The 56,453-nt window shown below is 72.0% G+C and carries 53 protein-coding genes (1 of these 53 running past the window's edge); 35 read left to right on the top strand and 18 right to left on the bottom strand.

What is annotated here, in order from left to right:
- On the top strand, positions 1-394 hold the 3' portion of the coding sequence (locus M8H82_RS27540) for a calcium-binding protein (protein WP_250077759.1). Its footprint begins 389 nt before the window's first position; the window shows 394 of its 783 coding nt (coding positions 390-783); the start codon falls outside the window, past its left edge; the stop codon is at positions 392-394.
- A gap of 65 nt (positions 395-459) precedes the next feature.
- Here the strand turns inward: M8H82_RS27540 and M8H82_RS27535 are convergent, their stop codons facing one another.
- The 4 genes from M8H82_RS27535 to M8H82_RS27520 all read right to left on the bottom strand — a co-directional run bounded on the left by M8H82_RS27535 (position 460) and on the right by M8H82_RS27520 (position 5,862).
- Complete coding sequence (locus M8H82_RS27535; protein ID WP_250077758.1) at positions 460-1,443, bottom strand: Yip1 family protein; 984 nt, start codon at positions 1,441-1,443, stop codon at positions 460-462.
- A gap of 56 nt (positions 1,444-1,499) precedes the next feature.
- Positions 1,500-2,834: an FG-GAP and VCBS repeat-containing protein gene (locus M8H82_RS27530; RefSeq protein ID WP_250077757.1), complete on the bottom strand. Its 1,335-nt coding sequence runs from the start codon at positions 2,832-2,834 to the stop codon at positions 1,500-1,502.
- 32 nt (positions 2,835-2,866) lie between these two features.
- A complete protein-coding gene (locus tag M8H82_RS27525; protein WP_250077756.1) occupies positions 2,867-4,288 on the bottom strand; it encodes an FG-GAP-like repeat-containing protein in 1,422 nt (473 codons plus the stop codon).
- A gap of 101 nt (positions 4,289-4,389) precedes the next feature.
- On the bottom strand, positions 4,390-5,862 hold the full coding sequence (locus M8H82_RS27520) for an FG-GAP and VCBS repeat-containing protein (RefSeq protein WP_250077755.1): 1,473 nt from the start codon (positions 5,860-5,862) through the stop codon (positions 4,390-4,392).
- Positions 5,863-6,174: 312 nt separating this feature from the next.
- Here M8H82_RS27520 and M8H82_RS27515 point away from each other — a divergent pair, with 312 nt between their 5' ends.
- Positions 6,175-6,510 (top strand): SCO4225 family membrane protein, encoded by a 336-nt coding sequence (locus M8H82_RS27515; protein WP_250077754.1) that lies wholly within the window; start codon positions 6,175-6,177, stop codon positions 6,508-6,510.
- A 77-nt stretch (positions 6,511-6,587) separates the two neighbouring features.
- Positions 6,588-6,938 (top strand): SCO4225 family membrane protein, encoded by a 351-nt coding sequence (locus M8H82_RS27510; protein WP_250077753.1) that lies wholly within the window; start codon positions 6,588-6,590, stop codon positions 6,936-6,938.
- 3 nt (positions 6,939-6,941) lie between these two features.
- On the opposite strand, the gene M8H82_RS27505 is transcribed toward M8H82_RS27510, so the two are convergent.
- On the bottom strand, positions 6,942-7,226 hold the full coding sequence (locus M8H82_RS27505; RefSeq protein ID WP_250077752.1) for a zinc-ribbon domain-containing protein: 285 nt from the start codon (positions 7,224-7,226) through the stop codon (positions 6,942-6,944).
- 100 nt (positions 7,227-7,326) lie between these two features.
- Positions 7,327-9,594, bottom strand: coding sequence for a (Fe-S)-binding protein (locus tag M8H82_RS27500; protein WP_250077751.1), 2,268 nt, complete (start codon positions 9,592-9,594; stop codon positions 7,327-7,329).
- A gap of 206 nt (positions 9,595-9,800) precedes the next feature.
- Here M8H82_RS27500 and M8H82_RS27495 point away from each other — a divergent pair, with 206 nt between their 5' ends.
- From M8H82_RS27495 to M8H82_RS27475, 5 genes are all read left to right on the top strand, one after another.
- Positions 9,801-10,820, top strand: coding sequence for an MraY family glycosyltransferase (locus tag M8H82_RS27495; RefSeq protein WP_250077750.1), 1,020 nt, complete (start codon positions 9,801-9,803; stop codon positions 10,818-10,820).
- 93 nt (positions 10,821-10,913) lie between these two features.
- Positions 10,914-12,758, top strand: a complete 1,845-nt coding sequence (dnaK, locus tag M8H82_RS27490; RefSeq protein WP_250077749.1) for a molecular chaperone DnaK — start codon at positions 10,914-10,916, stop codon at positions 12,756-12,758.
- The gene (gene grpE, locus M8H82_RS27485) at positions 12,755-13,408 is read left to right on the top strand and encodes a nucleotide exchange factor GrpE (RefSeq protein ID WP_250077748.1); all 654 of its coding nucleotides are present in this window, start codon (positions 12,755-12,757) and stop codon (positions 13,406-13,408) included. Before dnaK ends, grpE begins: the two co-directional genes overlap by 4 nt.
- Before the next feature lie 24 nt (positions 13,409-13,432).
- A complete protein-coding gene (gene dnaJ, locus M8H82_RS27480) occupies positions 13,433-14,611 on the top strand; it encodes a molecular chaperone DnaJ (RefSeq protein ID WP_250077747.1) in 1,179 nt (392 codons plus the stop codon).
- 6 nt (positions 14,612-14,617) lie between these two features.
- Entirely contained in the window at positions 14,618-15,067 is a 450-nt protein-coding gene (locus tag M8H82_RS27475; protein WP_250077746.1) for a heat shock protein transcriptional repressor HspR, read from the top strand.
- A gap of 49 nt (positions 15,068-15,116) precedes the next feature.
- Here the strand turns inward: M8H82_RS27475 and M8H82_RS27470 are convergent, their stop codons facing one another.
- Positions 15,117-16,541: a fibronectin type III domain-containing protein gene (locus M8H82_RS27470; RefSeq protein WP_250077745.1), complete on the bottom strand. Its 1,425-nt coding sequence runs from the start codon at positions 16,539-16,541 to the stop codon at positions 15,117-15,119.
- A 259-nt stretch (positions 16,542-16,800) separates the two neighbouring features.
- Between M8H82_RS27470 and M8H82_RS27465 the strand changes: the two genes are divergently transcribed.
- Both M8H82_RS27465 and M8H82_RS27460 read left to right on the top strand, forming a co-directional pair.
- Positions 16,801-17,907: a substrate-binding domain-containing protein gene (locus tag M8H82_RS27465; protein ID WP_250077744.1), complete on the top strand. Its 1,107-nt coding sequence runs from the start codon at positions 16,801-16,803 to the stop codon at positions 17,905-17,907.
- A 95-nt stretch (positions 17,908-18,002) separates the two neighbouring features.
- Positions 18,003-19,049, top strand: coding sequence for a LuxR C-terminal-related transcriptional regulator (locus M8H82_RS27460; protein WP_250077743.1), 1,047 nt, complete (start codon positions 18,003-18,005; stop codon positions 19,047-19,049).
- Here the strand turns inward: M8H82_RS27460 and M8H82_RS27455 are convergent.
- The gene (locus M8H82_RS27455) at positions 19,003-20,001 is read right to left on the bottom strand and encodes a helix-turn-helix transcriptional regulator (RefSeq protein WP_250077742.1); all 999 of its coding nucleotides are present in this window, start codon (positions 19,999-20,001) and stop codon (positions 19,003-19,005) included. The two genes, M8H82_RS27460 and M8H82_RS27455, sit on opposite strands and share 47 nt — an antisense overlap.
- On the bottom strand, positions 19,998-21,008 hold the full coding sequence (locus tag M8H82_RS27450) for a helix-turn-helix transcriptional regulator (protein WP_250077741.1): 1,011 nt from the start codon (positions 21,006-21,008) through the stop codon (positions 19,998-20,000). Before M8H82_RS27450 ends, M8H82_RS27455 begins: the two co-directional genes overlap by 4 nt.
- A 279-nt stretch (positions 21,009-21,287) precedes the next feature.
- Here M8H82_RS27450 and M8H82_RS27445 point away from each other — a divergent pair, with 279 nt between their 5' ends.
- Positions 21,288-21,626, top strand: coding sequence for a hypothetical protein (locus tag M8H82_RS27445; protein WP_250077740.1), 339 nt, complete (start codon positions 21,288-21,290; stop codon positions 21,624-21,626).
- A 152-nt stretch (positions 21,627-21,778) separates the two neighbouring features.
- Here the strand turns inward: M8H82_RS27445 and M8H82_RS27440 are convergent, their stop codons facing one another.
- Positions 21,779-22,189, bottom strand: a complete 411-nt coding sequence (locus M8H82_RS27440; protein WP_250077739.1) for a pyridoxamine 5'-phosphate oxidase family protein — start codon at positions 22,187-22,189, stop codon at positions 21,779-21,781.
- A 130-nt stretch (positions 22,190-22,319) separates the two neighbouring features.
- Between M8H82_RS27440 and clpB the strand changes: the two genes are divergently transcribed.
- Positions 22,320-24,917 carry an ATP-dependent chaperone ClpB gene (clpB, locus tag M8H82_RS27435; RefSeq protein ID WP_250077738.1) on the top strand — a complete coding sequence of 866 codons (2,598 nt, stop codon included), beginning with the start codon at positions 22,320-22,322 and terminating at the stop codon, positions 24,915-24,917.
- Between the two features lie 102 nt (positions 24,918-25,019).
- Complete coding sequence (locus M8H82_RS27430; protein ID WP_250077737.1) at positions 25,020-25,550, top strand: YbjN domain-containing protein; 531 nt, start codon at positions 25,020-25,022, stop codon at positions 25,548-25,550.
- A gap of 84 nt (positions 25,551-25,634) precedes the next feature.
- Here M8H82_RS27430 and M8H82_RS27425 read toward each other — a convergent pair whose 3' ends face one another.
- Entirely contained in the window at positions 25,635-26,825 is a 1,191-nt protein-coding gene (locus tag M8H82_RS27425; RefSeq protein WP_250077736.1) for a pyridoxal phosphate-dependent aminotransferase, read from the bottom strand.
- A gap of 135 nt (positions 26,826-26,960) precedes the next feature.
- On the opposite strand from M8H82_RS27425, the gene M8H82_RS27420 reads away from it, so the two are divergent.
- The 14 genes from M8H82_RS27420 to M8H82_RS27355 all read left to right on the top strand — a co-directional run bounded on the left by M8H82_RS27420 (position 26,961) and on the right by M8H82_RS27355 (position 40,772).
- Positions 26,961-27,203 carry a hypothetical protein gene (locus M8H82_RS27420; protein WP_250077735.1) on the top strand — a complete coding sequence of 81 codons (243 nt, stop codon included), beginning with the start codon at positions 26,961-26,963 and terminating at the stop codon, positions 27,201-27,203.
- A gap of 362 nt (positions 27,204-27,565) precedes the next feature.
- Positions 27,566-28,102, top strand: coding sequence for a DUF2617 family protein (locus tag M8H82_RS27415; RefSeq protein WP_250077734.1), 537 nt, complete (start codon positions 27,566-27,568; stop codon positions 28,100-28,102).
- 61 nt (positions 28,103-28,163) lie between these two features.
- Positions 28,164-29,804, top strand: a complete 1,641-nt coding sequence (locus tag M8H82_RS27410; RefSeq protein WP_250077733.1) for a polyamine aminopropyltransferase — start codon at positions 28,164-28,166, stop codon at positions 29,802-29,804.
- 51 nt (positions 29,805-29,855) lie between these two features.
- Complete coding sequence (locus M8H82_RS27405; protein WP_250077732.1) at positions 29,856-30,725, top strand: SRPBCC domain-containing protein; 870 nt, start codon at positions 29,856-29,858, stop codon at positions 30,723-30,725.
- Positions 30,726-31,009: 284 nt separating this feature from the next.
- Positions 31,010-31,798 (top strand): aldose 1-epimerase, encoded by a 789-nt coding sequence (locus tag M8H82_RS27400; RefSeq protein ID WP_250077731.1) that lies wholly within the window; start codon positions 31,010-31,012, stop codon positions 31,796-31,798.
- Positions 31,799-31,808: 10 nt separating this feature from the next.
- Positions 31,809-32,357 carry an orotate phosphoribosyltransferase gene (gene pyrE, locus M8H82_RS27395; protein WP_250077730.1) on the top strand — a complete coding sequence of 183 codons (549 nt, stop codon included), beginning with the start codon at positions 31,809-31,811 and terminating at the stop codon, positions 32,355-32,357.
- Positions 32,358-32,484: 127 nt separating this feature from the next.
- Entirely contained in the window at positions 32,485-33,507 is a 1,023-nt protein-coding gene (gene fbaA, locus M8H82_RS27390) for a class II fructose-bisphosphate aldolase (protein ID WP_250077729.1), read from the top strand.
- Between the two features lie 65 nt (positions 33,508-33,572).
- Positions 33,573-35,057, top strand: a complete 1,485-nt coding sequence (locus M8H82_RS27385; protein ID WP_250077728.1) for an MFS transporter — start codon at positions 33,573-33,575, stop codon at positions 35,055-35,057.
- A 22-nt stretch (positions 35,058-35,079) separates the two neighbouring features.
- On the top strand, positions 35,080-35,493 hold the full coding sequence (locus M8H82_RS27380) for a DUF3151 domain-containing protein (protein WP_250077727.1): 414 nt from the start codon (positions 35,080-35,082) through the stop codon (positions 35,491-35,493).
- A gap of 159 nt (positions 35,494-35,652) precedes the next feature.
- A complete protein-coding gene (locus M8H82_RS27375) occupies positions 35,653-36,492 on the top strand; it encodes a tryptophan 2,3-dioxygenase family protein (protein WP_250077726.1) in 840 nt (279 codons plus the stop codon).
- Positions 36,485-37,669 (top strand): kynureninase, encoded by a 1,185-nt coding sequence (gene kynU, locus M8H82_RS27370; protein ID WP_250077725.1) that lies wholly within the window; start codon positions 36,485-36,487, stop codon positions 37,667-37,669. The genes M8H82_RS27375 and kynU overlap by 8 nt, the downstream gene beginning before the upstream one ends.
- Before the next feature lie 169 nt (positions 37,670-37,838).
- Positions 37,839-38,699, top strand: a complete 861-nt coding sequence (locus tag M8H82_RS27365; protein ID WP_250077724.1) for an alpha/beta hydrolase — start codon at positions 37,839-37,841, stop codon at positions 38,697-38,699.
- An 85-nt stretch (positions 38,700-38,784) separates the two neighbouring features.
- Entirely contained in the window at positions 38,785-40,110 is a 1,326-nt protein-coding gene (locus M8H82_RS27360) for a histidine kinase (protein WP_250077723.1), read from the top strand.
- A complete protein-coding gene (locus tag M8H82_RS27355; protein WP_250077722.1) occupies positions 40,107-40,772 on the top strand; it encodes a response regulator transcription factor in 666 nt (221 codons plus the stop codon). The genes M8H82_RS27360 and M8H82_RS27355 overlap by 4 nt, the downstream gene beginning before the upstream one ends.
- Here the strand turns inward: M8H82_RS27355 and M8H82_RS27350 are convergent, their stop codons facing one another.
- On the bottom strand, positions 40,773-41,588 hold the full coding sequence (locus M8H82_RS27350) for a hypothetical protein (protein ID WP_250077721.1): 816 nt from the start codon (positions 41,586-41,588) through the stop codon (positions 40,773-40,775).
- Positions 41,589-41,665: 77 nt separating this feature from the next.
- Between M8H82_RS27350 and M8H82_RS27345 the strand changes: the two genes are divergently transcribed.
- Entirely contained in the window at positions 41,666-42,868 is a 1,203-nt protein-coding gene (locus M8H82_RS27345; protein WP_250077720.1) for a cytochrome P450, read from the top strand.
- A 135-nt stretch (positions 42,869-43,003) separates the two neighbouring features.
- On the opposite strand, the gene M8H82_RS27340 is transcribed toward M8H82_RS27345, so the two are convergent.
- Positions 43,004-43,843: a diacylglycerol kinase family protein gene (locus tag M8H82_RS27340; protein WP_250077719.1), complete on the bottom strand. Its 840-nt coding sequence runs from the start codon at positions 43,841-43,843 to the stop codon at positions 43,004-43,006.
- Between the two features lie 175 nt (positions 43,844-44,018).
- Between M8H82_RS27340 and M8H82_RS27335 the strand changes: the two genes are divergently transcribed.
- Entirely contained in the window at positions 44,019-45,302 is a 1,284-nt protein-coding gene (locus tag M8H82_RS27335; protein WP_250077718.1) for an adenylosuccinate synthase, read from the top strand.
- 64 nt (positions 45,303-45,366) lie between these two features.
- Here M8H82_RS27335 and M8H82_RS27330 read toward each other — a convergent pair whose 3' ends face one another.
- A complete protein-coding gene (locus tag M8H82_RS27330; protein ID WP_250077717.1) occupies positions 45,367-47,757 on the bottom strand; it encodes an FtsX-like permease family protein in 2,391 nt (796 codons plus the stop codon).
- Complete coding sequence (locus tag M8H82_RS27325) at positions 47,754-48,452, bottom strand: ABC transporter ATP-binding protein (protein WP_250077716.1); 699 nt, start codon at positions 48,450-48,452, stop codon at positions 47,754-47,756. Before M8H82_RS27325 ends, M8H82_RS27330 begins: the two co-directional genes overlap by 4 nt.
- A gap of 204 nt (positions 48,453-48,656) precedes the next feature.
- Here M8H82_RS27325 and M8H82_RS27320 point away from each other — a divergent pair, with 204 nt between their 5' ends.
- The 3 genes from M8H82_RS27320 (at position 48,657) to M8H82_RS27310 (ending at position 50,987) form a co-directional block, all read left to right on the top strand.
- Entirely contained in the window at positions 48,657-49,937 is a 1,281-nt protein-coding gene (locus tag M8H82_RS27320) for a sensor histidine kinase (RefSeq protein WP_250077715.1), read from the top strand.
- Positions 49,934-50,617, top strand: coding sequence for a response regulator transcription factor (locus M8H82_RS27315; RefSeq protein WP_308293282.1), 684 nt, complete (start codon positions 49,934-49,936; stop codon positions 50,615-50,617). The genes M8H82_RS27320 and M8H82_RS27315 overlap by 4 nt, the downstream gene beginning before the upstream one ends.
- 76 nt (positions 50,618-50,693) lie before the next feature.
- Positions 50,694-50,987: a DUF3303 family protein gene (locus M8H82_RS27310; protein ID WP_250077714.1), complete on the top strand. Its 294-nt coding sequence runs from the start codon at positions 50,694-50,696 to the stop codon at positions 50,985-50,987.
- A gap of 13 nt (positions 50,988-51,000) precedes the next feature.
- Here the strand turns inward: M8H82_RS27310 and M8H82_RS27305 are convergent, their stop codons facing one another.
- The 3 genes from M8H82_RS27305 to M8H82_RS27295 form a co-directional block, all read right to left on the bottom strand.
- Entirely contained in the window at positions 51,001-51,651 is a 651-nt protein-coding gene (locus M8H82_RS27305; protein WP_250077713.1) for a hypothetical protein, read from the bottom strand.
- A 133-nt stretch (positions 51,652-51,784) separates the two neighbouring features.
- The gene (locus M8H82_RS27300) at positions 51,785-52,483 is read right to left on the bottom strand and encodes a GntR family transcriptional regulator (RefSeq protein WP_250077712.1); all 699 of its coding nucleotides are present in this window, start codon (positions 52,481-52,483) and stop codon (positions 51,785-51,787) included.
- 144 nt (positions 52,484-52,627) lie between these two features.
- The gene (locus M8H82_RS27295; protein ID WP_250077711.1) at positions 52,628-53,983 is read right to left on the bottom strand and encodes an aspartate aminotransferase family protein; all 1,356 of its coding nucleotides are present in this window, start codon (positions 53,981-53,983) and stop codon (positions 52,628-52,630) included.
- 168 nt (positions 53,984-54,151) lie between these two features.
- Here M8H82_RS27295 and M8H82_RS27290 point away from each other — a divergent pair, with 168 nt between their 5' ends.
- From M8H82_RS27290 to M8H82_RS27280, 3 genes are all read left to right on the top strand, one after another.
- On the top strand, positions 54,152-54,757 hold the full coding sequence (locus tag M8H82_RS27290) for a type 1 glutamine amidotransferase family protein (RefSeq protein WP_250077710.1): 606 nt from the start codon (positions 54,152-54,154) through the stop codon (positions 54,755-54,757).
- Positions 54,754-55,212, top strand: a complete 459-nt coding sequence (locus tag M8H82_RS27285; RefSeq protein WP_250077709.1) for a helix-turn-helix domain-containing protein — start codon at positions 54,754-54,756, stop codon at positions 55,210-55,212. Before M8H82_RS27290 ends, M8H82_RS27285 begins: the two co-directional genes overlap by 4 nt.
- 78 nt (positions 55,213-55,290) lie before the next feature.
- Positions 55,291-56,453 (top strand): serine/threonine-protein kinase (locus M8H82_RS27280; RefSeq protein WP_250077708.1); only part of this gene is annotated, 1,163 nt, incomplete at its 3' end.

Below are 56,453 nucleotides of genomic sequence, written 5' to 3'. Positions count from 1 at the left end.
GAGGATCAGGACCCTGGTCTCGGCCATCGACCTCGACTACATCCACCGGGACGCGGCCACCACGTTCCAGGTGCAGCGCTACTCGAAGCTGACGGTCAACGCCTCGCCGGAGCCGGTGAAGAAGGGCCGGACCATCACGGTCACCGGCAAGCTCTCCCGGGCCAACTGGGACGACAACCTGTACCACGGTTACGCCGACCAGTCGGTGAAGCTGCAGTTCCGCAAGAAGGGCAGCAGCACCTACACCACGGTGAAGACGATCAAGTCCAGCTCGACGGGCACCCTCAAGACGAGCGTCACCGCTTCCACCGACGGCTACTTCCGCTACAGCTTCGCGGGCACGAGCACGACCCCGGCGGTCAGCGCGGCCGGCGACTTCGTCGACGTCCAATAGCAGATACGGCAGCAAGAAAAGGGCCCCCGGCGTGCAGCGCCGGGGGCCCTTTTCGTACGTATGTCCTAGAACGTGCCCAGCTTCACGATCGACAGCAGGGCCACCAGCTGGATCGCGGACGCGCCCAGCGCCTTCGGCCACGGCAGGTCGTGGGAGCGGCTGACCATCACCGTCAGCAGGGCGCCGGCCGCCACCCAGGTCGCCCACCCGAGGAGCTGGACGAAGGCCGCGTCGCCGCCGAAGAACATGGCCACGACCAGGCGGGGGGTGTCCGTCAGCGACATGATCAGCATCGACAGGCCGACCGTCGGCTGCCAGGCGCCGTTGCCGCCGATCTGGCGCGCCAGGGTGTGGGTGACCACGCCCAGGATGAAGGCGGACAGGACCATGGCGATCGCCGTGGTCAGCACGATCGGGACCGCGTTGGACAGGGTCGCGTTGATCGCGTCCTCGCGGGCGCCGTCGAAGCCGAAGACCGCGAGCAGGCCGTAGAGGAACGTCACGATCAGGGCGGGGCCCCACATCGCGTAGTCCCGCATCTGGAGGAAGGTCCTGGCGGGGGACAGGACGATGCCCCTCAGGAGGTCCTTCCAGTGCAGGCGGGGGCCCACGGGGGCCACGCCGGCGTGGTAGGTCTGCCCCTGGGAGTAGGCGTCGTCGTGGACCGAGAACGCCTGGGTGTGGCCAGGGTTGTTCGCCGCGTACGGGTCCGGGCCCTGCGGGTGGTGTGCGCCACCGTCGCCGAAGTACTCCGGCTCGCCATGACCGCCGTAACCGCCGCCATGGGCGCCGCCCTGGCCGCCGTAGCCCTGGCCATGGCCCTGGCCGCCGTAGCCGCCGGGGTACGGCTGCTGCGGCGGCGGGGGGTAGCCCTGCGACGGCCCCTGCTGCCCGTACGGAGGTTGTTGCCCTCGCGTTTGCGGGGCCCGGTTGTCCCGGCCGCCGCGTCCGATCCTGAATCCAGCCACGTCTTCGAACGTACCTGGTCCCGGAGAGTGACGTGCCGGGCCCGGGCTTCCGGGCCCGGCTTTGCGGCCGAGCTGTGACATCCCCTAAGGGGGGACTGGGGGTTGAGTCAGGGCCGCGGGGTCAGGGCCGCCGGGGGTCAGTCCGCGAAGGTTCCGCCGAGTTCCGGCAGGACGAAGGCGCCGGTGGCCGTCGGGGTGCCGGTGGCGCCGCGCAGGACCAGCGCGGTGCCCGCCGCTCCGATGCCGAGGTCGGCCTTGCCGTCCTTGGTGAGGTCGCGCAGGCGCAGGGTGTACCCGAAGGCGGAGTGGGACTCCGCCGGGCCGGTCACGGTCTGCGGGATCCAGGCGGAGCGCATGCCGTCCAGGCCGCCGGAGCCGCCGCGGAACAGGGTCACCCCGCCCTGGTCCTCCTTGCCGCTGACGTCCTCGTGCGGAACGCCGACCGCGAGGTCCGCGTAGCCGTCGCCGTTCACGTCGCCGGCCGAGAGGGCGTAGCCGAAGTTGTCGCCCGCCTCGGCGCTGCCGGAGACGCCGGAGCTGGCCTGGTTGTACATCGCCGAGCCGCTCGGGCCGGCGGAGGCGCCGCGCCAGACGAGCACGGAGCCCTTGCCGTCGTGGGAGTCGGGCCTGCCGAAGGCGATGTCGCCGTAGCCGTTCTTGTCGAAGTCGCCGATCGCGGCGGTCGTGGCGGTGACCGTCTTGGACGGGCCGGAGGTCAGGCCGCCCGAGGCGCCCTTGAGGTACCAGGCGCGCTCGACGGGCTGACCGTCGACGAACTGCTCGCCGAGGACGACCAGGTCGGTCCTGCCGTCGCCGTTGACCTTGCCGGCGGCGAGGCTGTACGAGTACCAGCCCGCCCCCTCCTTGTCGATCTCGCTGACGGCGCCGGTCGTGCCGGACTTGGTGAAGCCGCCGCGGTACAGCCAGGTCTCGCCGCCGCCGACCACCGCGAGGTCGGGCGAGCCGTCGCCGTTGAAGTCGCCGGTGGCGAGGTCGCGCCCGAAGTGACCCTGGGCGCCGGACTTCAAGGCCAGGTTGGTGCCGCCGGACAGGCCGGAGGCGGAGCCCCAGACGACGGTGACCGCGCCGCGGTACTGCTGGCTCCCGACGTGCTCGGTGGGGTTGCCGACGATCAGGTCCGCGTAGCCGTCCTTGTTCAGGTCGGCACTGGCGAGGGAGGCGCCGAACTGGTCGTCCTCCTCGTCGGTGCCGGGGATGCCGGCGGTGTCCTGGTGGATGGCCTTCGGGTGCGCGGTGTCGAGGCCGCTCGCGGTGCCGTAGACGACGGTGACGGTGCCGCCGGACTGGCCGACGGCGTTGTAGCCGCCGTACGCCACGTCGCGGTGGCCGTCGCCGTTGAAGTCGTCGTAGTGCTTGGCGACGGCCGCCGTGGCGGGGGCGGTGAGGAACAGCGGCGTGACGCCGGTGGCGAGGAGGGCCGCGGCGAGTGCGGCGGCGGTGCGTCGGGACATGACGGGGGTCTCCTGACGGGCTCGGGGTCGGGTCACTTGGCGAGGTCCCAGCCGAAGGCCGCGCTGCCCTTGAGGCCGGCGCCGGCGGCGGTGAGGGACGTGGCGCCGGTGGTGGTCAGGCCGGAGGCGGTGCCGCGCAGGTAGGTGACGGAGCCGTTGCTGTTCTCGTAGCCCGCGCCGGTCACCAGGTCGGCCTTGCCGTTCTTGTCGAGGTCGAGCAGCCGGACGCCCATGCCGAAGGCGTCGCCGCTCTCGGCGCCGCCGGGCACGCCCGCGGTGTTCTGGGTGTACGACTTGGCGCCGGTGGTGCTCAGACCGGAGGCCGAGCCGAACAGGACGGTCACCGAGCCGGCGTCGCGGGCCGAGCCGATGTCCTCGCCCCAGGCGCCGACGACGACGTCGGCGTACTTGTCGCCGTTGATGTCGCCGACGTCGACCGCGGAGCCGAACAGGTCGGCCTCCTCGTCGGTGCCGGGCACGCCCGGGGTGTCCTGGTGGACGACGGTGGGCGCCTGCTGCGGGTCGGGGCCGCCGGGGCCGCCGTACCAGACGGTGATGCGGCCGCCCTTGAGGGCGGCGGGGCCCGCGTAGTCGCCGAGGACGAGGTCGCCGTAGCCGTCGCCGTTGATGTCGCCGCTCGCGCCGAGGGTGCCGTCGGCCTTCGGCAGGGCCACCATGGCGTAGTCGGACTCGGGGTGCTGGTCCCAGCCGCCGAGGTCGTGGTGGAAGTAGCGGATGTCGCCGCCCGGGTCGCCGTCGTGCAGGAGCGGGTACACCCGCTCGGCCTTCCCGTCGCCGGTGAGGTCGCCCGCGACGACCTCGTACGTCGTGCCCGGCTCGTAGACGCCGGTGTGGCCGACCGGGGTGCCGGTGCGGGTGAAGGGGCCCTGGTAGAGGTGGGTGTGGGTCTGGCCGGTGGCGGTGACGTCCGTGTCGCCGTCGCCGTCGAAGTCGCCGGTGGCGAGGCCCCGCGAGTAGCCGCCCCACTCGCCGAGTTCCTCGGCCGGGGGCTGCGGCAGCGCCGAGCCGCCGGTCAGGCCCGCGGAACCGCCCCAGATGACGGTGGCGCTGCCGACGCCCTTGCGGGTGCCGATGCTCTCGAACTCGGAGCCCACGACGAGGTCGGCGTAGCCGTCCTTGTTGAGGTCGCCGGTGGCGAGGCTCGCGCCGAAGCGGTCGTCGGACTCGGCGGTGCCGGGGACGCCGGTGGAGTTCTGGGTGATCACGGCCTTCTTGGTGGCCGGAACGCCCGAGGACGAGCCGTACAGCACGACCACGGCACCGGCGCCGCTCGCCGAGCCGACGTCGGCGCCCATGGCGCCGATGGCGATGTCCCGGTAGCCGTCGCCGTTGAAGTCGCTCGCGAGCCCGGAGGGGGCGGCGACGGCGGGGGTCGCGGGCAGGGCGGTGAGCACGCCGGTGGTGAGGGCGGCGGCGATCACGAGAGTGCGCAAGACGGGACTCCAGTCGGGGGGCCCGCACGCGCGGTGCGGGCCCGAGGCTGTTCTGCGGTGGATCAGTGGGCTGTACGGCTGGTCAGTCGCTCTACGGCTGGTCAGTCGGCGAAGTTGGCGCCGAAGTACGGGGTGCCGGTCGTCGAGACGCCCGAGGTGCTCGGCGAGATGGTCCGGGAGCCGGTGGTGGTGATCTTCGTGCCGTCGGACGGCAGGTAGGTGACGGCGCCGTTGTAGGCGTTCTCGCCCGAGCCGACGGCCAGGTCGGCCTTGCCGTCACCGGTGAGGTCGTCGAGCTTGACGTCCAGGCCGAAGTAGTCGTTGTCCTCGTCGGTGCCGGGCACGCCCGCGGTGCTCTGGGCGAAGGACTGGGCGCCGGAGGTGGTGTTCAGGCCGTCGGCGGTGCCGTAGAGGACGGTGACCGAACCGGTGTTCGCGGCGGCGGCGATGTTCTCGCCCGCGACCCCGACGGCGAGGTCGAGGAAGCCGTCGCCGTTGACGTCGCCGAGGTCGAGCTCGTAGCCGAACCAGTCGTTGCCCTCGGCGGTGCCGGGGATATTGCCGGTGTCCTGGGTGATGCCGCTGGCGGTGCCGGGGCCGGTGGGCGTGCCGTACGTCACCCAGACCTTGCCGCCCTTGGCGGAGTCGGGGACGGTCATGCCGTTGCTGGTGGTGGGGTTCCAATAGGCGCCGCTGACGATGTCGCCGAAGCCGTCGCCGTCGATGTCGCCGATGGCGGTGATCACGCCGGGCTTGAGGGTCTTGATGCCGGCCGTGGACAGGCCGCCGGCGGTCCCGGGGAGGTAGTAGTTGCGGTTCCAGCCGTACTGGGTCTCGGTCTCGAAGCCGTCGACGACCAGGTCGGTGCGGCCGTCGCCGCTGACGTCGCCGGCGGTCAGGTTCAGCGGGCCGCCCGCGTCCGAGCCCATGATCGGGGGCTTGACGGTGGAGCGGCCGCCCGCGGTGCCGGAGGCGGAGAAGCCGCCCTTGAAGACGTGGAGGGTGGGGCCGTTGGTGCCGACGGCCAGGTCGGCCTTGCCGTCGCCGTCGAAGTCCCCGGCGGCAAGGTTCTTGCCCCAGCGGTCGTGCGACGAGGGGGCCGGGTCGGCGACGGTGACGCCCTTGCCGGTGATGCCGGAGGCCGAGCCCCACAGGATGGCCAGGCTGCCGCCGTCGGTGTCGCCGCCGATGTCCTCGCCGGCCGAGCCGACGGCGATGTCGTCGTAGCCGTCGCCGTTGAAGTCGGCGTAGGCGGTGTCTTGGCCGAAGCCGTCGCCGGCCTCGGCGGTGCCGGGGGTGCCGGTGGTGTTCTGGCTGATGGTGGCGCGCTTGGCGGACGAGACCCCGGCGGCGGAGCCGTAGAGGACGACCAGCTGGCCGGCGTCCTTCTTGCCGCCGACGGAAGCGCCGTCCGCGGAGAAGGCGAGGTCTCCGACCCCGTCGCCGTTGAAGTCGGCCTTGGCGACGGCGGTGGAGTCCGCGGCCGTCGCGGTGGCGGCCGTGAAGGTGAGCAGACCGCCCGTCAGAGCGGCGGCGGTGGCCGTCGCGAGGGCGAGTCGCAGCGTCTGGTGCATGCGGGTTCTCCTGCTGCATGCGGGGATGCCTGGCGGGGCATCCGCAGTCAATGGGGTGCGGCCGGTCGCGTTCGCCGGGAGTTGTCCCGGGTTTCACGTCTCGGTCGGCGATCAAGAGACCCGCACTGGTGCCCAAGGGTTGTACGTGAGTTCGGTAAATTTTTGAACCACCTGCGGCCGGAGTGTCGCGGGTTTCGCTCGGGTACGCCGCACCGCTGCCGCTAGGTACGCGTACTCATGTCCGGCCGCGCCCGCCGGGCCACTGTGGACCTCACCGCACCACGGACGACGACCACAGGGGACTGACTCACCATGCCGAAGGACTCCCGCCTGCGCAGACTGCTCGCGCTCGCCACCGACAACTGGCTCGCCCGGGGATACCTGGGCGTCTGCGCCGCCTCGCTCGGGGCCGCGATTCTCTTCCCGGAGAGCCTCTTCGCCTCGGCCCACCTGCTGCTCACGGCGCCGCTGTCCACCATGGTGATGGTCCTGCCCTTCGGCCCGGGCACCGAGGGCGGCGGACCGGCCCAGGTGCTCGCCCTGGCCTTCTCGGCCGGATGGCTGCTGCTGTCCGCGCTGGTCAACGCGGCCGCCGTGGGCGCGCTCAGCCGCCACATCCGCGACAGCCGCGCCGCCCGCCACGCGTGAACTCCGCGCCGGCCGCACCGCCGTACGACCGCGCCGGCAGCCCCACCGCACCGACCCCTCTCACGAAGGACACAGACATGGAGCGCTCCTCCCGCCCCCGCCGCCGCAGCCTGCGGACCCTGCTGGCCCCGGCGACCGACAACTGGTTCTCGCGCGGGTACCTCGCGCTGGTCGCGGCGTCGGTCGGGTTCTTCCTGTACGCCGCCTACCTCTCGCCGGACCCGGGCTTCGCCGCCATCTACCCGCTGATCACCACGGCGCCGTTCAGCTTCCTCGCCCTGCTGGTGACGACGCCCCTCCAGGCGGTGGAGTGGCTGAGCCCGGCCGTCTTCGGCGCGGCGACCGCGGCGGCCGGACTGGTCAACGCCACCGTGCTCGGCCTGCTGGTGCGCCGGGTGCGCGTCCCGCAGCCCCACGCGGCGGCCTGAGCGTCACTGGTACGGCTGCTGCTGCGGCTGGCCGTACGGCTGGGCGGTGCCCCCCGCACCCTGCGCCTGGAGCTGCTCGGCCTGTTCCTTCGTCAGCTTCTGCTCGGCGCCGCAGAAGGTGCACTGCGTCGAGTACTTCGTGGAGAACGGGAACAGCGGCACGAAGAACAGCGTGAACTTGGTGACCCGCTTGCGCAGCGTGTGCGCGGCGGGGTTGCCGCACTGGGCGCAGATCAGGGTGAGTATCGCCAGCTGGTACAGGTAGCCCTTGGTACCGAAGATGATCATGCGGCAGCCTTCCCGGATCGGTTCCTTGGTCCCAGTGTGGGCCATCACGGCAAACGCCCCCCACCCGGGCGGGCAGGGGGCGTCCGGCGTACCGCGGCCGTTACTTCACCGGCTCCGGCTCGGGCTCGCTCTCCGACTCCGCCGCGTCCTGCGGGTCGACCGGGGTCTTCACCGACTCCAGCAGGAGCTGGGCGACGTCGACGACCTGGATCGACTCCTTGGCCTTGCCGTCGTTCTTCTTGCCGTTGACCGAGTCGGTCAGCATCACCAGGCAGAACGGGCAGGCCGTCGAGACGATGTCCGGGTTCACGGACAGGGCCTCGTCCACGCGCTCGTTGTTGATGCGCTTGCCGATCCGCTCCTCCATCCACATCCGCGCGCCACCGGCGCCGCAGCAGAAGCCCCGCTCCTTGTGGCGGTGCATCTCCTCGTTGCGCAGGCCCGGGACGTTGGCGATGATCTCGCGCGGCGGCGTGTAGATCTTGTTGTGGCGGCCCAGGTAGCAGGGGTCGTGGTAGGTGATGATGCCCTCGACCGGGGTCACCGGGACCAGCTTGCCCTCGTCCACCAGGTGCTGCAGCAGCTGGGTGTGGTGGATGACCTCGTAGTCGCCGCCGAGCTGCGGGTACTCGTTGCCGAGCGTGTTGAGGCAGTGCGGGCAGGTGGCGACGATCTTCTTGGCCGACTTGGGCTTCTTGGTGCTCTCGTCCTCGTCGTCCTCGCCGAACGCCATGTTCAGCGCGGCGACGTTCTCCATGCCGAGCTCCTGGAACAAGGGCTCGTTGCCGAGGCGGCGGGCGGAGTCACCGGTGCACTTCTCGTCGCCGCCCATGATGGCGAAGGTGACGCCGGCCATGTGGAGGAGCTCGGCGAAGGCCTTGGTGGTCTTCTTGGCGCGGTCCTCGAGGGCGCCGGCGCAGCCCACCCAGTACAGGTACTCGACCTCGGACAGGTCCTCGATGTCCTTGCCGACGACCGGCACCTCGAAGTCGACTTCCTTCGTCCACTCCAGGCGCTGCTTCTTGGCCAGGCCCCAGGGGTTGCCCTTCTTCTCCAGGTTCTTGAGCATCGTGCCCGCCTCGGACGGGAACGCGGACTCGATCATCACCTGGTAGCGGCGCATGTCGACGATGTGGTCGATGTGCTCGATGTCCACCGGGCACTGCTCCACGCAGGCGCCGCAGGTGGTGCAGGACCACAGGACGTCCGGGTCGATGACGCCGTTCTCCTCGGCGGTGCCGATGAGGGGACGCTCGGCCTCGGCCAGCGCGGCGGCGGGCACCCCGGCCAGCTGCTCCTCGGACGCCTTCTCCTCGCCCTCCATGGTCTTGCCGCCGCCCGCGAGCAGGTACGGGGCCTTGGCGTGCGCGTGGTCGCGCAGCGACATGATGAGGAGCTTGGGGGAGAGCGGCTTGCCCGTGTTCCAGGCCGGGCACTGCGACTGGCAGCGGCCGCACTCGGTGCAGGTGGAGAAGTCCAGCAGGCCCTTCCAGGAGAACTGCTCGACCTGGGAGACGCCGAAGACGTCGTCCTCACCGGGGTCGGTGAAGTCGATCGGCTTGCCGCCGGAGGTCATCGGCAGCAGCGCGCCCAGCGAGGTGGCGCCGTCGGCGTTGCGCTTGAACCAGATGTTCGGGAAGGCGAGGAAGCGGTGCCAGGCCACGCCCATGTCGGTCTTCAGGGCGACCGTGATCATCCAGATGAAGGAGGCCGCGATCTTCAGGGCCGCGAAGAAGTAGGTGAGGTTCTGCAGCGTGGAGAGGTCCAGGCCCTCCAGGGCGGAGACCACGGGGTACGAGATGAAGAAGGACGCCTCGTAGCTGTCCACGTGGTGCTGGGCGCCCTCGAGCGCGTGCAGCATGAAGATGCAGACGCCGACGGTGAGGATGACCGCCTCGACGAAGTACGCCTGGCCCGTGTTGGAGCCCGCGAACCGGGACTTGCGGCCCGCCTTGCCCGGCCGCGACAGCTGCCGGATGACGATCAGCACCAGAATGCCGAGGACCGTCATGGTGCCGATGAACTCGACGAAGACGTTGTACGGCGCCCATTCGCCGATGACCGGGAGCAGCCAGTCGGCCTGGAAGAGCTGGCCGATGGCGTTCACGATGGTCAGCAGCAGCGTGTAGAAGCCGATCGCCACGAACCAGTGCGCGATGCCGACGACGCCCCAGCGGTTCATCCTGGTGTGGCCGAGGAACTCCTTGGCCACGGTGACGGTCCGCAGGACGGGGTCGTCGGTCCGGGCCCCGGCCGGGAGCGGCTGGCCCAGCATCATGAAGCGGACGATCTGCAGGATGGCACGGCCGAACAGGGCGACGCCGACTGCCATCAGGACCATCGACACGATGATCGCGGCGAGTTGCATTTCGGGGCTCCTCGGGCCTGCGAGGTTCTTCGGGGAGGACACTTAGCGGTATTACTAAGCGGTAACTTATGCAGTCCGTCTGAGACTACCCCCATCCTCCGTCGCACTGTAGTCAGCGCCTCGGTGATCTGTGTCGCTGAGGGTTGCCTTAAGAACCGATCGTGTTATTCACGCCAAATTAGTACATTCGGCACTAATTTAGGCCCGTGCTCTACGGGATCGCCGCCGCCACCGCCGCCCTGTTCCTCTCCGCCGTCCTCACCGGCCTGGTCCGGGCCCCCGCCCTGCGCCTGGGACTGCTGGACCGGCGGTGCCGACGGGCCCTGCCGCTGGGCGGCGGAACGGCCGTCGTGCTCGTCACCTGTCTGGTCGCGGCGGTGGGCGAGCGGACGGGCGTCGCCCCCCTCGGCTCCGGCATCCCCCGGCTGCTCGTCGCGGCCGCTGCGGTCGCCGTACTGGGCCTCGTCGCCGACGTACGGCGGGTCAAGGCGCGGTTCCTGGTGGGCGGTACGGCCGTGGCGGCGGCCTGCACGGTGCCGTACGAGCAGACCGGGGTGCTGGGCGGGCTGGCCGCCGTCGGCTGGATCGTGGGCGTGACGCTCGCCTTCCGCTCGCTGGACCACGCGGACGGGCTCGCCGGCACCGTGGGCGTGGTCACCGCCTTCGGGGTGGGCGCGTGCGCGGCGGCGGAGGTGATGGACGGGCTCGCGGTGCTGCTGAGCGTGCTGGCCGCCGCGCTGACGGGGTTCCTCATGCACAACTGGCCCCCCGCGCGCGTGGGACTCGGCTCCTGCGGCTCGCTGTTCGCCGGGTTCCTGCTCGCCTCGGCGGCGGTGCTGGCCCGTGCCGGGCACGAGGGCTCCTCCAGTGCGGGGGCGCTCTTCGCGCTCACCGCGGTGGCGAGCGCGGACGTCGTCCTGGTCGTCGCGGCGCGACGGCTCGCCGGGCGGCCGGTGCTGCGTCGCGGGCCCGACCATCTCGCCCACCGGCTGCGGCGGCTCGGGCTCACCGCGCAGGGGGCGGCCGTCGTGCTCGGCGCGGGCGGCTTCGGCGCGGTGGTCGTCGGGGTGCTGGTGCACCTGGGGTGGATCGCCGCGTCGGCGGCCCTGTGGGTGGGCGGCACCGCCTTGATCGTCGTACTCCTGCTGCTCATGGTGAAGCGGCCGCGGCCTCGGCCCACCGCATCTGTGCAGGTCAGGCCCCAGTTGCGTGTAAGGAACGGATAAGAGTTGAGCCCCGGTGGCTCAGGTCTGTTGACCGGGCGGGGCGACTGATGCACACTTGAGTCCGTTCCACTCAAGTCAGCTGGAGGATCAACCATGGCACGTGCGGTCGGCATCGACCTGGGCACGACTAACTCCGTCGTCAGCGTTCTGGAGGGCGGCGAGCCCACCGTCATCACCAACGCCGAGGGCGCCAGGACCACGCCGTCCGTCGTCGCCTTCGCCAAGAACGGTGAGGTGCTCGTCGGCGAGGTGGCCAAGCGTCAGGCGGTCACCAACGTGGACCGGACCATCCGGTCCGTGAAGCGCCACATGGGCACCGACTGGAAGATCGAGCTCGACGGGAAGCCCTTCAACCCGCAGCAGATCTCCGCCTTCATCCTGCAGAAGCTGAAGCGGGACGCCGAGGCCTACCTGGGCGAGAAGGTCACGGACGCGGTCATCACCGTCCCGGCGTACTTCAACGACTCCGAGCGCCAGGCGACGAAGGAGGCCGGCGAGATCGCCGGTCTGAACGTCCTGCGCATCGTGAACGAGCCCACCGCGGCCGCGCTCGCGTACGGCCTCGACAAGGACGACCAGACGATCCTCGTCTTCGACCTCGGTGGCGGCACCTTCGACGTGTCCCTCCTGGAGATCGGCGACGGCGTCGTCGAGGTGAAGGCCACCAACGGCGACAACCACCTCGGTGGTGACGACTGGGACCAGCGCGTCGTCGACTACCTGGTGCAGCAGTTCAAGTCCGGTCACGGCGTGGACCTCGCCAAGGACAAGATGGCCCTCCAGCGCCTCCGCGAGGCCGCCGAGAAGGCCAAGATCGAGCTGTCCTCCTCCACCGAGACCTCGATCAACCTGCCCTACATCACCGCCTCCGCCGAGGGCCCCCTGCACCTCGACGAGAAGCTGACCCGCGCCCAGTTCCAGCAGCTGACCGCGGACCTGCTGGAGCGCTGCAAGACGCCGTTCCACAACGTCATCAAGGACGCCGGGATCGCCCTCTCCGAGATCGACCACGTCGTTCTCGTCGGCGGCTCGACCCGCATGCCGGCCGTCGCCGAGCTCGTCAAGGAGCTGACCGGTGGCAACGAGGCCAACAAGGGCGTGAACCCGGACGAGGTCGTCGCCATCGGTGCCGCCCTCCAGGCCGGCGTCCTCAAGGGTGAGGTCAAGGACGTCCTGCTCCTCGACGTGACCCCGCTGTCCCTCGGCATCGAGACCAAGGGCGGCATCATGACCAAGCTGATCGAGCGCAACACCACGATCCCGACCAAGCGCTCCGAGATCTTCACGACGGCCGAGGACAACCAGCCGTCCGTGCAGATCCAGGTCTACCAGGGCGAGCGCGAGATCGCGGCGTACAACAAGAAACTCGGGATGTTCGAGCTGACCGGCCTGCCGCCCGCCCCGCGCGGTGTCCCGCAGATCGAGGTCGCCTTCGACATCGACGCCAACGGCATCATGCACGTGACCGCGAAGGACCTCGGCACGGGCAAGGAGCAGAAGATGACCGTCACCGGCGGCTCCTCTCTGCCGAAGGACGAAGTCGACCGCATGCGCCAGGAGGCCGAGCAGTACGCGGAGGAGGACCACAAGCGCCGCGAGGCCGCCGAGACCCGCAACCAGGGCGAGCAGCTCGTCTACCAGACCGAGAAGTTCCTCAAGGACAACGAGGACAAGGTCCCCGGCGAGATCAAGACCGAGGTCGAGGCCTCCGTCGAGGAGCTGAAGGCCGCGCTCAAGGGCGAGGACATCGCCGAGATCCGCACCGCCACCGAGAAGGTCGCCGCGGTCTCGCAGAAGCTCGGCCAGGCGATGTACGCCGACGCCCAGGGCGCCCAGGCCGCGGGCGGCGCGTCCGCCGGCGACGAGGCCCCGAAGGCCGATGACGATGTCGTCGACGCCGAGATCGTCGACGACGAGCGCAAGGACGGTGCCGCGTGACCGAGGAGACCCCGGGCTTCGAGGAGAAGCCCGACGTCCCCTCCGGCGCGACCCCCGACGACGCCGAGCCGCAGGCCGCCGCCCCGTCGAACGACGAGGGGGCGGCCCCGGCCGGGGACGCAGCACAGATCGCCGGTCTGACGGCCCAGCTGGACCAGGTGCGCAAGGCGCTCGAGGAGCGCACCGCGGACCTCCAGCGGCTCCAGGCCGAGTTCCAGAACTACCGCCGCCGCGTGGAGCGGGACCGGATTACGGTGCGGGAGATCGCCGTCGCGAACCTCCTGACCGAGCTCCTGCCCGTGCTCGACGACATCGGCCGCGCCCGGGAGCACGGCGAGCTCGTCGGCGGATTCAAGTCCGTCGCGGAGTCGCTGGAGACCGTCGCGGCGAAGATGGGTCTGCAGCAGTTCGGCAAGGAGGGCGAGCCCTTCGACCCGACGATCCACGAGGCGCTGATGCACAGCTACGCGCCGGATGTCACCGAGACGACCTGCGTCGCGATCCTCCAGCCGGGGTATCGCATCGGCGAGCGCACCATCCGCCCCGCGCGGGTGGCCGTCGCCGAACCGCAGCCGGGCGCGCAGACGGTGAAGGCCGAGGAGGCGTCCGAGGCCGGCGAGGAGAAGGACAGCAGCTCTGAAGAGGGCTGATCACGGGAAGGAGGGACGTCGGGGATGAGCACCAAGGACTTCATCGAGAAGGACTACTACAAGGTCCTCGGCGTCCCCAAGGACGCCACCGAGGCCGAGATCAAGAAGGCGTACCGGAAACTCGCCCGCGAGTTCCACCCGGACGCCAACAAGGGCAACACCAAGGCCGAGGAGCGCTTCAAGGAGATCTCCGAGGCGAACGACGTCCTCGGCGACCCCAAGAAGCGCAAGGAGTACGACGAGGCGCGCGCCCTCTTCGGCAACGGCGGGTTCCGGCCGGGGCCGGGAGCGAGCGGCGGCTCGTTCAACTTCGACCTGGGCGACCTCTTCGGAGGCGCCGCCCAGGGCGGCCAGGGAGCCGGCGGCTTCGGCGGCGGACTCGGTGACGTCTTCGGGGGCCTGTTCAACCGGGGCGGCACGGGTACCACCCGGGTCCAGCCCCGGCGCGGCCAGGACATCGACACCGAGGTGACGCTCACCTTCACCGAGGCGATCGAGGGCGCGACCGTGCCGCTCAGGATGTCCTCGCAGTCTCCGTGCAAGGCCTGTTCGGGCACCGGCGACAAGAACGGCAACCCGCGGGTGTGCCCGACCTGCGTCGGCACCGGCCAGGTGGCGAGGGGTTCCGGCGGCGGGTTCTCGCTGACCGACCCCTGCCCGGACTGCAAGGGCCGCGGCCTGATCGCGGAGACTCCCTGCGAGATCTGCAAGGGCAGCGGCCGCGCGAAGTCGTCGCGGACCATGCAGGTGCGCATCCCGGCCGGGGTGAGCGACAACCAGCGCATCCGGCTGCGCGGCAAGGGCGCGCCCGGTGAGCGGGGCGGCCCGGCCGGAGACCTGTACGTCACGGTGCACGTGGACACCCACCCGGTGTTCGGCCGCAAGGGTGACAACCTCACGGTGACCGTCCCGGTGACGTACCCGGAGGCGGCCCTCGGCGGCGAGGTCAGGGTGCCCACCCTGGGCGGGCCGCCGGTCACCCTGAAGCTGCCGCCCGGCACCCCCAACGGCCGCACCATGCGCGCCCGGGGCAAGGGCGCGGTCCGCAAGGACGGCACCCGCGGGGACCTGCTGGTCACCGTCGAGGTGAGTGTCCCCAAGGACCTGACGGGGAAGGCTCGTGACGCACTGGAGGCGTATCGCGAGGCGACCGCGGGTGAGGATCCGCGGGCGGAGCTGTTCCAGTCCGCGAAGGGAGCTTGATGCCAGATGGACGGCCGTCGACGCAACCCGTATGAGCTGACCGAGGAGACCCCGGTCTACGTCATCTCGGTGGCGGCCCAGCTCTCCGGTCTGCACCCGCAGACGCTGCGCCAGTACGACCGGCTCGGCCTCGTCTCCCCGGACCGCACCGCCGGACGGGGCCGGCGCTACTCGGCCCGCGACATCGAACTGCTCCGCCAGGTGCAGCAGTTGTCGCAGGACGAGGGCATCAACCTGGCCGGCATCAAGCGGATCATCGAGCTGGAGAACCAGGTGGCGGCCCTGCAGAACCGGGTCGCCGAACTCCAGTCCGCTCTGGACGGCGCGGCCACGGCGATGCAGCAGCGGGAGGCGGCGGTGCACGCCTCCTACCGCCGCGATCTGGTGCCGTACCAGGAGGTCCAGCAGACCAGCGCGCTGGTGGTGTGGCGGCCCAAGCGGCAGCAGTCGGACTGAAGACGGAGCAGGAGGAACCGGGCCCACCGATGTGGTGGGCCCGGTTTTCTCATGCCGCCGGGTCGGGCGTCGTCAGGTCGAGCTCGGTGGCGACGACGATCTGCGCCTCGCCGGTCCACTGGAAGGAGGAGTTCCCGTCGTCGTCCACGGCGTCGACGATGAAGCAGGACTCCTCGCCGTCCGGGACGGTCTCGTACCTGTACGAGGTGGTGTCGGCGGACACGTAGTAGCCCGGGTAGAGGGAGCACACGCGCTGCTCCTCGTCGCCCCACAGCTCACCCCGGCGGACGACGTAACGCGCCAGATCGGGCGTGGGATTGGGGTCCCAGCTGATGTGGAAGCCGTACTCGGTCGGGACGACGGTCACCCCGGTCACCGCGGACGGCGGGGTGAGGTCGGGGCCCTCGCCGCTGACGGCCGCGGACCGCGCGGACTCGTTGCCCGCCGCGTCGAGCGAGCTCACCCGGTAGTAGTAGGTGGCGTCCGCCGCGGTCGAGGTGTCCACGAAGGAGCCCTCGGCAGTGGCGCCGACCCGCGTGTACGTCCCGTCCGCCGTCGTCGCCCGGTACACCCGGTAGGAGGCAGCTCCCGTGACGGTGGTCCACCTGACCCGGAGCCCGTCCATCTCGGAAGCGGTGCTCAGTCCGCCCGGCACGCCGGGCGCCGTCCGGTCGGCGGTGGTCACGGGCAGGGCCGCCGTGCCCGGGGACTCGTTGCCGGCCTTGTCGTAGGCGCGGACCGAGTACTCGTAGGCGGCGCCGGTGAGCGGGAGGGAGGAGTCGGTGTACGAGACCGACGTCGTCGTCGCCAGCGGGGTGGTGGGGTACGCACCGCCCTTGGCGCGCCGGTAGATCCGGTACCCCGCGAGGTCCATCTCCCTGTTCTTCGCCCAGGCCAGCTCGGCCTTGCCGGTGGCCTGGTCGTACGTCGCCGAGGCGCCCGTGGGGGTGAGGGGCTTGACCTGGTCGACGGTCGCCGAGGTGCGCGGGGTGTAGCCGAACCTGACCTTGGCGGAGCCGGTCCAGTTGACGTAGTCGACGCGCAGGGTGTGCTTGCCCTTGGGGACGGTGACGTTGACGGACTTGGAGACGGTGGTGGAGGTGTTCGTCCACAGGCTGAGCTTGCGGGCGTTCTCGGTGCCCGGGTCCAGGTAGACCCGGATGCCGTCGAGTCCGGAGGCGCTGAGGGTGAACGGCCCTCCGGAGCCGAAGTCGCGCGTCACCGTCCAGCGGACGCCGAAGTTGTTCGACGGCAGTCCGGACGCGGGGGCGCCCGTGCCCCAGTTCTGGTCGATCACGCTGTCACAGTCCGTCTTCTTCGGGGTGCCGGAGAAGGTGGTGTTCGCGTAGAACGTCCGCTTGAAGACGGGGGAGGTGCAACTGACCGCCGCGGAGGCGGGGGTGGCGACGGCGGCGAGCAGGCCGGCCGCGGTGGCGAGCACGGTTGCGGCGGCCGTGCTTCTGGCTGGGTTCATTCGGTCCTCTGAGGTAAAGCAGCCATGGGAAAGCTGTCGTGATCACGACGCGCGAGGAGGGTGGTTGGTTGTACGGAGGTGTCGTAACGGCTGTTTGGAGAGGGTTCCGCCATACCTTCACAAGCCAAGCGGAGCGTGGTGTTGCGCAGTCGTTAAGTGATTCCGCTTGACGCGGCATGGCACCGCCGCGTTGGCTTTTCAGTCACCTGGGTCGCAATGCTGCGCCCTCGTCCGGAAGGCACCAGAAGTGAGCTCCCCAATGCGTCGTACCGCCATATGTCTGGCCGCGTCCTCGATGGCCCTCTCGCTCTCCGCCTGCGGAGCCCTGGGAGTGTCGGGTGACAGCGCCGACGCGAGCCCGACCAAGGGGAACGACATCACGGTGGGCCTCCTCCTGCCGGAGAAGGCCAACACCCGCTACGACAAGTTCGACCACCCCATCATCCGGGCCAAGGTGGCCGAGCTCACCGACAACAAGGGCCAGGTCGCGTACGCCAACGCCGACGCCAGCGCGGCCACGCAGAGCCGGCAGATGCAGAAGATGATCGAGGACGAGGTCGACGTCATCCTGCTGGACGCGGTGGACTCCCGGGCCATCGCGGCCGACGTGCAGAAGGCCAAGGACGCCGGCATCCCGGTCATCGCCTACGACCGCCTGGCCGAGGGCCCGATCGACGCGTACATCTCCTTCGACAACGAACTCGTCGGCGAGGTGCAGGGCCGCTCCCTGATGGCCGAGCTCGGCGGTGACGTCGACACCTCGACGAAGATCGTCATGGTGAACGGCTCGCCCACCGACCCGAACGCCAAGCAGTTCAAGGCGGGCGCGCTCTCCGAGCTGCAGGGTCAGGTGACGATCGCCAAGTCCTACGACACCAAGGACTGGAAGCCGGAGAACGCCGAGGCCAACATGGCCGAGGCGATCGAGGAGATCGGCGCGGGCAACATCGCGGCCGTCTACTCCGCCAACGACGGCATGGCCGGCGGTGTCATCAAGGCCCTGGAGGCCGCGGGCGTCACCGAGCTGCCGCCGATCACCGGCCAGGACGCCGAACTCGACGCCGTGCAGCGGATCGTCACCGGCGAGCAGTACATGAGCGTGTACAAGTCCTACCCGGAGGAGGCCGAGGCCGCCGCCGAGATGGCCGTGGCCAGGATCCAGGGCAAGGACATCAAGTTCGACTCCCTCACCGCGGACCGCGTCGACAGCCCCACCACCCAGGACATCCCCGCCCAGCTCGTCCCCGTGGTCGCGCTGACCCGGGCGAACATCAAGGACACCGTCGTCGAGGACGGCATCTACAAGCTCTCCGAGATCTGCGCCGCCAAGTACGAGGCGGCGTGCGAGGAGATCGGGCTCAAGTAACCACCGCCGGGACCGCCGGGGCGTGTTGCGGACCACGTCCCGTCCGCGCATAGTTTGCGCTGCGGAAGACGCTGGAACCGGGGGTGGGATGGACGATGGCCGGGCACGGGACGGACGGGCATCCACACGGTGCTGACCGACTGTGCGAGGCCGGGGATCGGGTGTATTCCCGGGCCGTACGGCGCGGCCGTGTGCCTCGCGAGGACGCGGAGCAAGTGCCCTGCCTGCTCGAACTGGCGCTGCTGCACCCGGACCCCGACGACATGGCCTGGCTGGTGCCGACCTCTCCGCAGGAGGTCATGACCCGGCTGCTGCGCGGGGTGTACGACGAGGTCAGCACGAGCCAGCGGCGGATGGGCTCGGCGGTCGCCGCCTTCGAGTGGTACGCGGGGCTCGGCCCGCAGCCGCAGAACGGCCCCGCGGAGGGCAGCGCGATCCGCGTCCTGGACGGGCTCTCCCGGATCCAGGCCGCGATGGACGAGGCCACCGACGCCTGCACCACCGAGGTGCTCACCGTGCAGCCGGGCGGCATCCGGCCCGAGCACGAGCTGACCGAGGGCATGCACCGCGCGACGGCCCTGCGCGCCCGCGGGGTGCGGATGCGCGATCTGTACACGCATGTGGCCCGGCACGGGCAGGGGTTGCTCAACTACCTGGAGCTGATGGGCGAGACGGTCGAGGCGCGCACCCTGGAGGAGGTCATCGACCGGCTGATCCTCTTCGACCGCACGGTGGCCTTCATCCCCGCCAACGCCGACCGCACGGTCGCCCTGGAGCTGCGCCATCCCGCGCTCGTGCAGTACCTGGTGACGGTCTTCGAGCGGCTGTGGCGCCTGGCGATCCCGCTCACCGCGCCGCTGCCCGAGACCGGCATCGAGGGCATCTCCTACCGGGAGCGGTCCATCGCCGCCCTGCTCGCCGAGGGCCACCAGGACGCGGTGATCGCCGAGCGCCTCGGCATCAGTGTCCGCACCTGCCGCGCCCACATCGCGCGGCTGTCGGAGACGCTCGGCGCGGCCAGCCGTACCCAGCTCGGCGTCCGCATCGCCCAGGCCGGTCTGGACGGGCCGCCCCGGCCGGGCGGCCACGAACCGGTCAGCCTTCCTGACGTTCCCGGCCGAGAATCCCCGACTGTCCGATGAGGTAGCCGAGCTGGGCCCGGCTCTCGCTGCCGAGCGTCGCCGCGAGCTTGGCGATGTGCACTCGGGCGGTACGGACGTTCATGCCGAGCCGGTCCGCGATGACGGTGTCGGTGTGGCCCTCCACCAGGAGCCGGGCGATGGCGCGCTGGCGCGGGGTGATGCCGTTGAGCGTCGGCTGCTGGACCGCCTCGGGGTACATCGGCGTCGCCAGGTGCCACAGCCGGTCGAAGGTGGTGGCGAAGTAGGAGATCAGGGCCGGGTGGCGGATCTCCAGGGCGTGGGTGGCGTCGGCGTTGGCGGGGATGAAGGCCACCGTGCGGTCGACGCAGATCAGCCGGTCGGTGACCTCGTCCAGGGTGCGCGCCTCGACATCGCCCACCAGATCCTCGTAACGCGCCATGACCTGGGGGGAGTGGCGCAGGGTGTGCGGGTAGAGGGTGCGGATGCGGCCGCCGCGGTCGAGCAGGTCCTGGTCGCGGGCCATCGCGGCGAGGTGGGTGGCGGGGTTGGTGCGGGAGCCGTAACTGGTGTGCGGCTGGATGCTGAGCACTTCGCGCTCGGCCTCGGCCATGGCCTCGGTGAGGACGTCGTTGATGCGCCGCTTGCCGCCGATCACCTCGATCAGCGGCTGCTGGTCGTCGGCCGCGCGCCGGCCGTCGATCCGCATCCACGCCTCGAAGGTCTCCGCGAGGGCCAGTTCGCGCCGGCGTTCCTCGGCGACGCGTTCCGCGGAGGAGCGCAGCAGCCGGTGCAGGGCGGTGGCCGGGGCGACCGGCTCCAGCAGGCCCATGTCCCCCACGGTCGGCTGGAGCAGCCCCGCATCGACCAGGCAAGGGGCCTGGGCGGCCTCCTGAGCGCCTACCGGGCCGTGCCGCAGGGCGTACTCGTACAGGCGTGCGCCGGGCGCGCACAGCTCGTCCACGCCGTGTTCGGGGTGCCCGGTGCCGCTCACTGCTCGCGGTCCAGGATTCCGGACTGTGCGATGAGGTAGCCGAGCTGGGCCCGGCTGCCGCTGCCGAGGGCGTTGGCGAGCTTGGCTATGTGGGCCCGGCAGGTGCGGACGTTCATGCCGAGGCGCCGGGCGATGGCCTCGTCGACATGGCCCTCCACCAGCAGCTTGGCGATGGAGTGCTGGATGTCGGTGATGCCGTCCGGGTCGGTCTCGTAGGGGGCGCCGGCGCTCAGCGGGACCGCGCGGCTCCACATGAACTCGAACACCTTGATGAGGTAGCCCACGAGCCCGGGGTGGCGCAGTTCCAGGGCGACCTGGCGGTCGTCCCGGATGGGGATGAAGGCGACCGCCTCGTCGCAGATGATCAGCCGCTCCACCAGCTCGTCGATGGTGCGGTACTCCGCCTTGCCGTCGGCGAAGTGGTCGACCCAGGCGAGCCGTTCCGGGCTGTAGCGGGCGGTGTGCTGGTACAGGGTGCGGATCCGCACCCCGCGCTCGATCAGCAGCTTGTCCCGCTCCAGCGCCTCGACGAGCCGGCGCTCGGGGTGCCGGTGGCTGGGCTGGACGGTGAGCATCTCGTTCTGGCACTGGGCGATGGCGAGGTCGAGCGCGGCGTTGATGCGATCGAGGCCCTCCAATACGGTGATGGAGTGCGTGGACGCCGCGCCCTGGGCGCTGAGGGCCATGAACGGCTCGAAAGCGTGGGCCAGTTCGATCGAGAGCCTGCGGTGCTCGGTGATCTCCCGTTCTATGGGATTCAGCCGCTGTGCCAGGGCGACCGCGGGCGGAACCGGGCGCAGCCAGCTCGCGTCGTCGGGATCGGGGTGGAGCAGGGCGAACTCCATCAGGCACGGGGCGGACTCCGCGTCCGAGCGGGCGATACGTCCCATGCGCAATGCGTTCGCGTAAAGACGACCGCCTTCCTCGCACAGCTCCGTCACAGCGTGGGGATGCGTCGCTTTAGTCCGATTCATTGCTAAATCTCCACCCCCCAGGGTCCTGAACATGCAGGAACATGATGCACCGATCGTGTGGCCATGACGTGCCCGAATGAGCCATCGTCTTATCCGACGGGGGAAGAGGGGACCTTCAAGTGAGGACGAAGCCGACTATGCGTAAGAGAATGCTTCGCTCGGTGCTTGTCGCCGCCTTCTCCGCCGTTGTGGCCTTCGGATCGCTGAGTGGCCTCTCGGGTGTGAACGGCGACAGTGCCTGGTCGAGTCCGGCCGCTACCGCGGCTGGGGGCGATACTCCTGTCCACACGGATGACAGCGCGTGGAGCTGACGTGACGACCCCACCCGACGACCGCTCCTTCCGTCGCGAAATGGCCACCGCCTACCGCTCCGGCTGGCACTTCATCGATCTGGTCACCGCCATCCCCCACCCTGGTGACTCGCTCATGGTGACTGTCTTCGGAGAACCGGTCGTCGTCACCCGGGACGAGGACGAGGACCTGCGTGCCTACCGGTGTCTGCGACGGCCCCGGGGGGCGCCGCAGCCGGTGCGCTGTGCCATCCGCTACGGAATGATCTTTGTGAACCTGGACCAGCGGGACCACGAGCAACTGGTGGACCCGGAGGTCCCGATGGACCGGACCATCTCAGCCACCCCCCGCAGTGCCTGACGCGATTCCCCCGTCGTAACAGATCGCTCAGGTACTTCCCCCCGCAGCGGCGTCACCGTGACCTGAACACGGTGACGCCGCTGCAGTTTTACGGGACATGTCAGGTTATCCCCCAGATCCCGCGCTGGCTGAAAACCGTCAGTCGCACCCGGTCAGCCGCGCCCCATGGCCCGCTCCAGTTCGATCTCGATCACCACCCGCGCCGGATTCGGCGCCGGGGTCCGCTCGTAGCGCTCGGCGTACCGCCGCTCGGCCTCCGCGATCCGCTCCGGCTCGGTGCGTACCCGCGCCCGCCCCTCCAGCGTCGCCCACCGCCGCCCGGCCACCTGGCACACCGCGACCCGCGCCCCGGCCGGTCCGGCGGCCAGCACATTGGCCACCTTGGTGCTCTTCTTGTTCGCGATCACCCGGGCCAGCCCCGCCTCCGGGTCGTAGGTCACCCCGACCGGCACCACATGGGGGCTGCCGTCCGGGCGCGGGGTCGTCAGCGTGCACAGGTGCCGCTCCCGCCAGAAGCTCAGATACGGCTCGTCGGGGGCACCCGGGTCCACGGAATAGCTCATGCCGCCGGAACTTAGCCGCCGGAACCTCCCGGCACCTACTCGATCCGTACCTTGAGTGGAATAGACTCAACTTTGTGTACGTTGGCTGAGTCAGCGTGGATAGGGCTCTCGACAGGAGGAGAAGTCGACCGTGGACGCAGAGCTGACCAACAGGAGCCGGGACGCCATCAACGCGGCCGGCAACCGGGCCGTGACGGAGGGCCACCCCGACCTCACACCCGCCCATCTGCTCCTGGCTCTGCTGCAGGGGCAGGACAACGAGAACATCACCGACCTGCTGACTGCCGTGGAGGCCGACCAGGCGGCCGTGCGCGCCGGGACCGAGAAGGTGCTCGCCGGCCTGCCCAGCGTCACCGGGTCCACCGTGGCGCCCCCGCAGCCCAACCGGGAACTGCTCGCGGCGATCGCCGAGGCGCAGGCGAAGGCCCAGGAGCTCGGGGACGAGTACCTCTCCACCGAGCACCTGCTCATCGGCATCGCGGCGAAGGGCGGCCCGGCGGCCGACGTACTCTCCCAGCAGGGCGCCACCGCCAAGAAGCTGCTCGAGGCGTTCAAGAAGGCAAGGGGAGGACGCCGGGTGACCACAGCCGATCCGGAGGGCCAGTACAAGGCCCTGGAGAAGTTCGGCACCGACTTCACGGCCGCCGCACGGGAGGGCAAGCTCGACCCCGTCATCGGCCGGGACCAGGAGATCCGCCGGGTCGTCCAGGTGCTGTCCCGCCGTACCAAGAACAACCCCGTCCTCATCGGCGAGCCCGGCGTCGGCAAGACCGCCGTCGTGGAGGGCCTCGCCCAGCGGATCGTCAAGGGGGACGTGCCCGAGTCGCTGAAGAACAAGCGGCTGGTCGCGCTCGACCTGGGCGCGATGGTCGCCGGGGCCAAGTACCGGGGCGAGTTCGAGGAGCGGCTGAAGACCGTGCTCGCGGAGATCAAGGACTCCGACGGGCAGATCATCACGTTCATCGACGAGCTGCACACCGTCGTGGGCGCCGGCGCCGGCGGCGACTCCGCCATGGACGCCGGGAACATGCTCAAGCCCATGCTCGCCCGCGGTGAGCTGCGCATGGTCGGCGCCACCACCCTCGACGAGTACCGCGAGCGGATCGAGAAGGACCCCGCGCTGGAGCGCCGCTTCCAGCAGGTGCTGGTCGCCGAGCCGACGGTCGAGGACACGATCGCCATCCTGCGCGGCCTCAAGGGCCGCTACGAGGCCCACCACAAGGTGCAGATCGCCGACAGCGCGCTGGTCGCCGCCGCCACCCTCTCCGACCGGTACATCACCTCCCGCTTCCTCCCGGACAAGGCCATCGACCTCGTCGACGAGGCGGCCTCCCGCCTCCGCATGGAGATCGACTCGTCCCCCCTCGAGATCGACGAGCTCCAGCGCGCCGTCGACCGGCTGAAGATGGAGGAGCTGGCGCTGAGCAAGGAGACCGACCCGGCCTCCCGGGAGCGCCTGGAGCGGCTGCGCCGCGACCTCGCCGACAAGGAGGAGGAGCTGCGCGGCCTGACCGCCCGCTGGGAGAAGGAGAAGCAGTCCCTCAACCGGGTCGGCGAGCTGAAGGAGAAGCTCGACGAACTGCGCGGCCAGGCCGAGCGGGCCCAGCGCGACGGCGACTTCGACACCGCCTCCAAGCTGCTCTACGGCGAGATCCCGACCCTGGAGCGGGACCTGGAGGAAGCCTCCGAGGCCGAGGAGGAGGCCGCGAAGGACACCATGGTCAAGGAGGAGGTCGGGGCGGACGACATCGCCGACACCGTGGCCGCCTGGACCGGCATCCCGGCCGGGCGCCTGCTGGAGGGCGAGACGCAGAAGCTGCTGCGCATGGAGGAGGAGCTGGGCCGCCGGCTGATCGGCCAGACCGAGGCGGTCCGGGCCGTGTCCGACGCGGTGCGGCGCACCCGCGCGGGCATCGCCGACCCCGACCGGCCCACCGGCTCCTTCCTCTTCCTCGGCCCCACCGGCGTCGGCAAGACCGAGCTGGCCAAGGCGCTGGCCGACTTCCTCTTCGACGACGAGCGGGCCATGGTCCGCATCGACATGTCGGAGTACGGCGAGAAGCACACCGTGTCCCGGCTGGTGGGCGCGCCTCCCGGCTACGTCGGCTACGAGGAGGGCGGCCAGCTGACCGAGGCGGTGCGCAGGCGGCCGTACTCCGTGGTGCTGCTGGACGAGGTGGAGAAGGCGCACCCGGAGGTCTTCGACATCCTGCTCCAGGTGCTGGACGACGGACGGCTCACCGACGGGCAGGGCCGTACGGTCGACTTCCGCAACACCATCCTGGTGCTGACCTCGAACCTCGGCAGCCAGTTCCTGGTCGACCCGATCAGCACCGAGCAGGAGAAGAAGGAACAGGTCCTGGAGGTGGTCCGGACCTCCTTCAAGCCGGAGTTCCTCAACCGCCTGGACGACCTGGTCGTCTTCTCGGCGCTCGGCAAGGACGAGCTGAGCCGGATCGCCCGTCTCCAGATCGACCGGCTGGCCCAGCGGCTCGCCGAGCGGCGCCTCACCCTGGACATCACCGACGAGGCCCTGACCTGGCTCGCCGACGAGGGCAACGACCCGGCCTACGGTGCCCGGCCGCTGCGCCGCCTGATCCAGACGGCCATCGGCGACCGCCTCGCCAAGGAGATCCTCTCCGGCGAGATCAAGGACGGCGACACGGTCCGCGTGGACACGTTCGGCGACGGTCTGATCGTAGGACCGGCGACCGGAAAAACGCTCTGAGCGGAAATCCGCCAACCGCAGGTGAACCATGCGGGGCGGGGCTTGCCACCCCCCTCCCCGCATGGGAGAGGATGGCGGGATCCGTACGAAGGGAAATACACGGTGAGCATCGACCCGTCCTCGATTCCGAACTTCGGGGGCCAGCCCGAGCCGCAGCCCCAAGGACCGGCGGGCCCCGTCGTCCCGGATCAGGACCTCGTGAAGCAGCTCCTCGACCAGATGGAGCTCAAGTACGTCGTCGACGACGAGGGTGACCTCGCGGCGCCGTGGGAGCAGTTCCGTACGTATTTCATGTTCCGTGGCGAGGGTGACCAGCAGGTCTTCTCGGTGCGGACGTTCTACGACCGCCCCCACCAGATCGACGAGAAGCTGCAGCTGCTGGAGTCCATCGACGACTGGAACCGGCGCACTCTGTGGCCCAAGCTGTACACGCACACCCACGACGACGGCACCGTCCGCCTGATCGGCGAGGCGCAGATGCTGATCGGCACCGGCGTCAGCCTGGAGCACTTCGTCTCCTCCACGGTCAGCTGGGTGCGCGCCGCCATCGAGTTCGACAAGTGGCTCGTGGAGCAGCTCGGCCTGGAGCAGGAGATCAACGGCACCGAGAAGCCCGAGGCCGACGAGGAGTAACCGGCCCGAGACCCATGGGAGCCCGCCCGGGGCACCGACCGTCACGGTCGCGTGCCCGGGGCGGGCTCTTGCCGTATGCGCCGGTCAGCCGTTCAGGTTCTTCAGGCGCTGCACGGCCTCCTGCAGCACCTCGGTCCGCTTGCAGAACGCGAACCGGACGAACGGCGCGCCCTCGTCCCGGTGGTCGTAGAAGACGGCGTTGGGGATGGCGACGACCCCGGCGCGCTCGGGCAGGGCGCGGCAGAAGGCGAAGCCGTCGGACTCGCCGAGGGGGCGGATGTCGGTGGTGACGAAGTAGGTGCCCGACGGGATGAACACCCCGAAGCCGGCGTCCCGCAGTCCCGCCGCCAGCAGGTCCCGCTTGGCCTGCATGTCCGCGCGGAAACCGGCCAGGTAGGAGTCGGGCAGCGCGAGCGCCTCGGCGACGGCGTGCTGGAAGGGCCCGGAGGCCACGTACGTCAGGTACTGCTTCGCCGAGCGCACGGCCGCCACCAGGCCGGGAGCCGCCGTCACCCAGCCGACCTTCCAGCCGGTGAACGAGTACGTCTTGCCCGCGGACCCGATGGTGACCGTCCGCTCGCGCATCCCGGGGAAACCGGCCAGCGGCAGGTGCTCGGCGCCGTCGAAGACCAGGTGCTCGTACACCTCGTCCGTCACCACCAGCAGGTCCCGCGCCACGGCGAACTCCGCCACCGCGGCCAGCTCCTCGCGGGTGAGGACCGTGCCGGTCGGGTTGTGCGGGGTGTTGATCAGCAGCAGCCGGGTGCGGTCGGTGACGGCGGCGCGCAGCTCGTCGAGGTCGAGGCGGAAGCGCCCCTGGTCCGGGCGCAGGGTGACCGGGACCCGGCGGGCGCCGGCCATCGCGATGCAGGCCGCGTAGGAGTCGTAGTACGGCTCCAGCGCCACCACCTCGTCGCCCGGCTCCAGCAGCGCCAGCAGGGACGCGGCGATCGCCTCCGTCGCCCCCGCCGTCACCAGGACCTCGGTGTCCGGGTCGAAGGACAGGCCGTACCGGCGCTCCTGGTGCGCGGCGACCGCCGCGCGCAGCTCGGGCACGCCGGGGCCCGGCGGGTACTGGTTGCCGCGCCCGTCGCGCAGCGCGCGCACCGCCGCCTCCCGGATCTCCTCGGGTCCGTCCGTGTCGGGGAAGCCCTGGCCCAGATTGATCGCTCCGGTGGTCAGGGCGAGCGCCGACATCTCGGCGAAGATCGTCGTTCCGAACGCGGCGAGGCTGCGGTTGAGGAAGGGACGCGCGCTTGAGGTCATGGCGGCCATCCTGCGCCCAAGCTCTGGAGTTCCTCAACTCTGCTTTGGGCCGTGAGCGGGAAGGGCATCTCCCGGTCACGCAGCTGGTGAGGCGCCCACGGGGGGCCGCTTCGGGGGAGCTGCACACGGAAGGAGGGTGACGTCATGCCCATGGCTATCGGCATCATCCTGGTGGTTCTGTTCGCGGGTCTGATCACGCTGGCGATCCTGGCTGCCGGTCGCCGGGAACCGGCACCCCGCAGCCGGCGCTCGTCCGGCCGGCACGACAGCAGCGACAGCGGCAGCAGCGGCTGGTGGGCCGCTGGAGGGGACAGCGGAAGCGCGTCGTGCGGCGGCGGGTCGTCCTCCTGCGGCGGGGGCGGCGGCGGATGCGGGGGAGGCAGCTGACACGGGGCAGCTGAGCTCCGCCAGGGGGAACCGCATCCGGATGACGGCGGGGCCCGCCCAGGAGGGCGGGCCCCGCCGCTGTGTCCGCGCTCCGGCGTACGACCCAGCCGACACGGCGCACGCGGGGATTGAACAGTTGCGCTGTGCAGCCCCCTGAGGGATGGAAACCCTACGAAGTTGGGTAAAAGGGCTGTGGTGGCGCCGCCGTTCATGATTCCCTCTAAACCCGACGCAGCCCTCGTACGCCCCGCGGCCACCCCCCTGACGCGCCGACCGGGCTGACGGGCCGTTCTCCCGGTGCCGACCGGGATGCGCCGGACCCCACCTCCCCCCATTTCTTTGCGTGCTAGCGGAGCCGATCCATGCTCACGACCCTGAACACCTCCTACACCGACACGCGCGCGGCCGACCTCGCCTGGGCCCTGGGGCGTGAGCCGCTCCCCGCACTGGCCACCCTCGACCTCGAACTGCACGGGGCGAAGCTCCAGTTGCGACTGCTCGGCGCGTCCCACCAGGTGCTCCTGGAGGAGGAGCGGGGCAGTTCCTCGGAGACGGTGGCCTGCATCCCGGGCAGCAGCACGCCCCTCCCGCTCGGCGTCGCCCAGCGCGCCGACGACTGGGAGTACGAGTTCGCCGCCCGCGTCGAGGTGCTGGCGCCGGGTCAGTTCGCGGGCCGCGCGCAGGAGTTGCTGACCCTGGTCGCCGACCATCCGCACGGACTGGTCGGCGTCTTCCCCGGCAGCCCCTACGCGTTCACCGCGATGCTGGCGCACTGGCGTGAGGGCCAGGTGCACTGGCGGACCTGGCACGCCTACCCGCAGGACGGCCAGTTGGTGGCGACCCGCAGCCGGGTCGGGGTCCGCGTTCCGGCGAGCGCCCTGAGCACATCGGGGGTTTGAGGCCGCAGTTCCACACGTGTGGGTGACGAAGCGTGGCGTGCCCGTGACGTAACGTCGCAGCGTGATCGAACCGCACGCGCCCGCCCCGCCCGCCGCCGCCCCGGCACCCTGGGGCGGCCCGGCGCGGCTGCCCGTGCGGCCGTCGACGGGCCGCTTCCTGGTCCTCGCGTGCGTCTTCGTCTGCGCCGCCTGCGGACTGGTGTACGAACTCGAACTGGTCGCGCTCGCCTCCTACTTGATCGGCGACTCGGTCACCCAGGCCTCCGTGGTGCTGTCCCTCATGGTCTTCGCGATGGGTCTCGGCTCGCTCGTCGCCAAACGCCTGCGCTGGCACGCCGCCGCCGGCTTCGGCGCGATCGAGACGGTCCTCGCCCTGGTCGGCGGGTGCAGCGCGCCGGTGCTGTACGGCGTGTTCGCCTGGACCGGCGACTGGGGCGGCCTCTGGGGCGAGGGACCCCGGGTGCTGCTGGTCGCCTTCTCGCTCGCCATCGGCCTGCTGATCGGCGCCGAAGTGCCGTTGCTGATGGAGCTGATCCAGCGCATTCGGCGCCAGGACGCGGGCGGGGCGGTGGCCGACCTGTTCGCCGCGGACTACGTCGGCGCGCTCGTCGGCGGTCTCGCCTTCCCGTTCCTCCTGCTGCCTCTGCTGGGCCAGTTGACCGGCGCCCTGATCATCGGCGCGGTCAACGCGCTGGCCGGCGGCGCCCTGGTGCTCGGCCTGTTCCGCGGCGACCTGACCCGGCGGGCCCGGCTGCTGCTGCTCGCCGGCAATCTCGCGGCCCTCGGCATCCTGGCCGCGGCGGCCGCCCACGTCGACGACTTCGAACGGGCCGCACGGCACGCGGTGTACGGCGCCGACGTCCGCGTGGCGGTCCAGACGGACGTCCAGGAGGTGGTCCTCACCGGCGGCACCGACGGCGACCCGGTCGACCTCTACCTCGACGGCCGGCTCCGGGTCAGCGGCCGGGACGAGCACCGCTACCACGAGGCCCTGGTCCACCCGGCGATGAACGGTCCGCACGAACGGGTGCTGATCCTGGGCGGTGGTGACGGGCTCGCGGCGCGGGAGGTGCTGCGGCATCCGGGGGTGCGCCGGGTGGACATCGTCGAGCTGGACGCGGAGGTGGTCCGGCTGGCCCGCGAGGACCCGGCCCTGAGCCGCCTCAACAGCCATGTCCACGCCGATCCCCGGGTCCGGGTCACCACGGCGGACGCGTTCCGCCATCTGCGCAGGCCGCCCTCGCTCCGGTACGACGTCGTCGTCTCCGACCTCCCCGACCCGGGCATCACGGCGAGCACCAAGCTGTACTCGCAGGAGTTCTACGGCCTGGTCCGACGGGTGCTCGCCGACGACGGACGCCTGGTGGTGCACGCGGGGCCGGTGGTGTCCCGGCCCGAGGTGTTCTGGACGGTCGAGGCGACGCTGCGGGCGGCGGGGCTGCGGACGGCGCCGTACTGCGTGGCGGGGCGGGACCACGGCTTCCCGGCGGGCCCGGACCGCTCCTCCGGGCGGGCGGACGCACCGTCCGACTGGGGGTTCGTCCTGGCGGCGAGGGGTTCCGCGCCGGTCCTGGGCCTGTCCTCCGGGGGGCCGCGCCTGCGCACCCTGACGGAGGCCCGCCTGCGGGAGGACGCGAAGGCGGCGCAGGTCTCGCGGGTACGGGGGCTGCCGACGTCCACGCTGGTGCATCCGCGCTACTGATTGCGCCGACGAGGGGTGCGACGGCGCCCGTCCTGGGTAGGCTCCGCTGACATGGAGCTTGACGTGTTCGTTCCGGTAGCCACGGCTCGTCTGCGGGAGGCGCTGTCCGACCCCGCGCGGGTCGCCCGGGCACTTCCCGGGCTCCAGCAGGACGCGGGCGCGGGGACCCCGATGAGCGGACGCCTGAAGGTCCGGGTGGGCGGCCACACGATCACCTACCGGGGCGCCCTGCGGATGGCACCGCGGGAGGACGGCGGGTACGCGGTCGAGGGCGAGGCGACCGAGGCGCGCGGGACGGGCTCGGTGAAGCTGTCCCTGACGCTGCGGGTGAGCGAGGCGGAGGACGGCTCGACCCTGACCTTCGACGCCACGGCGAAGGCGGACGGCCGCATCACCCAACTCCCGCCGGACCAGGTCGACTCGGCGATGACCAGACTGCTCCACCGCTTCGCGGAGAACCTGGCGACGACGCAATCCCAGCCGGAGCACCAGCCCACCCGCCCCGCACCCCAGGCCCCCGAGAACCCCGAACCCGCGCAGCCGGAGACCGCGCAGCCGGAGACCACGGAGCCCGCCGCCCCCGAACCCGAGGCCACGGAACCGGAGGCCGCGGAGCCCGCCGCCCCTGAGACCCCGGAGCCTGCAGCCGCTGACGTCCCGGAGACCCCGCCGGGCCCGCCACCGGCGGCGGAGGCCGAGGAGACGTCGCAGGCCGCCCCCGAAGCCGCGCACGCGCGCCGCACCATGATCGGCCGCAGCGCGGAGGAGGTCGACCACGCCCCGCCCCGCGGCCGCTACGCCCCCGTCCCCGCCCCCCAGTCCTCCGCACCGGCCTCCGCGCTCCGCTGGGCGGCCCCCGCGGCCGCGCTGGCCGTGGCCTCCGCGATCGTGGTGAGCCGCGCCCTGCGAAGACGCCGGTAGAGCTGGGGGCGCCGCAAGGCCCCGCCCCAGCCCTCGGCCCTCGGCCTCCACGCTCCGCTGGGCCGCTCCCACGGCGCGCCGGCCGTGGGCACCACCCCCGCCGCCACGCCCTCGTCCCGCCCCCGGTGCTCCTCCTCCCGCCTTCCCGCTTCGTTGGGCGGCGCCACGCCACCGCCCCGCGACCACCCAACGATCCCCGTCCCCCGCCTCCACGCTCCGCAGAAGACCCCAGCAGGACCGAGGTGGCGCGAAGGCCCCCTTGAACACCCCAGTAGGGTCGTCCCGTGAGTGACGAAGACATCACGCTGACCGCGGGTGACGCGGAGGTGACCGTACAGCCGGGCAAGGGCGGCCGGATCGGAGGGCTCCGCGTCGGTGGAGCCGAACTCCTGCGCCAGGGCGACCGGTTCGGGTGCTTCCCGATGGTCCCGTGGTGCGGCCGCACCAGGGACGGCCGCTTCCTGGACGGCGCCACCGTCGTCCAGCTGCCCCTGAACTCCCCGCCCCACGCCATCCACGGCACGGCACGCGACGGCGCCTGGCGCCTCGCCCGCCGGACGGCGGACGAGGCGGTGATGACGTACGACCTGGTGGACCCGTGGCCGCACAGCGGGCGGGTCACCCAGGTGGTGAGCCTGGCCGGGGACTCGTTGACGCTGACCATGTCGGTGGAGACGTACGAGGACTCCTTCCCGGCCCAGATCGGCTGGCACCCGTGGTTCAACCGCACCCTCGACGGCGCGGACGCCACCCTCGACTTCGCCCCCGCCTGGCAGGAGGAGCGCGGCGACGACCACCTGCCCACCGGCCGGCGCATCGACCCCGCGCCGGGCCCGTGGGACGACTGCTTCGGCATGCCGGACGGCGTGGACGTCACCCTCACCTGGCCCGGCCGGCTCGCGCTGCAGGTGACCAGCCGCGAGCAGTGGGTCGTCGTCTACGACGAGCAGGAGGCCGCCGTCTGCGTGGAACCCCAGACCGGTCCGCCGAACGGGCTGAACACGCACCCCCGCCTGGTCACCCCGCTGGAGCCGCTGGAGGCCACGACCACCTGGAGCTGGACCCGCCTCTAAGCTGTTCGGCATGACGGACGCACGTGGCGCACTGCTGCAACAGATCAAGGACAAGGCCGTGGTGCACGGCAAGGTGACCCTCTCCTCGGGTCTGGAGGCCGACTACTACGTCGACCTGCGCCGCATCACCCTCGACGGCGAGGCCGCCCCGCTGGTCGGCCAGGTGCTCCTGGACCTCACCGAGGGGCTGGAGTTCGACGCGGTCGGCGGCCTGACCATGGGCGCCGACCCGGTCGCCGCGGCGATGCTGCACGCGGCCGCGGCCCGGGGGCGGAAGGTGGACGCCTTCGTCGTCCGCAAGGCCGCCAAGGCGCACGGGCTCCAGCGCCGGGTGGAGGGTCCGGACATCGCGGGCCGCCGCGTGCTCGTCGTCGAGGACACCTCCACCACCGGCGGTTCCCCGCTGACCGCCGTGGAGGCCGTGCGCGAGGCCGGTGCCGAGGTCGTCGCCGTCGCCACGATCGTCGACCGGGCGACCGGGGCCGCCGAGAAGATCGAGGAGGGCGCCGGGGTGCCGTACCTTTTCGCGTACTCCAAGGACGAGCTGGGTCTGGACTGAGACGGCTCTCGGAGCATCACGGTTCGTCTGGAAGGATGGGCGCGACGACGACGATGTCGCCTCCCCAGGTCTAGGTCAGGGCCGTAAGTACGCAGAACGCAACCCGCACATCACAAGGAGCGGACACATGCCCATCGCAACCCCCGAGGTCTACAACGAGATGCTCGACCGGGCGAAGGCAGGCAAGTTCGCCTACCCGGCCATCAATGTGACCTCCTCCCAGACCCTGCACGCTGCGCTGCGCGGCTTCGCGGAGGCCGAGAGCGACGGCATCGTCCAGATCTCCACCGGTGGCGCGGAGTTCCTCGGCGGCCAGCACAGCAAGGACATGGTCACCGGCGCCGTCGCCCTGGCCGAGTTCGCGCACATCGTCGCCGCCAAGTACGACGTCAACATCGCGCTGCACACCGACCACTGCCCGAAGGACAAGCTGGACGGCTACGTACGCCCGCTGCTCGCGGTCTCCGAGGAGCGCGTGAAGGCCGGCCGCAACCCGCTGTTCCAGTCGCACATGTGGGACGGCTCGGCCGAGACCCTGGCCGACAACCTGGCCATCGCCCAGGAACTGCTGCCCCGCGCCGCCGCCGCGAAGATCATCCTCGAGGTCGAGATCACCCCGACCGGCGGCGAGGAGGACGGCGTCACCCACGAGATCAACGACGAGCTGTACACCACCGTCGACGACGCCCTGCGCACCGCCGAGGCCCTCGGCCTGGGCGAGAAGGGCCGCTACCTGCTCGCTGCCTCCTTCGGCAACGTGCACGGCGTCTACAAGCCGGGCAACGTGGTCCTCCGTCCCGAGCTGCTGAAGGACCTCCAGCAGGGCGTCGGCGAGAAGTACGGCAAGTCGAGCCCGTTCGACTTCGTCTTCCACGGCGGTTCCGGCTCCACCGCGGAGGAGATCGCCACCGCGCTGGAGAACGGCGTCGTGAAGATGAACCTCGACACCGACACCCAGTACGCCTTCACGCGTCCGGTCGCCGCCCACATGTTCCAGAACTACGACGGCGTCCTGAAGGTCGACGGCGAGGTCGGCAACAAGAAGACCTACGACCCGCGCACCTGGGGCAAGCTGGCCGAGGCCGGCATGGCCGCGCGCGTCCTCGAGGCCTGCTCGAACCTGCGCTCCACGGGTACCAAGATCAAGTAGTTCCCTGGTGCACTGCAGAGCCCGGCGCCTGTCTACGGCGCCGGGCTCGCTGTATACCTGGGGGCATGCCTGACGTCCGGATCTCCTCCGCGCAGGGCAAGTGGATCCTGCTCACGACCGTCCTCGGCTCCAGCATGGCCCTGCTGGACTCGACCGTCGTCAACGTCGCCCTCCCGCGGATCGGCGAGGACCTGGACGCGAACCTCTCCGCGCTGCAGTGGACGGTCAACGCGTACATGCTCGCCCTCGCCGGGCTGATCCTGCTCGGCGGCTCCCTGGGCGACCGCTACGGCCGTCGCCGGATCTTCGTCATCGGCGTGATCTGGTTCGCCGTCGCCTCGCTGCTGTGCGGGCTCGCCCCGAACGCCGAGATCCTGATCGCCGCCCGCGCCCTCCAGGGTGTCGGCGGGGCGCTGCTGACGCCCGGCTCCCTCGCCCTCATCCAGGCCTCCTTCCATCCCGACGACCGGGGCCGGGCGGTGGGCCTGTGGTCCGGTTTCGGGGGCGTGGGGGCGGCTGTGGGGCCGTTCCTGGGCGGCTGGCTGGTGGACGGGCCCGGCTGGCGGTGGGTGTTCCTGCTGAACGTGCCGCTGGCGCTGCTGTGCGTGCCGGTCGCGCTGCGGCACGTGCCGGAATCGGGTGGGGGCACCTCCCGCTCGAGCGGAGCCGAGAGTGGGGGAGGCACCAAGCACGGCCGCTTCGACGTGCTCGGCGCCGCCCTCGGCGCGCTGGCGCTCGCACTGGTGACGTACGCCCTGATCGAGTCGGACTGGATCAGCGCGGCCCTCGGCGTCGCCCTCGGGGTCGCCTTCGTCTACGTCGAGAAGCGGCGCCGCGACCCGATGATGCCGCTCGGCATCTTCGCCTCCCGCCAGTTCACCGCCGTCAACCTGGTCACGCTGTGCGTGTACGCGGCCCTCGGCGGGTTCTTCTTCCTCGCCGCGCTCCAGCTCCAGGTCGTCTCCGGCTACTCGGCCCTCGCCGCGGGTACGGCCCTGCTGCCGACGACACTCCTGATGCTGCTGTTCTCCGCCCGGTCCGGTGAGCTGGCCGACCGGATCGGCCCGCGGATCCCGCTGACCGTGGGCCCGCTGGTGTGCGCGGCCGGGCTGCTGCTGATGCTGCGGGTCGGCCCGGACCCCTCCTACGCGGCCGACGTCCTGCCCGCGGTCCTCGTCTTCGGGGCCGGCCTGGTCACCCTGGTCGCCCCGCTCACCGCCACCGTCCTCGCCTCCGTGGATGTCACGCGGGCGGGCCTGGCCAGCGGGATCAACAACGCGGCCGCCCGCGCCGCCGGTCTCATCGCGGTGGCCGCGCTGCCGTTGCTGACCGGGATGGGGGAGGACGCCTACCGTTCCCCGGACGCCTTCGACGACTCCTTCGGCCGGGCCATGCTGCTGTGCGCCGGGGTGATGGCGGTGGGGTCCGTGCTGGCCTTCGCGACCGTACGGCGGCTGCCGCCGGACTGCCGGCGGCCGGAGTGCCTCACCCATGGCTCGATCACCGCTCCGCCCCTGGAAGGGGAACGGGCCAAGGGACGCATCGGATAGCGGATGCCTCAGACTGGAGCCCATGACGATTCACGAGAACCTCCTCGGGGGCCCGCCCCCGACCCACCTCCCCGACGACCCGGAGCCCCGTGAGCTCCTCGCGTCCGGCACGGCCCCCGCGGATGTCGCCGCGCAGTACCCGACGTCCTGCCTGGCCTGGGCCCAGCTGGCCGACGAGGCGTTCGAGCGGGGCAGCGTCGTGGAGTCGTACGCCTACGCCCGTACGGGCTACCACCGCGGTCTGGACGCCCTGCGCCGCAACGGCTGGAAGGGCCACGGCCCGGTGCCGTGGGAGCACGAGCCGAACCGCGGCTTCCTGCGCGCCCTGCACGCCCTCGCCCGGGCCGCCGGTTCCATCGGCGAGCAGGAGGAGTACGAGCGCTGCACGCAGTTCCTGAAGGACTCCTCCCCGGCGGCCGCCCAGACGCTGGGCTAGTCCGCCGCCGGACGGCGCCTCGAGTGCGGGTCCGGCTGTGATCCAGTCGGGCCTTGCACTTTCCGGGGGACACACCGGAGGATTCGGGTGGGGACCGGGGCCCCCGTGTCGGTAACGGCAGGGGCGGACCGCTACCCGGAGTTACCACAGGAGACAGCGATGTCCCAAGAGGCTCACGAGACGAACGAGCCCGAGACCCCGCATCTCGACTTCGCCGGCACGACGCCGTACGAGGACTACGTCAAGGCGGATGTCCTCACCCACCTCCAGCACACCCTCTCCGACGACCCCGGAGAGATGGTCTTCCTGGTCACCACCCAGGTCATGGAGCTGTGGTTCACCGTCGTGGTCCACGAGTGGGAGACCGCCGCGCACGCCCTGCGCGAGGACCGGGTGCCGGTCGCGATCGACGCGCTGAAGCGCTCGGTGCGGGAGCTGGAGGCGCTGAACGCCTCCTGGAAGCCGCTCGGCCAGCTCACCCCGGCCCAGTTCAACTCGTACCGCTCCGCGCTCGGCGAGGGTTCCGGCTTCCAGTCGGCCATGTACCGCCGGATGGAGTTCCTGCTCGGCGACAAGTCCGCGTCCATGCTCGTCCCGCACCGCGGCGCGCCCCGCGTCCACGCGGAACTGGAGAAGGCGCTGCACGAGCCGAGCCTGTACGACGAGGTGCTGCGGCTGCTGGCGCGGCGCGGGTACGCGATCCCCGAGGAGGTGCTGAAGCGGGACGTCTCGCAGCGCTACGAGCCCTCCGACGCGGTCGAGGCCGCCTGGACCGCCGTCTACTCCGGCGACGCCGGAGACGAGGTCGCCCGGCTGGGCGAGGCGATGACCGACGTCGCCGAGCTGGTGTGGCGCTGGCGCAACGACCACCTGGTCGCCACCCGGCGCGCGATGGGCTCGAAGACCGGGACCGGCGGCTCGGCCGGGGTGGCCTGGCTGGAGAAGCGCGCCCGGAAGAACGTCTTCCCCGAGCTGTGGACGGCGAGGTCCTATGTCTGAGCTGTCCGCGCGGGCGGAGAAGCTGGACGCGGCGGACGAACTCGCGCACAAGCGTGCCGAGTTCGTGCTCGACGAGGCCGTCTACCTGGACGGGAACTCGCTGGGCGCCCTGCCGGCGAACGTGCCGGACCGGGTCGCGGACGTGGTCGCGCGGCAGTGGGGCGCCCTGCGCATCCGGTCCTGGGAGGAGAGCGGCTGGTGGACCGCGCCCGAGCGGATCGGCGACCGGATCGCCCCGCTGGTCGGGGCGGCGCCGGGGCAGGTCGTGGTCGGCGACTCCACCAGCGTCAACGTGTTCAAGGCGCTGGTGGCGGCCGTGCGGATGGCGGGGGAGGGCCGCGACGAGATCGTCGTGGACGCCACCACATTCCCCACGGACGGCTACCTCGCCGAGTCGGCGGCCCGGCTGACCGGCCGCACGCTGCGCCCGGTGCGTCCCTCGGAGGTGGCGGGGGCGCTCGGCCCGCGGACCGCCGCGGTGCTGCTGAACCACGTCGACTACCGCACGGGCCGGCTGCACGACCTGCCGTCGCTGACGTCGGCGGTGCACGCGGCGGGCGCCCTGGTGGTCTGGGACCTGTGCCACAGCGCGGGCGCGCTGCCGGTGGACCTGGACGCGCACGGCGTCGACCTGGCGGTGGGCTGCACGTACAAGTACCTGAACGGCGGACCGGGTTCACCGGCCTACCTGTACGTGCGGCACGACCTCCAGCCCCGCTTCGACTCCCCGCTGCCGGGCTGGAACTCCCACGCGGAGCCCTTCGGCATGCGCGGCGACTACACACCGGCCGACGGCGCCCTGCGCGGCCGGGTCGGCACCCCGGACATCCTCTCCATGCTCGCCCTGGAGGCGGCGCTGGACGTCTGGCAGGACGTGTCGATCGCGTCGGTACGGGCCAAGTCGCTGGCGCTGACGGACTTCTTCCTGGAGTGCGTGGCGCAGTACGTCCCGGCGGGACGCGTGGAGTCGCTGACCCCGGCCGCCCACGAGGAGCGCGGCAGCCAGGTCGCCCTGCGCTGCCCGGACGCGGGCACGGTGATGGAGCGGCTGATCGAGCGGGGAGTGGTGGGCGACTTCCGGGCGCCCGACGTCCTGCGCTTCGGCTTCACGCCGCTGTACGTCGGGTTCGCGGACGTGGAGAAGGCCGCGCGGACGCTGGGCGGACTGCTCGCCTGACCCCGGGGGCGGGGTGGGACGGCGCCCACCCCGCCCCACAGAACCGTTTACCCCTCACCCAGCGTGACATCCCCGTGTCCGCGCACGTCACGGGCCTGGTACCGTCCCGCCAACGGCCGAGGGACTCACCTGGTCCGCCAACATCATTCCGCCGTTGAGAGGTTGGAGCATGCCGGACGACGCTGCCGCAGCCCGGGCCGCCGCAGAGGAGCAGTCGGCCTTCTCGCATCCGCCTGTCGCCCCGGACGCCACCGCAGCGTACGGCGACCACCCCGACCAGGTGATCGACTTCTACGCACCGCGCACCGACGCCCCCCTCGCCCCCCTGGTGGTCGTCCTGCACGGCGGCGCCTGGCGCGCCCCCTACGACCGCCGCCACATCACGCCGTTCGCCGGTTTCCTGGCCCGCCGGGGCTTCGCCGTGGCCAACGTCGAGTACCGCAAGGGAGCGGAGGGCGCGACCGAGCTGGCCGGGCGCTGGCCCGACACCTTCGACGACGTCGCCGCGGCCCTGGACGCCCTCCCCGCCCTGGCCCGCGAGGCCCTCCCGGGCGCCGACTCGCGCCGCACCGTCGTCACCGGCCACTCCGCCGGCGGCCATCTCGCGCTGTGGACGGCGGCCCGGCACCTCCTGCCCGCCGACGCGCCCTGGCGCACCGCGGGCCCGCCCCTCCTGCGGGGCGTGGTGGCCCTCGCCCCCATCGCCGACTTCACGGTCGCCGACAAGCTCGGCGTCTGCGACGGCGCGGCCCGTCAACTCCTCGGCGGCGACGAGGGGTTCGCGCAGCGGCGGCCGTACGCCGATCCCGCGCTGCTGCTGCCCACCGGCATCGCCACCACCCTCGTCCAGGGCCGTACGGACGTGGACGTCCCGCAGCTGGTCGCCGAGTCCTACGCGGACGCGGCGGCGAAGGCGGGCGAGGTGGTCGGGCTGACGCTGCTGGAGGACGTGGGCCACTTCCCGCTGATCGACCCGGCGGCGGACGCCTGCGCGGTGGTGGCGGAGGAGATCGCCCAGCTCGCCTGGTGAGCGCGGGGGACGGCCGTAGTACTTGAGACGGACCCCGCGAGACCCTTCTCGCAGGTGACGACGGCGACCCGGGCCTGCGCCTACCGTGCTCCACGTGACCGAGACGACCAGCAAGACCCACAGCCCGGAGTTCCGGCTGGCCGCGGACGCCCTGCGCGGGCTGCGGCGGGACCTGTTCCACGACGCCTTCGCCTACCGTCCGCTGCCCCGGATGCGCGTCGACGGCCCGCTGACCCGGCGGCTGCCCGGCCCGCTGCGGGAGTACGCGGCCTGGCTCCCGCACGCCGTGATCGTCGCGGCGGCCCTGCTCACCCTGCCGCTCGGCACCATCGACACGGGCAGCCCGTGGCTGCTGGCCGGTCCGCTCTGCGCGCTCCCCGTGCTGCTGACCCTGGTGCGGCCCGTCGGGGCGTTCTGGCTGTCCATGGCGGCCACCCCGGTCCTCGGGGTGCTGGGCGGCAGCTGGGGCGACTGGCCGTGGACGGCCGGGGCCTTCGCCAGCCATCTGGCGGTGCTGACGATCGTGGCCGTGCGCACCAGGCCCCGCACGGCGGGGTGGATGTGGGTGGTGACGGCGCTGTACGGCGCGGTGGCGGAGGCCTCCGGATACGGCCCGAGTTACTACTACTACAGCACCAACACCGGCCCCATGCTGGTCGTCTCCGCGCTGGTCCTGCTCTGCGTCTCCGTCTGGCACATCCGCCGCGACGCCGAGCAGGAGGTCACCGCGCAGCAGACCGAGACCGCGCAGGAGCGCTCCAAGCGCACCCTGCTGGAGGAGCGCACCACGATCGCCCGCGAACTGCACGACGTGGTCGCCCACCACATGTCGGTCGTCGCCATCCAGGCCGAGGCCGCCCCGTACCGGGTCGAGAACCCGCCGCCGGAGCTGGAGCGCGCCTTCGCCACCATCCGGGAGAACGCGGTGGCGGCCCTGACCGAGCTGCGCCGCGTCCTGGGCGTCGTACGCGCCGAGGACTACGAGGCCCCCGACGCCCCGCAGCCCACCCTCGGCGACCTCGACGCCCTGCTCGCCAATGTGCGCGACGCCGGTCTCGGGGTCGAGAAGACGGTGACCGGCGCGGTGCGTGAACTGCCGCAGGGCGTGGAGCTGTCGGCGTACCGAATAGTGCAGGAGGCGCTGAGCAACACCCTGCGGCACGCGCCCGGCGCGAGTGCGAAGGTCGAGATCGGTTACGTCCTCGGCGGCCTGGGCCTGCGCGTGGTGAACACCCCGCCCCCGGCACCCGCCCTGGTCAAGCCGTCGCCCGGGGCCGGACACGGCATCACCGGCATGCGCGAGCGGGTGACCATGCTGAACGGCGACATGACGGCCGCCCCGACGGACGACGGAGGCTACGAGGTGACCGTGTTCCTGCCGGTCGTGACGCCGGGCGAGGATGCCGCATGACGATCCGTGTGCTGATCGCGGACGACCAGATGATGGTGCGCGAGGGCTTCTCGGTCCTGCTGAACGCGATGCCGGACATCGAGGTCGTCGGCGAGGCGGTGAACGGCAGGGAGGCCGTGGCCAAGGTCCGCGAACTCGCTCCCGACATCGTCCTGATGGACATCCGCATGCCCGAACTGAACGGCATCGAGGCGACCCGGGAGATCGTGGCGGCCGACGCGGCGGCGAAGGTGCTGGTGCTGACCACCTTCGACCTGGACGAGTACGTCTACCAGGCCCTGCGGGCCGGCGCCTCGGGCTTCCTGCTGAAGGACGCCTCGGCCCGCCAACTCGCCGACGGAGTACGGGTGGTGGCCTCCGGCGAGGCCCTGCTGGCCCCCTCGGTCACCCGCCGTCTGATCACGGAGTTCTCCAAGCTCTCCGACACCCCGCGGTCCTTCTCCGGGGCCCGCGCGGCCTACGGCGACCTCACCGAACGCGAGACGGAGGTCCTGGTGCTGATCGCGCAGGGCCTGTCCAACGCGGAGATCGCCGAGCGCCTGGTGGTGGCCGAGTCGACGATCAAGACGCATGTCAGCCGCGTCCTGGTGAAGCTCGGCCTGCGGGACCGCACCCAGGCGGCGGTGTTCGCGTACGAGGCGCGCCTGGTGACGCCGGGGTGATCAGGCGAACAGGGCGGCGGGGATCATCAGGAGGATGAGCAGGAGCATGAGGCCGCCGAGGCCGGCGAAGAAGATCAGCGGAAGCAGCATGACCCCGCGGCCGATGAGCTGGTCCCGGGGGGCGCCGCTGAAGGGGTCGTGGGGGTCGTAGACGACCTCGAGCCGGTCACCGCGGTAACCGGGGGACGGGTACCCGTACTCCTTGCCGTTGAGGTCGGTGAACGCGTACATGTGCATCCCGTCGTGGTAGCCGTCGTACTGCGCCAGCACCGTCACGCCGTGTCTGGGCAGCCGCCAGGCCGGCTTGTCGAACGGGGTCAGGCGCACTCCGACGTGGACGCAGGCCGCGCCGAGAGGTCCGCACATCCAGATCAGGAAGATCATCTCGGCGTCGCCGGTGAGCGTGAGCAGCACCGTCTCCCCGGTGAACACGAGGATCACCGCGAGCCAGCCGAGCCGGATCGCCCGCCGCAGCCGGACCTTGCGGCGCTCGTCGTCCAGGGTCCGGACGGTGACGAGGGCCGAGCCGTCGACGGCGGGGCCGGAGCCGTCCGGCAGGGCGGCGTTGATGGCTCCGGCGAAGGCGTCGGCGGCGGCCTCGCCGACGTCGTCGAGCCGGTGCACGGCCGGCCGGCTCCCGTGCGGCGCGGTCAGCACGACCTCGACGGACCGGCGCTCGCTGCGGACCTGGGCGACGGCCGCGAGGGGTATGCGGTGCTCCTGTTCCCGCACCCGCAGGACCAGGACGGACCCGTCGAGCTGGAGGGAGGTGTTCTTGCGGCCCCGCAGCACCGGAACCGACGGCATGATCGACATGGGCGTGATCGTAAAGGGGGAGCCGAGCATTCCGGACCCCCTGGCCAGGGACGGGTTCGCCGGGCTAGCGTCCGGTCATGGGAGCCTTCGATCCGTGGGACCCGGCGTTCCTCGCCGACCCGTACCCCGCTTACGCCGAGCTGCGCGCCCGGGGCCGTGTGCAGTACTTCGAGCCCACGAACCAGTGGCTGGTGCCGCGGCACGCCGATGTGTCGGCGCTGCTGCGCGACCGGCGACTGGGGCGGACGTACCAGCACCGGTTCACGCACGAGGAGTTCGGGCGGACCGCTCCGCCCGCCGAGCACGAGCCGTTCCACACGCTCAACGACCACGGGATGCTCGATCTGGAGCCGCCGGACCACACCCGGATCCGGCGCCTGGTGTCGAAGGCGTTCACGCCGAGGACGGTGGAGCGGCTCAAGCCGTACGTGACGCAGCTCGCCGGGGAGCTCGTCGACCGGCTGGTCGGGGCGGGCGGCGGGGATCTGCTCGCCGAGGTCGCCGAGCCGCTGCCGGTCGCGGTGATCGCCGAGATGCTGGGCATCCCGGAGGCGGACCGGGCCCCGCTGCGGCCCTGGTCGGCCGACATCTGCGGGATGTACGAGCTGAGCCCCTCCGAGGAGACGGCCAGGAAGGCGGTGCGGGCGTCCGTCGAGTTCACGGAGTACCTGCGGGAACTGATCGCACTGCGGCGCAAGGAGCCCGGCGACGACCTGATCTCCGGGCTGATCGCCGCCCATGACGAGGGCGACCGGCTCACCGAGCAGGAGATGATCTCGACGGCCGTCCTGCTGCTGAACGCCGGGCACGAGGCGACGGTCAACTCCACCGTCAACGGCTGGTACGCGCTGTTCCGCAACCCCGGCCAGCTCGAAGCCCTGCGCGCCGACCACTCCCTCGTCCCCTCCGCCGTGGAGGAACTGATGCGCTACGACACGCCCCTGCAGCTCTTCGAGCGCTGGGTGCTGGACGAGATCGAGATCGACGGGACCACGATCCCCCGGGGCGCGGAGATCGCCATGCTCTTCGGCTCCGCCAACCACGACCCCGACGTCTTCGCGGACCCCGGGCGCCTGGACCTCACCCGCGCCGAGAACCCGCACATCTCCTTCAGCGCCGGCATCCACTACTGCATCGGCGCACCGCTGGCCCGGATCGAACTGGCGGCCTCGATGACGGCGCTGCTGGAGCGGGCGCCGACGCTGAGCCTGGCGGCGGAGCCGCAGCGGAAGCCGAACTTCGTGATCCGCGGGCTGGAAGGGCTCAGCGTGTCGGTCTGAGACGGCGGACCAGGGCCCAGACGCCGAGGGCAGCGGCGGTGCCGCCGAGCGGCGTAGAGCACGTTACGTCAACGCAGGTCAGCACCTACGTATTGCGGGCGAACCCGCTCTGTGCCCGGGAGCGGGATGGGCTGCTCAGCCCGGCACCACCAGTCCCAGTGCCCCCTCCCACACCGTCCAGGTGCGTCTGCGGACCGGGCCCGCCTCCGTCGCGTCCGCCCGGTAGCGGAAGTCCGCCCCGGAGACCGTCACCCTGCGGCCCCTTGCCAGCAGCGGTGCCGCTTCCGCGCCCACCGAGACCGGGCGGACCTCCACCGACGCCGTACCGGATCCGCGCGGGGACACCGAGATGCCCTCCACCGGCTGGTCCAGGTCCACCAGTGTCACCCCGTCCACCTCCACCCGGAGCCGGGCGGGACCCGGGCCCGACGGCAGCTGGGCCGGGCGGGCCGGGGCGAGGGTGCGGACCAGGGAGTGGTACGTCCGCAGCCAGGGGCGGCCGTCCGCCGTCTCGGTGCTGCCCGTCGGCGGCAGCGAGGGAATCCGCAGCGCCCCCAGCACCACCCCGTCGCTGTCGTCCACCAGCAGGTCCAGGCGCCGCTCCACCCCGTCCAGGACCGCCCGGGCGGCCGCCACCGTGCCCGTGGGCACGCCCAGCGCGCCGGCCAGGGAGAGCGCGGCGCCCACCGGGACGACCGACAGCGCGCATCCGGCCAGTTCCCGTCGGCGGTGCAGCAGGGACACCGCGCGCATCAGCGCCCGGTCGTCGCCCACCACGACGGGCCGGCGCGACCCGCGGCGCGCCAGCATCCGGGCGAATTCCTCGGGCCCCTCCGGCAGGCACACCTTCGTCGCGGCACCCGCGCTGAGCACGTCTTTCGCGATCCGCACGGCCTCCCCGTCCGTGGTCCGGGCGACCGGGTCGATGACCACCAGCAGCTGATCGGACGTCGCGAAAGTCGCCACCTCGGCCATGCCTCGCTTCCTCGGGTAGCATCTTTGTGCAAGAGCCCCTTGCGCTATTGCGCCAGGGGCTTCGTCTATTCCGGGGCATCCGGTCCGACGGGTCGCGGCCGACACAGGCCGCCGGTGTACGTATTGCGTACGCCTCCGACCTTGGACATGCCCCGCCCGGAAGGGGTGTACGCGCGTGCCCGCACTTGTGCTGCTCGGTGCTCAGTGGGGTGACGAAGGCAAGGGAAAGGCCACCGACCTGCTCGGTGGCTCGGTTGATTATGTGGTGCGCTACCAGGGCGGCAACAACGCCGGCCATACGGTGGTCGTGGGCGATCAGAAGTACGCCCTGCACCTTCTCCCTTCCGGAATCCTGTCCCCGGGGTGCACCCCGGTCATCGGCAACGGCGTCGTCGTCGACCCGTCGGTCCTGCTCTCCGAGCTGAGCGGGCTGAACGAGCGAGGCGTCGACACGTCCAAGCTCCTCATCAGCGGTAACGCGCACATCATCACGCCGTACAACGTCACCGTCGACAAGGTGACGGAACGCTTCCTCGGCAAGCGGAAGATCGGCACGACCGGGCGCGGCATCGGACCCACCTACGCGGACAAGATCAACCGCGTCGGTATCCGGGTGCAGGACCTCTATGACGAGTCCATCCTCCAGCAGAAGGTCGAGGCGGCGCTCGACGTCAAGAACCAGCTGCTGACCAAGCTGTACAACCGGCGCGCGATCGCCGTGGACCAGGTGGTCGAGGAGCTGCTGGCCTACGCCGAGCAGCTCAGGCCGTATGTCGCCGACACGGTGCTGGTCCTGAACCAGGCCCTGGAGGACGACAAGGTCGTGCTCTTCGAGGGCGGCCAGGGCACGCTGCTGGACATCGACCACGGCACGTACCCCTTCGTCACCTCGTCGAACCCGACCGCGGGCGGCGCCTGCACCGGCGCCGGCGTGGGCCCGACGAAGATCAGCCGGGTCATCGGCATCCTGAAGGCGTACACGACCCGTGTCGGCGCCGGACCGTTCCCGACCGAGCTGCTCGACGAGGACGGCGAGGCGCTGCGCAGGATCGGCGGCGAGCGCGGTGTCACCACCGGCCGCGACCGGCGCTGCGGCTGGTTCGACGCGGTCATCGCCCGGTACGCGACCCGCGTCAACGGCCTGACCGACTTCTTCCTGACCAAGCTCGACGTGCTCACCGGCTGGGAGCAGATCCCGGTCTGCGTGGCGTACGAGATCGACGGCAAGCGCGTCGAGGAGCTGCCGTACTCGCAGTCCGACTTCCACCACGCGAAGCCGGTCTACGAGATGCTGCCGGGCTGGAACGAGGACATCAGCAAGGCGAAGTCCTTCTCCGACCTGCCGAAGAACGCCCAGGCGTACGTCAAGGCGCTGGAGGAGATGTCCGGCGCCCCGATCTCCGCGATCGGCGTGGGCCCGGGCCGGGACGAGACGATCGAGATCAACTCGTTCATCTGACCCGGGTCGGAACAGCGGTGAGGAGGGGCGTCCCTGTCGGGGGGCGCCCCTCCTCCGTGTCCGCTCACTCCGTCCGCAGGGCCCTCGCCGTGTCCGTGCGTGCCGCCCACCCCGCCGGGAGCAGCGCGCCGCCCACCGCGATCGCCAGGGCGCCGACGACGAGCAGGGACAGCAGCACCGGGCCGTAGACGGCGACGAAGGCGTCGGGGAGGTGCATGCCGACCGCGTCGCCCATGAGCGGGGTGACGTGGTGGTGCAGCGCCACCCCGGCCGGGACCCCCACGGCGCCCGCGAGCAGGCCGACGGCGGTCACGGACGTCAGCACCATCGACAGGGTCTGCCGGGGTGTCATGCCGAGGGCTTTGAAGACGCCGAGGTCGTGGACGCGGTCGCGGGTGTCCAGGACGACCGTGTTGAGCACGCCCAGACCGGCCACGGCGACCAGCATCAGGGTGAGCATGCCGATCAGCGCGTTCATGGCCGCGATCACCGAGGAGGCGTTGCCGCCGTTGTCGTGCGCGACGGCGCCGGTGCCGTCGACGGCCTCGCGCAGCGCGGTCAGGTAGTCCGCGGCGGGGGTGCCGGGGGCCGGCTGGGCGTAGAAGCGGTGCGGGCCGGTGTCCAGGCCGAGGGCGCGCAGGGTGTCGGTCCCGGTCAGCAGGAGCATGCCGTGGTCCTCGGTGAAGAAGGCCTCGCCGACGATGCGTACGGTCGTGCCGCGGCCCTTCTCGGTGAGGGTCAGGGTGTCGCCCACCTCGGCTCCGGCCGCGTCGAGGAAGCGCTGTGTCACCACGGCCTGTCCGGCGCCGTCGAGCCACTGGCCGGAGACCAGTTCCGGTGCCGCCCAGGAGGCGTCGCCGTCGTAGGCGACCACCGGGGTCCGGCCCGGGATGCCGGACGCCCGCACCGCGGCCGAGGCCGCGCCGTAGAAGCGCCCGGTCGTCGGCTCGGCGCGCAGGGCGGCCTCGACGTCCGCCGGGTCGGCCGACGTCACGGCGCGCTGCCCGGGGGCGGGGACCGCCCGGGCGCCGGGCGGGCCGCCGCCGGGCCCCCTGCCGGTCTCCACGACGACCGGGGCCGCGGCGTCCAGCATCCGCCGCTCCTGGATGTCGCCGAGGGTGAGGCCGAGGCCGACCGCGAAGGTCACCGTGACCGCGGCGAACGCGACCGCCGCCGCCGTGGTCGCCGACCGCGCCGGGCGGGCGAAGGGGCCCGCCAGGCCCAGGCCCACCGGCAGGGGCAGCGGCAGCCGTCCCGTCAGCCGCCGGGCCCACCGCCCCCGTCCGGCGGCCGGCGTGCGCCCCGCGGCCATCGCATCGACGGGGCGCAGCCGCCCGGCCCGCAGCGCCGGGATCAGCGCGGCGAGGGCGACCAGGGCGAGGGCGACGGCGGGAGCCGCCCCGTTCACCCACCACGGAACGCCCGCCGGGGCGCCGCCGTAGACGTCCTCGACGCCGCCGAGGACCGGCCCGGCGAACACGTTGCCCAGCGCCACCCCGAGGGCGCAGCCGATCGCGGCCGGGGCCAGCGCCTGGGCGACGTAGGCCCGCACGACCTGGGACGGGGCGAAGCCGAGCGACTTGAGGATGCCGATCCGGCGGGTCGCGGAGCCGACCGAGCCGCTGACCACGATCCCGATGATCAGCACCGACATGGCGAGCCCGAGGACCCCGAAGGCGGCGACGAACGGCACGAACGCCAGCGCGTTGGCGAGCTGTTCCTGCCGGACGGCGAGATGGGTCCGGGTGCCGGTCAGCGCGCCCTCGGGGGCGGTGGCGGCGACCGCCGCGCGGCCCGCCGCGAGCTGGGCGTCGGTGTCCGCGCTGCGCAGGCGGTAGTGCATCGCGTACCCGGACCGGCCGTTGCCGTCGGCGAGCGTCTCGGCCTGGGCGGGGGTGGTCCAGGCGCCGGCGGTGCCGGTCACCGAGCGGGCGAGGCCCACGACGGTGAACGCGGGGGCGCCGGGCAGGTCCGGGAAGGTCAGCCGGTCGCCCGGTGCGAAGGGGTCCTCGCCCGCGGCGAGCACGATCTCGCCGGGGCGGGCGGCCCAGCGGCCGGAGAGGAGGTCGAGCCGGTCGACGGCGCCCCCGGTCTCCGCCCGCCCCGCGACGGTCAGCTCCGGCAGTGTCGTACCGGGCGGGATCCCGCCGACGTCCGAGGCCGTGCGCGGGGTGGCCGACAGCGTCCGGAAGGGACCCGCCGCCGCGCTCACCCCGGTGGCCCGCCCGGTGGCCGCCAGCTGTGACGCCGTGGTCCTACGGTCGTCGAACCAGGCGGTCAGATGCGCCCCGGCGCGCTCGGTCATGGCCCGGTCGAAGGGGGCCCGGGACGCGACGAGCACCCCGGCCGCCAGCACGGACGCGGTGACGGCGATGAGCGTGGTCAGGACCATCACCGTGGTCTGGAGCCGGCGCCGTCCGAGACCGGCGCGCACCACCCTGCCCAGGGCGCTCACCGGAGCACCGCCGCGGTGTCCCGGACGATCCGCCCGTCGACCAGTTCGATCGTGCGGGTGGTGCAGGACTCGGCGAGCACCGGGTCATGGGTGACCAGCACGATCGTCTGCCCGTCCGCGTTCAGCGCGGTCAGCAGCTCCCGTACGTCCGCACCGGCGGCGGAGTCCAGCGCCCCGGTCGGCTCGTCGGCCAGCAGCAGCGCGGGACGGTTCATCAGGGCGCGGGCGACCGCCACCCGCTGGCGTTCCCCGCCGGAGAGCCGGCCCGGGTAGGCGTCGGCGTGCCGGTCGATGCCGAGGTGGGCCAGCAGCTCCCCGGCGCGCCGGCGGGCCGCGGCCCGCGGAACCTTGGCCAGTTGGGCGGGGAGCAGGACGTTGTCGGTGACGGTGAGGTCGTCCAGGAGGTTGAAGAACTGGAAGACCATCCCGATCCGGGCCCTGCGGTACTTCGCCGAGGCGGCCTCGCCCAGCCGGTCCACCCGCAGTCCGTCCACGGTGACGCTGCCGGTGTCCGGCCGGTCCAGGCCCGCGATCAGGTTGAGCAGCGTCGACTTGCCGCTGCCCGACGGCCCGAGCACGGCCACCGCCTCCCCGGCCCGCACCCGCAGACCGACGCCGTCCAGCGCCGGGGGCCCCTCCCCGTACCTCCGGCTCACGTCGCGGATGTCGATGACGGGCGGTGCGGTCGTGTCCATGGGGCCTCCCCAGCCGGCGGCGGACGGTTCGCCGTGACGCTAGGGGCGCGGCCGGGTCCGGGGCGTCGCCCGCGGCGGCGACCACGACTGCCGTACCGGGAGGAGCCCGCGCGCGTGTCATCCCTGAGAGGTACGCGGAGGATGTACGCCGGCTCGGCCGCGGGCGGGATGTGGCGGGTGCCGGGCGCTTGCCAGACTGGGCGCATGAACGGGGCGGGCGGGCAGCGGTGGCGGGCGAGGGTGTCGGCGCTGCTGCGTCCCGGTCCGCCGCCGCGGCCCTCGCGCTGGATGTGGACGGCGGACGGGGTGCTCGCTCTGGTGCTGGCCGCCTGCACGGCCGGCGGGGTCGACGGACAGGACCGGGCGGCGGTCGTACCGCCCTTCGAGGTGCCCGATCCGCAGCTGGACCCGCCACCGCCCCCGCACCCGCTGCCCCCCGAGGCCATGACGGCGGAGCCCGGGGTGCTCCTGCTGGCCGCGCTGACCGCACTGCCCCTGGTCGCGCGGCGCCGGTATCCGCTGGCCGCGTTCTGGGCGGTGCTCGTGCTGAGCCTGCTCTTCAACCAGCGCTCCGGCCTGGACGAGCCGGCCGTGTACACCTTCCTGTCGTGCATGGTGGCCGCCTACAGCGCCGCCGTGCACAGCCCGCACCGGCTGCACACCCTGGTGAGCCTGCTGCTGGGCTCCGTGCTGATGGCGGTGTTCCACGAGCGGTTCCTGCCCGCCTTCACTCCCGGGTACGTGCCGTTCCTGGTGCTGCTCGGGGTGGGCATCGGAGCCAACGCCGTCCACACCTGGCAGCAGCGCGTCCGGGACCTCCAGGAACAGCAGCAGGCGGCCACCCGGCTCGCGGTGGAGCTGGAACGGGCGCGGATCGCACGGGAGTTGCACGACATCGTCACCCACAATGTGAGCGTGATGGTGATTCAGGCGGGTGCGGCCCGCAAGGTCATGGACGCGGCCCCCGACCGGGCCCGCGAGGCGTTGCTGGCCGTCGAGGCGGGCGGCCGGACGGCCCTGGCCGAACTGCGCCACGTGATGGGCCTGCTGACCATGGACGGCGACGGCGACGGCCGGGACCCGGACCTGGCCCCGCAGCCCGGCCTGGCCCGGGTCGCCGCCCTCACCGAGCGGGTGCGCGCGAGCGGCGTCCCCGTCGAACTGGCCGTCACCGGCAGCCCGGTGCCGCTGGCCGCGGGCGCCGACCTGGCCGCGTACCGCGTGGTGCAGGAGGCGCTGACCAACGTGGTGCGGCACGCCGGCGGCGCGCGGGTGCGGGTCACGATCGAGTACGGTCCGGACGCGGTGCGCGTGGAGGTGTCCGACACGGGCGGCACGGGGGCGGCGCCTGCCGGTCCCGGCGCCGGCCAGGGCCTGACCGGCCTGCGGGCCCGGCTCGCGGTCTACGGCGGCACACTGGAGGCGGGCTCGCGGCCCACCGGCGGTTTCCGGGTCCGTGCGGTGATCCCGGCGGAGACGCCGTGACGGCCGCCCCGCCCCGGGTGGTGATCGCCGACGACCAGGCGCTGGTCCGCACCGGCTTCTCCATGATCCTGACCGCCGACGGCATCGACGTGGTGGCGGAGGCGGCCGACGGCGAGCAGGCCCTGGAGGCGGTCCGCCGCACCCGCCCCGACCTCGTCCTGATGGACGTCCGGATGCCGGGCCTGGACGGCCTGGAGGCCACCCGACGGATCCTGTCCGGCACCGTCGTCCCCGACCCGCCCCGCGTCCTGATCCTCACCACCTACGACCTGGACCGCTATGTGTACGCGGCCCTCACCGCGGGTGCCAGCGGCTTCCTGCTCAAGGACGTCACCCCCGAGCACCTGGTCGCCGCGGTCCGGCTGGCCCGCTCCGGCGACGCCCTGCTCGCGCCGGCGATCACCCGGCGCCTGGTCGAGCGCTTCGTCTCCCAGGACACCCGGACCGCCGCCCTGCACCGCGACCTGTCCGTCCTCACCCCGCGCGAGGCGGAGGTCCTCCAGGCCCTCGGCACGGGTCTGAGCAACGCCGAACTCGCCGAGCGGTTCGTGCTGAGCGAGTCCACCGTGAAGACGCACGTGGCCCGCATCCTGGCCAAACTCCGCCTGCGCGACCGCGCCCAGGCCGTGGTCGTGGCCTACGAGACGGGACTGGTCACCCCGGGATCCCGGGACGAGTGAGAGCCCCGGCCTCCCCCTGCATCCCCCGATACAGCGGGCATATCCTGAAGCGGGGGGAACGGCCGAGGAGGATGCGATGCGAGTGATGCTCAAAGCGACCATGGACACCGAGAAGGGCAACGAGGCCATCCGCAGCGGCAGGATGCCCGACGTGATCAAGAACGCGATGGAGAAGCTCAGGCCGGAGGCCGCGTACTTCGGTCCCGAAGGCGGGCGCCGCACCTGCTGGATGGTCCTGGACCTCCAGGACAGCTCCCAACTCCCGCCGATGGCCGAACCGTTCTTCACCGAGCTCAACGCCGAGGTCACCGTCGTCCCGATCATGAACGCCGAGGACCTGCAGAAGGGGCTCTCCCAACTGGGCGGCTGACCTCGTCCCGCCCTCAGCTGAAGATGATCATCGAGCCCTGCGCCAGGCTGCGGGTCGCCGCCGCGTGCAGGCCGAGCCAGACATGGCGTTCCCGGGCGAAGGGGCTGGGATCGTACGGGGCCGGTACGGCAGGTTCCTCCAACTCCGTCGGAGCGGGGGGCGGTTGAGGGGCCGCCGGAGGGTTCGCCGGGTCGATGCCGATCGACGGGGCCACGAATTCCAGTTCCCGCAGCAGGGCCTGGGAGGAACCCAAGGGGCCGCCTCCGGCGAGGAGTTCGTCGCTCGACAGGGGGTGCGGGAAGTCCACGGGCACATACGCCCCCGCGTGGTCGTAGTGCCAGACCAGGTGCGACTGCTGGGCCGTGGTCTCGAACATCTCCAGCAGCTGCTCGTAGTCGCCGCCGAGTTCGTCCACCGGCGTCACCGGCAGACCGCACACCTGGAGGAGGTATGCCCGGCGCAGGAAGTGCAGGGCGTCGTAGTCGAACCCGGCCACCGGGGCGACCTCGCCGGTCAGGCCCGGCATGTACTGGTACACCGGCACCGGGGGGAGCCCGGCCTCGGCGAGCACCTTGTTGTATTGCGCGAGTTCCTCGGCGAACGGGTTGTCAGGGGTGTGGCACAACACGTCGACGAGCGGTACCAGCCACAGGTCACAGGCCAAAAGAGGACTCCTCGCGTAGCGCGGCGTAGTGCGGCGTAGTGCGGTGGTCAGGGAAGAGTAATGGGTGCGGCCCGGGGTGAAACCCCCCAGTACCGGTCGCGGGCACGGGCTGTGCAGATCCCATACCCATCCCTCAGGGCGCGAGTCGCTCGATCAGGGAGAGGGAGTGGCTGTTGTACGCGGCGATGACCGAGCGGGCGGCGCCGGTGTCGCGCGCGGACAGCGCGTCGACGAGTTCGGTGTGGCCGGACCAGAGCTCGCCGCGCAGGTCGGTCAGCTGCCGCAGGTGCTGCACCGCGCACACCCAGGACTGCACGCGCAGCCGGTGCAGGAAGTCGGCGAGGTAGGGGTTGCCGAAGAGGGAGGCGAGTTCGCGCCAGAAGCGCAGGTCATAGCCGATGAGGACGGTGAGGTCACCGGCGCCGGCGGCCCGCTGGGCCTCTTCACCGCGGCGGCGGACGCCGGCGAGCGCGGCGGCGATCCGGGGGTCGCCGGGCTGCTGGTACCCCCTGCGGCCCTCCTCCAGGGCCCGGAACATGCCGTCGGTGACGAGCGTGCGGGCCTCGATGATCCCGCGGTAGTCGTCGGCGGAGTACTCGTGCACCCGGAAGCCGCGGTGCTGGTCCGCCTCCAGCAGCCCCTGCGCGGACAGATCGACCAGCGCCTCGCGCACGGGGGTGGCGGAGACGCCGTACTGCTCGGCTATCTCCTTGACCGTGAACGCCTGCCCCGGCTGGAGCCGCCCGGCCAGCACCTCGTCCCTCAGCGCGTCCGCGATCTGCTGTCGCAGGGTGCTGCGGGTCACGGCGGCGCTGCCGCTGGAGCCGGGCATGGTCGGAACGTCTCCTCGTTCACGCGGGGGGCATGCGTTCGCGCGGGGTGGCATGCACGCATATCTACGAGCACGCCACCTTACGCGTTCGGCCCCCCGGGGTCGCTCGAGGGCGACCCCGGCCACCGGACCGGCTCTTGACGGCTACCGCGTGTACTCGTCGGCGACCGAGAGCGCCGCGTCGAGCGCCGCCAGCCCCTCCTTCAGCTCCGCCTCGGAGACGTTGCACGGCGGGACGACATGGGTCCGGTTCATGTTCACGAAGGGCCAGATGCCGTGCTTCTTCGCGGCGGCGCCGAAGGCCGCCATCGGCGCGTTCGCCTCGCCCGCCGCGTTGTACGGCACCAGCGGCTCCCGCGTCTCCTGGTCCTTCACCAGCTCCAGCGCCCAGAACATGCCGACCCCGCGCACCTCGCCCACCGACGGATGCCGCTCCGCCAGCTCCCTCAGCGCAGGCCCGACCACGGACGCGCCCAGCCGGGCGGCGTTCTCGACGACACCCTCCTCCGCCATGACGTTGATCGTCGCGACGGCGGCGGCACACGCCAGCGGATGTCCGGAGTACGTCAGACCGCCCGGGTACGGCCGCTTCCCGAAGGTCTCCGCGATGGCGCCCGAGATGGCGACACCGCCCAGCGGCACATAGCCGGAGTTCACGCCCTTGGCGAAGGTCATCAGGTCCGGCACCACGCCGGACAGGTCGGCCGCGAACCACTCACCGGTGCGCCCGAACCCGGCCATGACCTCGTCCAGCACGAAGACGATGCCGTACTTGTCGCATATCTCACGCACTCCGGCGAGATAGCCCGGCGGCGGCACCATGATCCCCGCCGTGCCCGGCACGGTCTCCAGCACGATCGCGGCGACCGTCGCGGGGCCCTCGAAGGCGATCGTCGTCTCCAGGTGCTCCAGCGCCCGCGCGCACTCCTGCTCCTCGGTCTCCGCGTAGAAGCGGGACCGGTAGAGGAAGGGCGCCCAGAAGTGGACGACACCGGCGGAGGCGCTGTCGGAGGCCCAGCGGCGGGGGTCGCCGGTGAGGTTCACGGCCTGCTGGGTGCCGCCGTGGTACGAGCGGTACGCCGACAGCACCTTGGTCCGCCCGGTGTGCAGCCGGGCCATCCGTACCGCGTGCTCGATCGCGTCGGCGCCGCCGTTGGTGAAGAAGATCTTGTCCAGGTCGCCCGGCGTCCGCTCGGCGATCAGCCGGGCCGCCTCCGACCGGGCCTCGACCGCGAACGCGGGCGCGAACGTCGTCATCCGCGCCGCCTGCTCCTGGATCGCGGCGACGACCTTGGGGTGCTGGTAGCCGATGTTCGTGTAGACGAGTCCGCTGGTGAAGTCGAGGTAGCGGTTGCCGTCGTAGTCCCAGAAGTACGACCCCTCCGCGCCGGCGACGGCGAGCGGGTCGATGAGCTCCTGCGCGGACCAGGAGTGGAACACATGTGCACGGTCCGCGGCCTTCACGGCGGCGCCGACCTCGGGGTTTGGCTGAGGGGTCATGCGCCCGAGGGTAAATGTCCGCGATGCGGAAGCGATATCGGCGTCCTGTCTGCGGGACGGGGGTTTCCGCGACAGGTTGTCGCGTGGCGGCGGGACCCACGCCATTGACAGCATTCTGTCGATGCGACAGAATGCTGTCATAGCAACCGAGGTCCTGAGGAGGCACCCATGAGCCCCAAGCCCGTACACCTCGCCGTCTACGACACCTTCGCCGACTGGGAGACCGGGTACGCCACCGCCTTCCTCGCCCGCGCCGGCCACGACATCCGCACCCTCGGTCCCACCACCGCCCCCGTGCGCAGCATCGGCGGACTGAGTGTCCGGCCCGACCTCGCGCTGGACGACGTACGTCCCGAGGACAGCGCGCTGCTGATCCTGCCGGGCGCGGACCTCTGGGACACCTCCGACGACCTCGCGCCCTTCGCCCGCAAGGCACGGGAGTTCCTGGCCGCGGGGGTGCCCGTCGCCGCGATCTGCGGAGCCACCGCGGGGCTGGCACGGGAGGGGCTGCTCGACGACCGGGACCACACCAGCGCCGTCTCCTTCTACCTCGCCGCGACGGGATACGGCGGCGGTGAGCGCTACGTCGACGCCGACGCCGTCGCCGACGGCGGGCTGATCACCGCGGGGCCCACCGAGCCCGTCGCCTTCGCCCGCGAGATCCTCCGGCTCCTCGGGGTGTACGAGGGTGAGGTGCTGGACGCCTGGTACCGGCTGTTCCACGACTCCGACCCCGAGGCCTACGCCGTGCTGGAGCAGGCGGACGCGCAGTGAGCCGGGAGCGGCAGGACCTGCTGAGCCGGGGCGCGCTCGGGGTCTTCCGGCTCAACGGCCAGTTCCTCGCCGTGGCGGAGGAGTTGGCCCGGCCGGCCGGGATCACCGCGGCCTGGTGGCAGGTGCTCGGCGCGGTGCTGCGGGAGCCGTTGCCGGTCGCCGGGATCGCCCGCGCGATGGGGATCACCCGGCAGAGCGTGCAGCGGATCGCCGACCTGCTGGTGGAGCGGGGGCTGGCGGAGTACCGGCCCAACCCCGCCCACCGGCGCGCCAAACTGCTCGCGCCGACCGAGGAGGGCCTCGCGGCGGTCCGCCGGATCGACCCCGGCCACGCGGCCTTCGCCGACCGGCTCGCGGAGGCGTTCGGGGAGGCCGAACTCGCGGACGCGGTACGGCTGCTGGAACGGCTGTCGAAGGTGCTGGAGGAGGCGGGACCGGCTGTTACGGAACCGTAGACGCGAGCGCGCTCACCCCTCCGTACGCCCGCACTATCGTGGGTTCGTCGTACGGGGCGTTTCGGGGGAGGGGCCTGCATGGAGCAGCTGGGGCCGGGGGATCCGCAGCGGCTGGGGGCGTACCGGCTGATCGCTCGGCTCGGCGCCGGCGGGATGGGACGCGTCTATCTCGCCCGGTCCGAGCGGGGGCGTACGGTCGCGGTCAAGCTGGTGCGCGAGGAGCTCGCCGCGCAGGAGGAGTTCCGGGCGCGGTTCCGGCAGGAGGTGCGGGCCGCGCGGCGGGTCGGCGGGTACTGGACGGCGCCGGTCCTCGACGCCGACACCGAGGCGGCGGTGCCGTGGGTGGCCACCGGGTATGTCGCCGGGCCGAGCCTGCAGCAGGCGGTCGGGCACGACTACGGGGCGCTGCCCGAGCGGTCGGTACGGATCCTCGCCGCCGGGCTCGCCCACGCGCTCGGCGACATCCACGCGGCCGGGATCGTCCACCGCGACCTCAAGCCCTCCAACGTCCTCGTCACCCTCGACGGGCCCCGCGTCATCGACTTCGGCATCGCCCGGGCCCTGGAGACGATCGCCGAGTCCGGTCTCACCCGCACCGGCGCGCTCGTCGGCTCGCCGGGCTTCATGGCCCCCGAGCAGGTCCGGGGCGACCGCATCACGCCCGCGTGCGACGTCTTCTGCCTGGGGTCGGTCCTGGCCTACGCCGCGACCGGCCGCCTTCCCTTCGGCGCGGGCGGAAGCGGCGTCCACGCGCAGATGTTCCGCATCGCCCAGGAGGAGCCCGACCTGGAGGGCATGCCGGAGGACATCGCCGACCTGGTCCGCGAGTGCCTGCGCAAGGACCCCGGGGCGCGGCCCTCGCTGGCCCGGATCCTGGAGCGCACGGGAGCCGAGGACACCGTCACCGACGGCCGCTCCCGCGACCCGTGGCTGCCGAGCGCGCTGGTGGCGCAACTGGGTCGGCACGCGGTGGTGTTGCTGGACACGGAGAACCCTCCGTCGGAGGACGAGCCGCCGACGCCGACGCTCACCCGACAACCTCCGGCCCCAACACCGGCCGAACGCCCCTCCCCCGACGAGCCGGGTGCTGGTGGGCCGGGTTCGGGCCTTCCGGTGCCGGGGGGTGCGGCTGCTGGTGGTCAGGGTCCGGGACTTCCGGTAGCGGGGGAGTCGGGCGCTGGCGGGCAGGGGCCGACGCATCCGGCGCCGGGGCACTCGGTACCTGGGCCAGGGGGTCCGGT

The sequence above is a fragment of the Streptomyces sp. YS415 genome, assembly GCF_023544665.1.
Classification (GTDB): Bacteria; Actinomycetota; Actinomycetes; order Streptomycetales; family Streptomycetaceae; genus Streptomyces.
The sequence above is the reverse complement of the archived record's forward strand: the minus strand, read 5'-3'. Positions and strand labels throughout refer to the sequence as shown.

Excerpts from the sequence above, each read along its gene's own strand:
- M8H82_RS27345 (WP_250077720.1), top strand. The coding sequence starts at position 41,666 with ATGGGAGCCTTCGATCCGTGGGACCCGGCGTTCCTCGCCGACCCGTAC.
- M8H82_RS27505 (WP_250077752.1), bottom strand. The coding sequence starts at position 7,226 with ATGATCATCTTCGGTACCAAGGGCTACCTGTACCAGCTGGCGATACTC.
- M8H82_RS27470 (WP_250077745.1), bottom strand. The coding sequence starts at position 16,541 with ATGAACCCAGCCAGAAGCACGGCCGCCGCAACCGTGCTCGCCACCGCG.
- M8H82_RS27340 (WP_250077719.1), bottom strand. The coding sequence starts at position 43,843 with ATGGCCGAGGTGGCGACTTTCGCGACGTCCGATCAGCTGCTGGTGGTC.
- M8H82_RS27375 (WP_250077726.1), top strand. The coding sequence starts at position 35,653 with ATGTCCCAAGAGGCTCACGAGACGAACGAGCCCGAGACCCCGCATCTC.
- kynU (WP_250077725.1), top strand. The coding sequence starts at position 36,485 with ATGTCTGAGCTGTCCGCGCGGGCGGAGAAGCTGGACGCGGCGGACGAA.
- M8H82_RS27420 (WP_250077735.1), top strand. The coding sequence starts at position 26,961 with ATGCCCATGGCTATCGGCATCATCCTGGTGGTTCTGTTCGCGGGTCTG.
- M8H82_RS27460 (WP_250077743.1), top strand. The coding sequence starts at position 18,003 with ATGGCCGGGCACGGGACGGACGGGCATCCACACGGTGCTGACCGACTG.
- M8H82_RS27295 (WP_250077711.1), bottom strand. The coding sequence starts at position 53,983 with ATGACCCCTCAGCCAAACCCCGAGGTCGGCGCCGCCGTGAAGGCCGCG.
- M8H82_RS27465 (WP_250077744.1), top strand. The coding sequence starts at position 16,801 with ATGCGTCGTACCGCCATATGTCTGGCCGCGTCCTCGATGGCCCTCTCG.
- M8H82_RS27300 (WP_250077712.1), bottom strand. The coding sequence starts at position 52,483 with ATGCCCGGCTCCAGCGGCAGCGCCGCCGTGACCCGCAGCACCCTGCGA.
- M8H82_RS27355 (WP_250077722.1), top strand. The coding sequence starts at position 40,107 with ATGACGATCCGTGTGCTGATCGCGGACGACCAGATGATGGTGCGCGAG.
- M8H82_RS27385 (WP_250077728.1), top strand. The coding sequence starts at position 33,573 with ATGCCTGACGTCCGGATCTCCTCCGCGCAGGGCAAGTGGATCCTGCTC.
- M8H82_RS27290 (WP_250077710.1), top strand. The coding sequence starts at position 54,152 with ATGAGCCCCAAGCCCGTACACCTCGCCGTCTACGACACCTTCGCCGAC.
- M8H82_RS27530 (WP_250077757.1), bottom strand. The coding sequence starts at position 2,834 with ATGTCCCGACGCACCGCCGCCGCACTCGCCGCGGCCCTCCTCGCCACC.
- M8H82_RS27510 (WP_250077753.1), top strand. The coding sequence starts at position 6,588 with ATGGAGCGCTCCTCCCGCCCCCGCCGCCGCAGCCTGCGGACCCTGCTG.
- M8H82_RS27515 (WP_250077754.1), top strand. The coding sequence starts at position 6,175 with ATGCCGAAGGACTCCCGCCTGCGCAGACTGCTCGCGCTCGCCACCGAC.
- dnaK (WP_250077749.1), top strand. The coding sequence starts at position 10,914 with ATGGCACGTGCGGTCGGCATCGACCTGGGCACGACTAACTCCGTCGTC.
- M8H82_RS27365 (WP_250077724.1), top strand. The coding sequence starts at position 37,839 with ATGCCGGACGACGCTGCCGCAGCCCGGGCCGCCGCAGAGGAGCAGTCG.
- M8H82_RS27520 (WP_250077755.1), bottom strand. The coding sequence starts at position 5,862 with ATGCACCAGACGCTGCGACTCGCCCTCGCGACGGCCACCGCCGCCGCT.
- M8H82_RS27475 (WP_250077746.1), top strand. The coding sequence starts at position 14,618 with ATGGACGGCCGTCGACGCAACCCGTATGAGCTGACCGAGGAGACCCCG.
- fbaA (WP_250077729.1), top strand. The coding sequence starts at position 32,485 with ATGCCCATCGCAACCCCCGAGGTCTACAACGAGATGCTCGACCGGGCG.
- M8H82_RS27380 (WP_250077727.1), top strand. The coding sequence starts at position 35,080 with ATGACGATTCACGAGAACCTCCTCGGGGGCCCGCCCCCGACCCACCTC.
- M8H82_RS27425 (WP_250077736.1), bottom strand. The coding sequence starts at position 26,825 with ATGGCCGCCATGACCTCAAGCGCGCGTCCCTTCCTCAACCGCAGCCTC.
- M8H82_RS27500 (WP_250077751.1), bottom strand. The coding sequence starts at position 9,594 with ATGCAACTCGCCGCGATCATCGTGTCGATGGTCCTGATGGCAGTCGGC.
- M8H82_RS27325 (WP_250077716.1), bottom strand. The coding sequence starts at position 48,452 with ATGGACACGACCGCACCGCCCGTCATCGACATCCGCGACGTGAGCCGG.
- M8H82_RS27310 (WP_250077714.1), top strand. The coding sequence starts at position 50,694 with ATGCGAGTGATGCTCAAAGCGACCATGGACACCGAGAAGGGCAACGAG.
- dnaJ (WP_250077747.1), top strand. The coding sequence starts at position 13,433 with ATGAGCACCAAGGACTTCATCGAGAAGGACTACTACAAGGTCCTCGGC.
- M8H82_RS27405 (WP_250077732.1), top strand. The coding sequence starts at position 29,856 with ATGGAGCTTGACGTGTTCGTTCCGGTAGCCACGGCTCGTCTGCGGGAG.
- M8H82_RS27440 (WP_250077739.1), bottom strand. The coding sequence starts at position 22,189 with ATGAGCTATTCCGTGGACCCGGGTGCCCCCGACGAGCCGTATCTGAGC.
- M8H82_RS27350 (WP_250077721.1), bottom strand. The coding sequence starts at position 41,588 with ATGTCGATCATGCCGTCGGTTCCGGTGCTGCGGGGCCGCAAGAACACC.
- pyrE (WP_250077730.1), top strand. The coding sequence starts at position 31,809 with ATGACGGACGCACGTGGCGCACTGCTGCAACAGATCAAGGACAAGGCC.
- M8H82_RS27415 (WP_250077734.1), top strand. The coding sequence starts at position 27,566 with ATGCTCACGACCCTGAACACCTCCTACACCGACACGCGCGCGGCCGAC.
- M8H82_RS27535 (WP_250077758.1), bottom strand. The coding sequence starts at position 1,443 with ATGTCACAGCTCGGCCGCAAAGCCGGGCCCGGAAGCCCGGGCCCGGCA.
- M8H82_RS27320 (WP_250077715.1), top strand. The coding sequence starts at position 48,657 with ATGAACGGGGCGGGCGGGCAGCGGTGGCGGGCGAGGGTGTCGGCGCTG.
- M8H82_RS27450 (WP_250077741.1), bottom strand. The coding sequence starts at position 21,008 with ATGTTCAGGACCCTGGGGGGTGGAGATTTAGCAATGAATCGGACTAAA.